Origin of the sequence: Nonomuraea sp. AD125B (assembly GCF_041402765.1) — a bacterium.
Taxonomy (GTDB): Bacteria; Actinomycetota; Actinomycetes; order Streptosporangiales; family Streptosporangiaceae; genus Nonomuraea; species Nonomuraea bangladeshensis.
Genome location: NZ_JBGLOU010000021.1, coordinates 1 through 57,671, shown reverse-complemented (window position 1 = coordinate 57,671; position 57,671 = coordinate 1). Strand labels below are relative to the sequence as shown.

Annotated in this window: 45 protein-coding genes and 1 pseudogene; 21 read left to right on the top strand and 25 right to left on the bottom strand. The window is 71.8% G+C overall.

The features are described 5' to 3' along the window. From ACBR40_RS40555 to ACBR40_RS40540, 4 genes are all read left to right on the top strand, one after another. Positions 1-1,818 (top strand): UvrD-helicase domain-containing protein, encoded by a 1,818-nt coding sequence (locus ACBR40_RS40555; RefSeq protein WP_371252152.1) that lies wholly within the window; start codon positions 1-3, stop codon positions 1,816-1,818. A 47-nt stretch (positions 1,819-1,865) separates the two neighbouring features. Beyond that, positions 1,866-3,710, top strand: a complete 1,845-nt coding sequence (locus tag ACBR40_RS40550; protein WP_344210664.1) for a sigma factor-like helix-turn-helix DNA-binding protein — start codon at positions 1,866-1,868, stop codon at positions 3,708-3,710. A 21-nt stretch (positions 3,711-3,731) separates the two neighbouring features. Next, positions 3,732-4,856: a cysteine--tRNA ligase gene (locus tag ACBR40_RS40545; RefSeq protein WP_371252151.1), complete on the top strand. Its 1,125-nt coding sequence runs from the start codon at positions 3,732-3,734 to the stop codon at positions 4,854-4,856. A gap of 170 nt (positions 4,857-5,026) precedes the next feature. Continuing rightward, a complete protein-coding gene (locus ACBR40_RS40540) occupies positions 5,027-7,486 on the top strand; it encodes a penicillin acylase family protein (protein ID WP_371252150.1) in 2,460 nt (819 codons plus the stop codon). A gap of 10 nt (positions 7,487-7,496) precedes the next feature. Here ACBR40_RS40540 and ACBR40_RS40535 read toward each other — a convergent pair whose 3' ends face one another. Genes ACBR40_RS40535 through mshB form a run of 5 tightly spaced genes read right to left on the bottom strand, consistent with a single transcriptional unit; the run spans position 7,497 to position 10,422 of the window. Next, positions 7,497-7,913 carry a hypothetical protein gene (locus ACBR40_RS40535; protein ID WP_371252149.1) on the bottom strand — a complete coding sequence of 139 codons (417 nt, stop codon included), beginning with the start codon at positions 7,911-7,913 and terminating at the stop codon, positions 7,497-7,499. A gap of 59 nt (positions 7,914-7,972) precedes the next feature. Then, positions 7,973-8,536: a dihydrofolate reductase family protein gene (locus ACBR40_RS40530; RefSeq protein ID WP_371252148.1), complete on the bottom strand. Its 564-nt coding sequence runs from the start codon at positions 8,534-8,536 to the stop codon at positions 7,973-7,975. A 40-nt stretch (positions 8,537-8,576) separates the two neighbouring features. Then, entirely contained in the window at positions 8,577-9,071 is a 495-nt protein-coding gene (locus ACBR40_RS40525) for a flavin reductase family protein (RefSeq protein ID WP_344210674.1), read from the bottom strand. A 17-nt stretch (positions 9,072-9,088) separates the two neighbouring features. Continuing rightward, the gene (locus ACBR40_RS40520; RefSeq protein WP_371252147.1) at positions 9,089-9,505 is read right to left on the bottom strand and encodes a DUF6113 family protein; all 417 of its coding nucleotides are present in this window, start codon (positions 9,503-9,505) and stop codon (positions 9,089-9,091) included. A gap of 11 nt (positions 9,506-9,516) precedes the next feature. Further along, on the bottom strand, positions 9,517-10,422 hold the full coding sequence (gene mshB / locus ACBR40_RS40515) for an N-acetyl-1-D-myo-inositol-2-amino-2-deoxy-alpha-D-glucopyranoside deacetylase (protein WP_371252146.1): 906 nt from the start codon (positions 10,420-10,422) through the stop codon (positions 9,517-9,519). A 44-nt stretch (positions 10,423-10,466) separates the two neighbouring features. Between mshB and ACBR40_RS40510 the strand changes: the two genes are divergently transcribed. Beyond that, positions 10,467-12,542, top strand: a complete 2,076-nt coding sequence (locus tag ACBR40_RS40510; protein ID WP_371252145.1) for a prolyl oligopeptidase family serine peptidase — start codon at positions 10,467-10,469, stop codon at positions 12,540-12,542. Here ACBR40_RS40510 and ACBR40_RS40505 read toward each other — a convergent pair. The 3 genes from ACBR40_RS40505 to ACBR40_RS40495 are packed head-to-tail and all read right to left on the bottom strand — an operon-like array spanning position 12,532 to position 17,241. Next, on the bottom strand, positions 12,532-14,301 hold the full coding sequence (locus tag ACBR40_RS40505; protein WP_371252144.1) for an ABC transporter ATP-binding protein: 1,770 nt from the start codon (positions 14,299-14,301) through the stop codon (positions 12,532-12,534). The genes ACBR40_RS40510 and ACBR40_RS40505 overlap by 11 nt on opposite strands. A 2-nt stretch (positions 14,302-14,303) precedes the next feature. Further along, a complete protein-coding gene (locus ACBR40_RS40500; protein ID WP_344210684.1) occupies positions 14,304-16,007 on the bottom strand; it encodes an ABC transporter ATP-binding protein in 1,704 nt (567 codons plus the stop codon). A gap of 55 nt (positions 16,008-16,062) precedes the next feature. Further along, positions 16,063-17,241 carry a nitrate/nitrite transporter gene (locus ACBR40_RS40495; RefSeq protein WP_371252143.1) on the bottom strand — a complete coding sequence of 393 codons (1,179 nt, stop codon included), beginning with the start codon at positions 17,239-17,241 and terminating at the stop codon, positions 16,063-16,065. 45 nt (positions 17,242-17,286) lie between these two features. On the opposite strand from ACBR40_RS40495, the gene ACBR40_RS40490 reads away from it, so the two are divergent. Genes ACBR40_RS40490 through ACBR40_RS40470 form a run of 5 tightly spaced genes read left to right on the top strand, consistent with a single transcriptional unit; the run spans position 17,287 to position 24,294 of the window. Beyond that, entirely contained in the window at positions 17,287-20,787 is a 3,501-nt protein-coding gene (locus ACBR40_RS40490) for a nitrate reductase subunit alpha (RefSeq protein WP_371252142.1), read from the top strand. Then, positions 20,787-22,403, top strand: coding sequence for a nitrate reductase subunit beta (gene narH, locus ACBR40_RS40485; RefSeq protein WP_344210690.1), 1,617 nt, complete (start codon positions 20,787-20,789; stop codon positions 22,401-22,403). Before ACBR40_RS40490 ends, narH begins: the two co-directional genes overlap by 1 nt. Beyond that, the gene (gene narJ / locus ACBR40_RS40480; RefSeq protein ID WP_371252141.1) at positions 22,400-22,948 is read left to right on the top strand and encodes a nitrate reductase molybdenum cofactor assembly chaperone; all 549 of its coding nucleotides are present in this window, start codon (positions 22,400-22,402) and stop codon (positions 22,946-22,948) included. Before narH ends, narJ begins: the two co-directional genes overlap by 4 nt. Further along, entirely contained in the window at positions 22,945-23,625 is a 681-nt protein-coding gene (narI, locus tag ACBR40_RS40475) for a respiratory nitrate reductase subunit gamma (RefSeq protein WP_344210694.1), read from the top strand. The genes narJ and narI overlap by 4 nt, the downstream gene beginning before the upstream one ends. A gap of 48 nt (positions 23,626-23,673) precedes the next feature. Beyond that, the gene (locus tag ACBR40_RS40470; protein WP_344210696.1) at positions 23,674-24,294 is read left to right on the top strand and encodes a phosphotransferase; all 621 of its coding nucleotides are present in this window, start codon (positions 23,674-23,676) and stop codon (positions 24,292-24,294) included. Between the two features lie 8 nt (positions 24,295-24,302). Here ACBR40_RS40470 and ACBR40_RS40465 read toward each other — a convergent pair whose 3' ends face one another. From ACBR40_RS40465 to ACBR40_RS40450, 4 genes are all read right to left on the bottom strand, one after another. Continuing rightward, the gene (locus tag ACBR40_RS40465; protein WP_371252140.1) at positions 24,303-24,968 is read right to left on the bottom strand and encodes a phosphotransferase family protein; all 666 of its coding nucleotides are present in this window, start codon (positions 24,966-24,968) and stop codon (positions 24,303-24,305) included. A gap of 9 nt (positions 24,969-24,977) precedes the next feature. After that, complete coding sequence (locus ACBR40_RS40460) at positions 24,978-25,532, bottom strand: DUF305 domain-containing protein (RefSeq protein ID WP_371252139.1); 555 nt, start codon at positions 25,530-25,532, stop codon at positions 24,978-24,980. Positions 25,533-25,546: 14 nt separating this feature from the next. Further along, positions 25,547-26,392, bottom strand: a complete 846-nt coding sequence (locus tag ACBR40_RS40455) for a DUF1996 domain-containing protein (RefSeq protein WP_344210700.1) — start codon at positions 26,390-26,392, stop codon at positions 25,547-25,549. Positions 26,393-26,560: 168 nt separating this feature from the next. Beyond that, positions 26,561-27,748, bottom strand: coding sequence for an RtcB family protein (locus ACBR40_RS40450; protein ID WP_344210702.1), 1,188 nt, complete (start codon positions 27,746-27,748; stop codon positions 26,561-26,563). Between the two features lie 161 nt (positions 27,749-27,909). On the opposite strand from ACBR40_RS40450, the gene ACBR40_RS40445 reads away from it, so the two are divergent. After that, positions 27,910-28,407: a peptidase inhibitor family I36 protein gene (locus ACBR40_RS40445; RefSeq protein WP_371252138.1), complete on the top strand. Its 498-nt coding sequence runs from the start codon at positions 27,910-27,912 to the stop codon at positions 28,405-28,407. On the opposite strand, the gene ACBR40_RS40440 is transcribed toward ACBR40_RS40445, so the two are convergent. Then, positions 28,395-29,801 carry a DHA2 family efflux MFS transporter permease subunit gene (locus ACBR40_RS40440; RefSeq protein WP_371252137.1) on the bottom strand — a complete coding sequence of 469 codons (1,407 nt, stop codon included), beginning with the start codon at positions 29,799-29,801 and terminating at the stop codon, positions 28,395-28,397. The two genes, ACBR40_RS40445 and ACBR40_RS40440, sit on opposite strands and share 13 nt — an antisense overlap. 79 nt (positions 29,802-29,880) lie before the next feature. On the opposite strand from ACBR40_RS40440, the gene ACBR40_RS40435 reads away from it, so the two are divergent. Continuing rightward, positions 29,881-30,498 carry a TetR/AcrR family transcriptional regulator gene (locus ACBR40_RS40435; protein WP_364454767.1) on the top strand — a complete coding sequence of 206 codons (618 nt, stop codon included), beginning with the start codon at positions 29,881-29,883 and terminating at the stop codon, positions 30,496-30,498. A gap of 4 nt (positions 30,499-30,502) precedes the next feature. Here the strand turns inward: ACBR40_RS40435 and ACBR40_RS40430 are convergent, their stop codons facing one another. Further along, complete coding sequence (locus ACBR40_RS40430; RefSeq protein WP_371252136.1) at positions 30,503-31,651, bottom strand: CU044_5270 family protein; 1,149 nt, start codon at positions 31,649-31,651, stop codon at positions 30,503-30,505. A 149-nt stretch (positions 31,652-31,800) separates the two neighbouring features. Between ACBR40_RS40430 and ACBR40_RS40425 the strand changes: the two are divergent. Next, positions 31,801-33,000: pseudogene (locus tag ACBR40_RS40425) on the top strand (RNA-guided endonuclease InsQ/TnpB family protein); the annotation flags it as partial. Between the two features lie 35 nt (positions 33,001-33,035). Here the strand turns inward: ACBR40_RS40425 and ACBR40_RS40420 are convergent. The 4 genes from ACBR40_RS40420 to ACBR40_RS40405 form a co-directional block, all read right to left on the bottom strand. Continuing rightward, on the bottom strand, positions 33,036-33,560 hold the full coding sequence (locus ACBR40_RS40420; protein WP_344210712.1) for an RNA polymerase sigma factor: 525 nt from the start codon (positions 33,558-33,560) through the stop codon (positions 33,036-33,038). A 680-nt stretch (positions 33,561-34,240) separates the two neighbouring features. Further along, positions 34,241-34,981: a succinate dehydrogenase/fumarate reductase iron-sulfur subunit gene (locus tag ACBR40_RS40415; RefSeq protein ID WP_344210716.1), complete on the bottom strand. Its 741-nt coding sequence runs from the start codon at positions 34,979-34,981 to the stop codon at positions 34,241-34,243. Continuing rightward, the gene (locus ACBR40_RS40410) at positions 34,978-36,900 is read right to left on the bottom strand and encodes a fumarate reductase/succinate dehydrogenase flavoprotein subunit (RefSeq protein WP_371252135.1); all 1,923 of its coding nucleotides are present in this window, start codon (positions 36,898-36,900) and stop codon (positions 34,978-34,980) included. The genes ACBR40_RS40415 and ACBR40_RS40410 overlap by 4 nt, the downstream gene beginning before the upstream one ends. Then, positions 36,897-37,646 (bottom strand): succinate dehydrogenase cytochrome b subunit, encoded by a 750-nt coding sequence (locus tag ACBR40_RS40405; RefSeq protein ID WP_371252134.1) that lies wholly within the window; start codon positions 37,644-37,646, stop codon positions 36,897-36,899. Before ACBR40_RS40405 ends, ACBR40_RS40410 begins: the two co-directional genes overlap by 4 nt. 133 nt (positions 37,647-37,779) lie before the next feature. Between ACBR40_RS40405 and ACBR40_RS40400 the strand changes: the two genes are divergently transcribed. The 7 genes from ACBR40_RS40400 to ACBR40_RS40370 all read left to right on the top strand — a co-directional run bounded on the left by ACBR40_RS40400 (position 37,780) and on the right by ACBR40_RS40370 (position 45,191). Continuing rightward, entirely contained in the window at positions 37,780-38,709 is a 930-nt protein-coding gene (locus ACBR40_RS40400; protein ID WP_344210722.1) for a LysR substrate-binding domain-containing protein, read from the top strand. 39 nt (positions 38,710-38,748) lie between these two features. Beyond that, positions 38,749-39,882: a fused response regulator/phosphatase gene (locus ACBR40_RS40395; RefSeq protein ID WP_344210724.1), complete on the top strand. Its 1,134-nt coding sequence runs from the start codon at positions 38,749-38,751 to the stop codon at positions 39,880-39,882. After that, complete coding sequence (locus ACBR40_RS40390; RefSeq protein WP_371252133.1) at positions 39,879-41,024, top strand: ATP-binding protein; 1,146 nt, start codon at positions 39,879-39,881, stop codon at positions 41,022-41,024. The genes ACBR40_RS40395 and ACBR40_RS40390 overlap by 4 nt, the downstream gene beginning before the upstream one ends. Before the next feature lie 80 nt (positions 41,025-41,104). After that, positions 41,105-41,545, top strand: coding sequence for a response regulator (locus ACBR40_RS40385; protein ID WP_371252132.1), 441 nt, complete (start codon positions 41,105-41,107; stop codon positions 41,543-41,545). Between the two features lie 203 nt (positions 41,546-41,748). Beyond that, positions 41,749-42,534: a hypothetical protein gene (locus ACBR40_RS40380; RefSeq protein ID WP_344210730.1), complete on the top strand. Its 786-nt coding sequence runs from the start codon at positions 41,749-41,751 to the stop codon at positions 42,532-42,534. Positions 42,535-42,546: 12 nt separating this feature from the next. Continuing rightward, positions 42,547-44,439, top strand: a complete 1,893-nt coding sequence (locus ACBR40_RS40375; protein WP_344210732.1) for a fumarate reductase/succinate dehydrogenase flavoprotein subunit — start codon at positions 42,547-42,549, stop codon at positions 44,437-44,439. Next, on the top strand, positions 44,436-45,191 hold the full coding sequence (locus ACBR40_RS40370) for a succinate dehydrogenase/fumarate reductase iron-sulfur subunit (protein WP_091086596.1): 756 nt from the start codon (positions 44,436-44,438) through the stop codon (positions 45,189-45,191). Before ACBR40_RS40375 ends, ACBR40_RS40370 begins: the two co-directional genes overlap by 4 nt. 53 nt (positions 45,192-45,244) lie before the next feature. Here ACBR40_RS40370 and ACBR40_RS40365 read toward each other — a convergent pair whose 3' ends face one another. Continuing rightward, a complete protein-coding gene (locus ACBR40_RS40365; protein WP_371252131.1) occupies positions 45,245-46,561 on the bottom strand; it encodes a hypothetical protein in 1,317 nt (438 codons plus the stop codon). Between the two features lie 1,347 nt (positions 46,562-47,908). Here ACBR40_RS40365 and ACBR40_RS40360 point away from each other — a divergent pair. Continuing rightward, positions 47,909-48,457: a hypothetical protein gene (locus tag ACBR40_RS40360; protein WP_371252130.1), complete on the top strand. Its 549-nt coding sequence runs from the start codon at positions 47,909-47,911 to the stop codon at positions 48,455-48,457. Between the two features lie 45 nt (positions 48,458-48,502). Here ACBR40_RS40360 and ACBR40_RS40355 read toward each other — a convergent pair whose 3' ends face one another. Genes ACBR40_RS40355 through ACBR40_RS40330 form a run of 6 tightly spaced genes read right to left on the bottom strand, consistent with a single transcriptional unit; the run spans position 48,503 to position 56,499 of the window. Then, a complete protein-coding gene (locus ACBR40_RS40355; RefSeq protein WP_364454799.1) occupies positions 48,503-48,898 on the bottom strand; it encodes a (deoxy)nucleoside triphosphate pyrophosphohydrolase in 396 nt (131 codons plus the stop codon). A gap of 13 nt (positions 48,899-48,911) precedes the next feature. After that, on the bottom strand, positions 48,912-50,006 hold the full coding sequence (locus ACBR40_RS40350) for an NlpC/P60 family protein (protein WP_371252129.1): 1,095 nt from the start codon (positions 50,004-50,006) through the stop codon (positions 48,912-48,914). Next, on the bottom strand, positions 50,003-50,623 hold the full coding sequence (locus ACBR40_RS40345) for a hypothetical protein (protein WP_371252128.1): 621 nt from the start codon (positions 50,621-50,623) through the stop codon (positions 50,003-50,005). The genes ACBR40_RS40350 and ACBR40_RS40345 overlap by 4 nt, the downstream gene beginning before the upstream one ends. Before the next feature lie 13 nt (positions 50,624-50,636). Beyond that, positions 50,637-52,988, bottom strand: coding sequence for a type IV secretion system protein (locus tag ACBR40_RS40340; protein ID WP_371252127.1), 2,352 nt, complete (start codon positions 52,986-52,988; stop codon positions 50,637-50,639). After that, a complete protein-coding gene (locus tag ACBR40_RS40335) occupies positions 52,985-55,462 on the bottom strand; it encodes an ATP-binding protein (RefSeq protein ID WP_344210750.1) in 2,478 nt (825 codons plus the stop codon). The genes ACBR40_RS40340 and ACBR40_RS40335 overlap by 4 nt, the downstream gene beginning before the upstream one ends. A gap of 47 nt (positions 55,463-55,509) precedes the next feature. Next, positions 55,510-56,499, bottom strand: a complete 990-nt coding sequence (locus ACBR40_RS40330; protein ID WP_371252126.1) for a MinD/ParA family protein — start codon at positions 56,497-56,499, stop codon at positions 55,510-55,512. Positions 56,500-57,671 lie beyond the last annotated feature (1,172 nt).

The window sequence follows — 57,671 nt, the reverse complement described above, 5'->3', positions numbered from 1 at the left end:
GTGCCGCGGCTCGCGATCGGCCCTGAGTTTCCCAGGGAGCTCAGCGCACTGGCCCAGCCGGTGCGCAGGGACGCCGTGGTCGCGCTGCGCCGCTTTCTGCTCAACGTGGCCGGCGCTCCGCACCCCGAACGGGTGCGGGGCGCCAGGGACCCGCGGGTCGCCACGCTCCGGCTGGCCGACGGGCACCGGGGGGTGGTGGTGCGCCGCCGGGACGTCTACTGGCTGCGTACGGTGCTGCCGGACGCCGCGGCCTGGTCGTACGCCCGCCGCCACCGCTACAGCGTCAACCCCGTGCTCGGGGTGGTCGAGGAGTGGGACGCCGAGGCCCTGGAACGCGTCGAGCCCGCCTTACGCCGCTCGGCGCGCTCGTCCGGGCTGTTCGCGCCGGTGTGCGACGGCGACCTGCTCTCGCTCGGTCTGGACGTGCACGCCCTGCCGCTGTTCCGCCTGATCACGACCGAGGCCGACGTGGCCGCGCTCGAACCGCTGCTGCCGCCCACCCAGCACCTGCCGCTCGCGGTGCTGGCCAGGGGCGGCTCGCTGGCGGAGGCGTGGCGCGAGCTGGACTCCTGGCGGGCCGCCGACGACCCGGGGCCGGTCGATCCCGACGACCTCTACGCGGCCCTGCTCCGCACCCCCGACCAGGCCGCGTTCGCGGCGGACAAGGTGGCGCTGGACCGGGTGCTGGGCGCGCCGGATTGGTGCACGTTCCTGCATCCGGCGCAGCACCGGCTGGCCAAGGCGCCCCGCTACGACCATCCGGTGCTGGTCGTCGGCGGCGCGGGCACCGGCAAGACCGTGGTGGCCCTGCACCGCGCCGCCTATCTCGCCGCGCACGGCAGCGGTCCCGTCCTGCTGGTCACGTTCTCGCAGGGGCTGGCCGAGGAGCTGTCCGCGCGCCTCGACACGCTCGTCGAGGACGAGCTGGTACGCAAACGGATCGAGGTGGACAACCCGGAGCGGCTGGCGCTGCGCATCGTGGCCGACGCGGAGGGCCGCCGCCCGGCGCTGGTGGGGCCGGGGGCGCGGACCCTCGCCCAGCTCACCGACGAGGCGCTGCGGCTGATGTCGCTGTCCACCGGTGACCTGCTGGACGACGTGGAGCCGGGGCGCAAGCCGTACCGGCACGTGGTGGTGGACGAGGCGCAGGACGTGAGCCCGGCGCAGTGGCGGCTGCTGCGGGCCGTCGCGCCGCACGCGCCCGACGACCTGTTCGTCGTGGGCGATCCGCACCAGCGGGTCACCGACACGCGGGTGTCGCTCGGCGCGGTGGGCATCCCGGCCGAGCAGCACACGCTGAGGACCAGCTTCCGGCTGCCGCTGGAGCTGTTGTCGTTCGTGGTGCGGCTGCGCGGCGGCGGCCTCGCGACGGGGCTGGCGAGGGGCGCGACCGACATGTACGGCTACCGCGCCACGCACAACGGCGAACGGCCGCGCGTGCGGGCGTACGAGTCGGCCGAGGCGGAGCTGGCCGGCCTGCGGGCCACGGTCGAGTCGTGGCTGGCCGAGGGGGTGCCGCCGGGCGAGATCGCGGTCGGGGCGCGTACGACGAGGCTGGTACGGCAGGCCAGGAAGGCGCTGGAGGGCCTGGACGTGCGGGCCGCGACCTTCAGGAACCTGAAGGGGCTGGAGTTCGAGCGGGTGGCGCTCGTCGGCGTGGCGGAGGGCGTGGTGCCCGAGCCGCCGCCCGAGGATCCCGGCGCGCGGGCGCGGTTTCTGCAGCGCGAACGGAGCATACTGTTCGTCGCCTGCACCCGGGCCCGTGCGATGCTCTATATCTCCCATTACGGAAGAGGCAGCCCCTTTTTACCACTCTGATCACATAGTCTGAACTGCGGATACTTCCCATTGCCGGTTGGACCTCAATGAACCTCAGCCTGAGCGACCTCGCGCCACCTGTGCGCTGGACCTCCCCTGGGCAGGTCGCGCCTGTCCTGGAGGAGCCACAGCTGCCCGAGGCCTGGTGGCAGGCGCTCCCCCTCGACCGTGCCTGCGCCGTCGTCGGCACGCAGACCGTGGCCGGCCGCCTGGCCGACCTCGCCGTGGCCTTCTGGGGGCACCTGCCGCTGGGCGACATCCTGCCGCTGCTGCGCTTCTCCGACCCCGCCGAGGCCGAGCGGACGCCGGAGACGCTGGGCAAGGACGTGGCGCAGAAGCTGTTCGCCGGCGTGTTCGAGCGGCTGCTCGAACCCGTCCCCGAGCCGGCCCCGGCCCCCGTCCGCCCGGACCGGCCGCTGCCCGAGGTGATCGACGAGCTGTTCGCCGCGCTGGACGACCGGCAGCGCGCCATCGCCCGCGACCGCCTGTACGCCGCGCAGCGCGCCACGCTGGACGAGCTGGCGCAGCGGTTCTCGGTGACGCGCGAGCGCATCAGGCAGATCGAGCGCGACCTGCGCGACCACGTCGAGAGCTGGCTGGGCGGCCAGGACGCCGCGCCGCTCGTGGCCCACGTGACGTGGCTGCGCGGCCGGCTCGGCTCCGCGGCCCCCGCCGACGACCTCCAGGCCACCGTGCCCTGGCACCGCACCGAGCTGCGCTCCCTGGGCATCCCCGCCTGGCGTTTCGTGCGTACGCTGCTGACCGGCTACGAGCAGTCCGACGGCTGGCTGGTCGCGGGTGGCGCCGACGAGCTGCGCGAGAAGACCCGCCAGCTCTTCGCCGACGGCCCGCGCCCGATCGGCGAGGCCGTGGGCCTGGTCTCCGGGCTCGGCGTGCGCGAGGACGTCGCCGAGCGGTGGATCCTGGACGTGCCGCACCTGCGCGTGCTCGGGCAGCACGTGGTGCCGTGGCCGCGCAGCATCAACGAGAAGGCCGAGGCGGTGCTCGCCGTGTCCGGCGCGCCGCTGTCGCCTGAGGAGATCCAGGAGCGCATCGGCGAGGACTACAGCCTGGTCGGCATCCGCAACCAGCTCACCGCCGACGACCGCTTCCTGCGGGTCGACCGCAACAAGTACGGCCTGACCCGCTGGGGCGGCGACGAGTACCTCGGCATCAGGGAGATGATCGCCCGAGAGATCGAGCGGGCCGGCGGCGAGGCGTCGGTCTCCACGATCGTGACGAACCTGACCTCCCGTTACGACGTCAGCGAGAGCTCGGTGCGCGCCTACTCCGGCGGTCCCGGGTTCGAGCGGACGCAGCGGGGCTGGATCAGGGTGGCGGGCACCTCGCCGAGCGGGGAGGCCGAGCCGTACCAGCCGCGCAAGGACGTCTCGCTGACCCGGCGCAGCTTCCGCTCCCGCGACGGGCGCTGGTGGCACCGGGTGGACGTCAACGCCGAGCACCTGCGCGGGTCGGGCTCGCCGCTGCCGACGGGGTTCGCGGCCTACCTGGGGATGGCGCCCGGCGGGCAGCTCACGGCCTCGGCGACGTCCGGCGACGTGGTGATCAGCTGGCACAACCAGCCCACGATGGGGTCGATCCGCAACGTGCTGTCGGAGTACAAAGCGAGCGAGGGCGACCACGTCTTCCTGACCGTCTCCGACGGCGGCGAGCTGCTGACCCGCTACCTGCCGGCCGCACCGGTCGGGATGCCGCCCGTCAACCGGGCCCTCTACCTGCTCGGCTACACCGCTCCGGTCAGCTCGGAGATGGAGGGCCTGCGGCTCATCGGGGCCAGGATCGGGCTGCCCGACACCGCCACGCGCGAGGAGATCCTCGGGCGGCTGCGCGAGCGCGGCGACCGGGACATCCTCGCTTTCCTGGGCGGATGACGCCCGGCTAGGCTCGGGAGAATGCTGCGGATCCACGACACGCGCGCCGGTCAGGTCGTCCCGGTCCAGTTCGGCAGGCTGGTGCGGATCTACACCTGCGGGCCTGCCGTCCACCGGCGGGCTCATGTCGGTGATCTGCGCACGTACGTGCTGTCCGACCTGATGAGGCGGGTCCTGGAGCGGCGGCGGGCGCGCGTGCTGGCCTGCCAGGACATCACCGACCTCGGCCACCTCACCGACTGCGCGGACGCCTTCCGCGCCGACGCCACCGCGCTCAACATCCGGCCACCCGAGCACGAGCCGCGGGCCAGCGAGAACGTCGAGCCCATCGTCGAGCTGATCGCCAGGCTGGTCGAGCGCGGCCACGCCTACGCGGCGCCGGACGGCTCGGTCTTCTTCGACGTACGCACGTTCCCCGGCTACGGCGAGCTCTCCGGCGACCGGCTGGAGGAGCCGCGGCCCGCCGACTGGGCCCTGTGGGAGCCCGGCGGCGGCGAGGCGGCCTGGGACTCGCCCTGGGGGCGCGGGTTCCCCGGCCCGCACGTCGCGTGCTCGGCCATGTCGCTGCGTTTCCTCGGCCCGGCCGTCGACCTGCACCTCGGCGGCATCGACCGGCGTTTCCCCCACCACGAGGACGAGCGGGCGCAGTCCGACGCAGCGACCGGGCACGAGGTCGTGCGGCACTGGGTGCACGGCGAGCGCCTGCTGTTCGACGGGCGCGAGATGGCCGAGTCCGCCGGGAACGTCGTGCTGCTTCCTGACGTGACGGCGGCCGGGCTCGACCCGCTGGCGGTGCGGATGGCGTTCCTGGAGCACCACTACCGCCGCCCGCTCGACCTCACCTGGGACACCCTGCGGGCGGCCGACGGCACGCTGCGGCGCTGGCGTTCGCGGGTCGCCGAGTGGGCCGAGTCGCCCAGCGCGCCGATGGCGGCCGGGCACGTGGAGCGGGTGGAGTCGGCGCTCGGCGACGACCTCGACACCCCGGCGGCGCTGCGCGTGCTGCGCGAGCTCGAACGCGACGAGTCGGTGGCCCCCGGGGCGAAGCTGGAGGCGTTCCTGCACGTCGACCAGGTGCTCGGGCTCGACCTGCCGATCGACATCGGCAAGGCGCCGACGCTGCCCTCGGGTCAGACCTGGATGTGAACCGGCATACCCTGCCAATCCGCTGCGAAGGTGAACGAAGACGGACGAACACGTCCGGAGTAGTGATCAAGGGCTGCCAGACTTAGTGCCAGTTCCAGGGAAGTTGGAGGTGTCGGTCGGTGAGGCCCTATGCGTGGTTGCCGCGGCCGTTGCGGTGGTTCGCTCGGGTGGTGACCGTTCTTCTCGTGCTGGCGCTGGTGCTGGCCGGTGTGCTCGTCCTCATCGTGCGGCAGTCGTTCCCACAGGTGGACGGATCGGTGCGGCTCTCGGGACTGTCCGGGAGCGTGGAGATTTATCGCGATAAATCAGGAATCCCACACATTTACGCCTCCAGCCCGGGCGACCTCTTCATGGCGCAGGGCTACGTCCACGCCCAGGACCGCTTCTACGAGATGGACTTCCGCCGTCACATGACCGCCGGACGCCTCTCGGAGCTCTACGGCAAGTCCACGCTCGACACCGACAAGGCCCTGCGCACCATGGGCTGGCGCCGCGTCGCCGAGCAGGAGCTGCCCCTGCTGTCCGAGGACACCCGCGAGTATCTGGACGCGTACGCCAAGGGCGTCAACGCCTGGCTCAGCGCGAACCCCAACGCCTCCGACCGCAGCCTCGAATACTCGATCCTGAAGATCCAGAACGGCGACTACCACCCCGAGCCGTGGGGCCCCGCCGACTCCCTCGCCTGGCTCAAGGCCATGGCCTGGGACCTGCGCTCCAACATGGAGGACGAGATCGACCGGGCGCTGATCGCCGCGAAGCTGCCCCGCGACCGCGTCGAGCAGCTCTACCCCGGCTACCCGTTCGAGCGCCACTCCCCCATCGTCACCACGGGCGGCATCGACCGCGAGCGCTTCGACCAGGAGGCCGAGCCGCGCCTGCGCCTCGGCACCGGCGCCGTCTTCCAGTCGGCGGCCCGGACCCTCGACGCCGTGCCGAGCACCATGGGCACCGCCGACCGCGAGGGCATCGGCTCCAACTCGTGGGTGGTCTCCGGCGCGCACACCAAGAGCGGCAAGCCGCTGCTCGCCAACGACCCGCACCTGTCGCCGCAGCTCCCGTCCGTGTGGTACCAGGCGGGGCTGCACTGCCGGCAGGTGGGCCCGGAGTGCCCGTACGACGTGACCGGCTTCACCTTCTCCGGCGTGCCCGGCGTGATCATCGGGCACAACGCCAAGATCGCGTGGGGCTTCACCAACCTGGGGCCCGACGTCGCCGACCTGTTCCTGGAGAAGGTGGACGGCGACACGTACCTGTACCGGGGCGAGCGGCGCAAGCTGGAGAGCCGTAAGGAGCAGATCAAGGTCGCCGGCGGCTCCACCGTCACGATCACCGTGCGCAGCACCGTGCACGGCCCGCTGATCAACGAGGTCATGCCCGACGCCCAGCCCTCCGGCGAGGCGAACGCGGTCGCGCTCCAGTGGACGGCGCTGACGCCCGGCCACACCGCCAGCGCCATCTTCGCGCTGAACAAGGCGGGCGACTGGGCGCAGTTCCGCTCGGCGGCCGCGCTGTTCGAGGTGCCCGCCCAGAACCTCGTTTACGCCGACACCTCCGGCAAGATCGGCTACCAGGCGCCCGGCCGCATCCCCGTACGGGCGAAGGGCGACGGCCGGTGGCCGGTGCCCGGCTGGACCGGCGAGTACGACTGGCAGCCGGGCCCGATCCCCTTCGAACGGCTCCCGTCCGTCGAGGACCCCGCCGAGGGCTTCGTGGTGACCGCCAACAACGCGGTCATCGACCCCTCGCGCTACAAGCCGCTGCTGACCCAGGACTGGGCCTACGGCTACCGCTCCGAACGCATCCGCACCCTCGTCGAGGAGGCCGTCGGCAAGGGCAAGGTGGACGCGGCCACCATGTCCGCCATCCAGGCCGACACCCGCAACGCCTTCGCCGCGACCCTGGTGCCCGCGCTGGAGAAGGTGGACCTGGCCGGCCCCGCGAAGCAGGCCAGGGAGCTGCTGACGTCGTGGGACGGCTCACAGGGGCTCGACTCGGCGCCGGCCGCGTACTTCAACGCCGTGTGGCGGCAGGTGCTCGCCCTGACCTTCCACGACGAGCTGCCCGAGCAGGCCCGGCCCGCGGGCGGCGACCGCTGGTACGAGGTCGTCAGGCGGCTGCTCGACACCCCCGACGACCCCTTCTGGGACGACGTCACCACGAAGAACGTCACCGAGCGGCGCGACGACGTGCTGCGGCAGGCGATGGCGTCGGCGTACCAGGAGCTGGCCGACCGGTTCGGCGAGAAGGTCTCCGACTGGCGGTGGGGCGACCTGCACCAGCTCGACCTGGTCAACGGCTCCCTCGGCACGTCCGGCATCGCGCCCGTGGAGGCGTTGTTCAACCGGGGGCCGATCGCGGTGCCGGGCGGCAAGGACGCGGTGAACGCGACCGGATGGAACGCCCAGAAGGGCTACGCGGTGACCGCGGTGCCGTCGATGCGGATGGTGGTGGACCTGTCCGACCTGGACAAGTCCCAGTGGATCAACCTGACGGGCGCGTCGGGGCACGCCTTCCACGAGAACTACTGGGACCAGGCCGAGACCTGGGCCAGGGGTGGGCTGCTGCCGATGCGCTCCAGCCCCGACGCCGTGCGCAAGGCGGCCGCGCACACGCTGAAGCTGAGCCCCTGACCCGAGGGGGTCACCCCGGGTGCCGCCGCCAGCGTGGCGGCACCCGCGGATATCCGCCGTCCTCCAGGTCCGCCAGCCGCTCGAACACGTTGTACGCCGCCTGGTGCCCGCACACCACCACCGAGGCCAGCATGGCGAGCAGGTAGAGCGGCAGCATGGGCAGCCCGACGCACCAGGCCCACTGCGTGGCGTGCCGCCCCTCGTGCAGGATGAGCCGCTCGTCGAGCGAGTCGCGCCTGGTCAGGACCACGTTCCCGACCGTGAACGCGCCCGCGATCGGGAAGCGGTAGCGGTAGCCGAAGGCGAGGATGAGCCCGTCGGGGCCGGGCCGGCGGGTGGCCCCGCCGACGACCGAGATCAGCAGTCCGAACGGCGTGGCGAGGTTGACGTAGTTGGCCGCCCGCCGGACCCGATAGCGCCTTTCCATGAGACCCCTCCCACCGCCGATGATGCCGCGTTCACGGCGGTGGTCAAGGACAGGCTGGCTCAGCGGTGCCGCCGGTATCTCAGCTCCAGGATCCCGTTGTCGGAGGTGGCGCTGGAGACCAGGTCGAGGCGGTAGGAGCTGGGGACGCCGTCGAACAGCCGGGTGCCCTCCCCCGCGATATAGGGGAACATGCTCACCCGGAGCTCGTCGAGCAGGTCGAGCCGCATGAGCGAGCGCCAGAGGCCGACGCCGCCCCAGACCAGGACGTGGCCGTCGCCGCCCAGCCTGAGCCTGTCGACCTCTTCCCTCGTGTCGCCGGAGGCGATGGTGGTGCCGGCCCAGTCGGCCGTCTTCAGCGTCCGGGAGAAGACGACCTTGCGCGCGGGGTTCAGGATGCCGGCGAACGGGTGGTCGGTGGCGGTCGTCATGGCCCGGGAGATGGACTCGTAGGCGGCGCGGCCCATGACGTGCGCGTGGGCGCCCCGGAGGAAGTCGAGGTAGGCCGGGTCGTCGGGCCGGTCGTTCTCCGGCAGGCCGAAGCAGAACTTCCAGAAGTCGGTGCCCTCGTCGGCGAGCAGGCCGTCGAGGGAGTAGTTGAACACGGTCGCGATGAGTTTCCGCATGCGCTTGAGACCCCGGCGCCGCCGGGAAGTCATCGGTGCGCTAGAGATTCTTGTAGCGGCCCTCGTGGTACAGCAGCGGCGGCCCGTCCGACGGCGTCCCCAGGGACGTCACCTCGCCCACCACGATCGAGTGGTCGCCGGCGTCGTGCACCGCGTTCGTGGCGACCTCCAGCGTGGCGATGGCCCCGTCGAACAACGCCACCCCGGAGTCCCCCCGGCGATGCGGCCACCGCGCTAGCTGCCCGTCCAGCGGCCGGCCGCGATGGGCGAAGAAGCGCGAGGTGTCCTCCATGACAGAGGGGAGCACCGACACCCCCCACACCCCCGCCTCCAGCACCGCGTCGTGGAACCTGGCCACCTTCTCGGCGCAGAACAGCACGAGGAGCGGATCGAGCGAGACGGACGTGAACGAGTTGACGGTCATGGCGTGATCGAGGTCGCCCACCCTGGTCGTCACGATCGCGACCCCGGTGGCGAAGCGGCCGACGACCTTACGGTAGGTATCCGGGTCCACGTGCCGCTCTGTCGAATGCACCCAGATACTTTATGCCCTCAACTCGGGCTCTTCGGTGGGTACCCTCTCAAAAGCCACGATCCCCTGCTAGACGATGGCGAAAGCAGATAAGCCGCCACAAGAGCCACCAGACCCCCGTACAGGTAGACATATCCCGGCAATCCGCTGGCGATGACCAGATCGCCCGACGCCAGCTGCACCGTGAACGGCATCGTCACCAGCAGCCACCCGGCCCCGGCCACCGCCGCGCCCAGCCGCGCCCGCAGCAGCCTGCCCGCCCCCAGGCACACCAGGAACAACATCAGCACCCACACCACGGCCGCCCCCGGCAGCGGACCGACCGGCCACAGGGGATGCGTGAAGCCGCCCACGACCCCCATGACGACCCCCAGCACGAACAGCATGCCGTACGCCGCTCCACCCAGGGCCGACTCGGCCTGGCTGCGATGTTCCATGCCGACTGAGGTTAGTGGATGCCCGCGAAGAGATCGTTCTCGCGGTTGTGCGGCTCGCCGAGCCCGCCCGCCTCGACCGGCGGCCCCGGCACCGGCCGGCCGGGCACGCCGGACGCCAGCACGAAGTGCTCGACGCCCAGCACCTCCTGGCCGATGTTGTTCGACAGCGCGAACCACGGCTCGCGGACGGTGATCTGGGTGACGTGCGCCCGCATCGCCGCGACCTTGTGGCCGAGCCACGGCCGGGCGTCGATCTCGGTCGTGACGTCGTCGTCGCGGTTGCCGAAGGGCATGTCGTCCACGTCCTCCAGCAGGAAACCGGTGCCGGCCTCGCGCAGCGCCTCCGCCGTGCGCCGCATCACGGACCTGGGCAGGGCGGTGTGGTAGAACTTCGCGATCTGCCAGGGCTCGCCGTCGCCGAAGTCCGGCTTCGCGGCCAGCTCGAACGCCCTGCGCGCCACCCGGTGGGCCTGGATGTGGTCGGGGTGGCCGTAGAAGCCGTTGGCGTCGTAGGTGACCAGGACCTGGGGGCGTACCTCGCGGATGACCTCGACCAGCTCGCCCGCCGCCTCGTCGAGGTCGGCGCGCCAGAACGCCCTCGGGTGGTCGTTGGTGGCCGCGCCCATCATGCCCGAGTCGCGCCAGCGCCCCGGCCCGCCCAGGAAGCGGTGGTCCTCGACGCCGAGCGCCGCGCAGGCCGCGGCGAGCTCGCCGACCCGGTAAGGCCCCAGCCGGTCCTCCCCGTCGGCGGCCAGGTGCGCGAGCTCGGCGGGGATGACCTCGCCCTCCTCGCCCAGCGTGCAGGTGACCAGCGTGACGTGGGCCCCTTCTGCCGCGTATTTGGCCATGGTGGCGCCGGTGCCGATCGACTCGTCGTCCGGGTGGGCGTGCACGAGCAGCAGGCGTCGATCCGTCATGGCCACGAGCGTAACAAGGGCGCATTCCTGGCAGGATTGGCCCCATGAGTGAGAGCTTCCCGCGTCTGTCTGCCAGGACCCGCCGGTTCACCCTCGGGGTGCCCAGGGGCTTCACCATCTCCCCCGACGGCGGCCGGGTGGTCTTCCTGCGCACCCGCACCGGCACCGACGCCGTGACCTGCCTGTGGGAGCTCAACACCGCCACCCACGTCGAGCGGCTGGTCGTCGATCCGCGGCTGCTCCACGGCGACGAGGAGGAGAACCTCCCGCCGGAGGAGCGGGCGAGGCGTGAGCGCAGCCGGGAGGCGGCGGGCGGCATCGTGGCCTACGCCACCGACTCGATGGTGGCACGGGCCTCCTTCGCGCTGTCCGGCGGCCTCTACGTCGTCGAGCTGGCCTCCGGCGAGACCCGCCGGCTGGAGACGCCCGGCGCGGTCATCGACCCCCGGCTGTCGCCCGACGGGCGGCACGTCGCCTACGTCACCGGCGGCGCCCTCCGCGTCCAGGACCTGGTCACGGGCGAGGACCGCGCGCTCGCCACGCCGGAGACGGAGACGGTGACGTACGGGCTGGCCGAGTTCATCGCCGCCGAGGAGATGGACCGGATGCGCGGCTACTGGTGGGCGCCGTCGAGTGACGCGCTGCTGGTCGAGCGGGCCGACGAGGCGCCGGTGCGGATCTGGCACATCGCCGACCCGGCCAACCCCGAGCGCACCCCGGTGGCCCACCGCTATCCGGCCGCCGGCACGCCCAACGCCCGCACCGAGCTCTTCGTGCTCGGGCTCGACGGGTCGCGGGTCGCGGTGCCGTACGACGAGGAATACCTCACCACGGCCGCCTGGGACGCCCACGCGCTGTCCATCGTGACCCTGACCCGCGACCAGAGGACCATGCGGCTGTTCACGGTCGACCCGGCCACCGGGGCCACCACGCTCGTGCGTGAGGACACCGACCCGGCCTGGGTCGACATCGTCACCGGCGTGCCCGCGCACCTCGACGACGGCTCCCTCGTCTGGGTCGCGGGCGGTGAGGGCGGCCACCGCCTGCACGTCGGCGACCGCGTGGTGACGCCGCCGACGCTCCAGGTCAGGGCGGTGCTCGACGTCGACCACGACAGCGTGCTGTTCAGCGCGAGCGGCGACCCGACCGAGATCCAGCTCTGGACCTGGGACGGTCACTCGCTGCTGCCGGTCTCGACCAGGTCCGGGGTGTTCTCGGGGCGGATGGCCGGCGGGGTCGGCGTGCTCGCCGAGCAGAGCCTCGACACCGAGGGCGTGTCGGTGACGGTCGTGCGGCGCGACGGCATGGCGGTGCCGATCCCGTCGTTCGCCGAGCGGCCCGGCCTCGACCTGCGGGTGTCCATCGGGCGTTCCGGGCGGCGCGAGCTGGCCACCGCCGTGGTGCTGCCCTCGTGGTACGAGCAGGGCTCGGGCAAGCTGCCCGTGCTCATGGACCCGTACGGCGGGCCGCACGCGCAGCGGGTGCTCAACCGGCGGGGCGCGTTCCTGGAGAGCCAGTGGTTCGCCGAGCAGGGCTTCGCCGTGGTCGTGGCCGACGGCCGCGGCACGCCGGGGCGGGGCACGGCGTTCGAGCGGGCGGTGCGGGGCGATCTGGCCACCCCGGTGCTGGAGGACCAGGTCGACGCCCTGCAGGGCGTGGCCGAGCAGTACGGCGACGACCTCGACCTGTCACGGGTGGCCATCCGCGGCTGGTCGTTCGGCGGCTACCTGGCCGCGCTGGCGGTGCTGCGGCGGCCGGACGTCTTCCACGCGGCCGTGGCCGGGGCGCCGGTGATCGACTGGCGGCTGTACGACACGTGCTACACCGAGCGCTACCTGGGCCACCCCGACGAGCAGCCCGAGGTGTACGAGAACTCCTCACTCCTCGCGGACGCCGCCAAGCTGGAGCGCCCGCTCATGATCATTCATGGGCTCGCGGACGACAACGTGGTGGCGGCCCACACGCTGCGCCTGTCGTCGGCGCTGCTGGCCGCCGGTCGCCCGCACACGGTGCTGCCGCTGTCGGGGGTCACGCACATGACGCCGCAGGAGGTGGTGGCGGAGAACCTGCTGCTGCTCCAGGTCGACTTCCTGAAGAAGTCGCTGGGCATCACCTCCTGACCTCCTCGGGCCGGGGGACGGGAGTGCCGTGCCAGCTCGCCCAGAGCGCGGCGTAGGACCCTCCCTCGGCCACCAGCTCGTCGTGCGACCCCAGCTCGGTGATCCGCCCGTCCTCCACCACGGCCACCCGGTCCGCGTCGTGCGCGGTGTGCAGCCGGTGCGCGATCGCGATGACCGTGCGCCCGTCCAGCACGGCCGCCAGAGAGCGCTCCAGGTGCCTGGCGGCCCGCGGGTCGATGAGGGAGGTGGCCTCGTCCAGCACCAGGGTGTGCGGGTCGGCCAGCACCAGCCGGGCCAGGGCGAGCTGCTGGGCCCGGGCCGCCGAGACGGCATGCCCGCCGGACCCCACCTGGGTCTCCAGCCCGTCCGGCAGGTCGAGCACCCAGTCCAGCGCGTCCACGGCCGCCAGCGCCTCGCGCACGGCCTCGTCGCCCGCGTCGGGCCGGGCGATGAGCAGGTTGTCGCGCACGGTGCCCTTGAACACGTGGTGCTCCTGGGTGACCAGGGCGACGTGCCCGCGCAGCTCGTCCAGCGGCAGGTCCACGAGCGGCACCCCGCCCACCGCCACCGACCCGGCGCGCGGCCCGTGGATGCCCGCGAGCAGCCGTCCCAGCGTGGACTTGCCCGCCCCTGACGGCCCCACCATCGCCAGCCGCTCACCGGGCCGCACGGTCAGGGACACGCCGTGCAGCACGTCGTGGCCCTCGCGGTAGGCGTAACGGACGTCGCGGGCCTCCAGCAGCTCGCCCGCCGGGCGCTCGGCGGCGGGCTCCCGGTCGTCGGGGACGTTCGCCACGCCGAGCAGCCGGGCCATGGCGGCGCCGCCCACCTGCAGCTCGTCGATCCACATCAGGAACCGGTCGAGCGGGTCGATGAGCTGCTGCGCGTAGAGCGCGGCGGCGGTGACCTGGGCGAGCGTCACCCAGCCCTCGGTGTAGAAGAGCCCGCCGACCAGCAGCGCGCTCACCACGGGGATGACGTAGCCGAGCTCGACCGCGGGATACCAGACGACCCGCAGCCCGAGGGTGTAGCGCTCGGCGGCGTAGGAGCGGGCGATGTCGTCGTCGGTGCGGGCCCGGCGGCGCTCCTGCAGCCCCAGCGCCTCGACGGCCCTGGCCCCCTCGACGGTCTCGGCGAGCCCTTCCGTCATGTCCGCGTAGGCGGCGTTCTCGCGCAGGTAGCCGTCCCTGGCCCGCTGGAGATACCAGCGGGTGGCCACGTAGATGACCGGCCCCGCCAGCAGCATCGGCAGCATGAGCAGCGGGCTGACCAGCACCAGCGCGCCCATGGTGATGAGGAACGTGACCCCCGCGATCAGCGTCTCCGGCACCGCGTGCCGCACCGTGCGCGACAACGAGTCGACGTCCCTCGACGTGCGGGTGATCAGGTCGCCGGACCCGGCCCGCTCGACGGTCGACAGCGGCAGCGCGAGCACCCGGTCCACGAACTCCTCGCGCAGCTCGGCCAGCACCTTCTCGCCCAGCCTGGCCGAGGCCAGCACGGCGTAGCGCATGAGCAGCCCCTGCACCAGCAGGAAGGCGCCGATGGCGACCGCCACGACGGCGACGTTCACCGCGACGCCCCGCTCGATGTCGTCCACCAGCCCGCCGAGCTGCCAGGGCACCACGAGCCCCGACACGGCGGCCAGCGCGTGCAGCGCCAGCGCCGTGAGGAGCTGCCGCGGATATTTGAGCGTCAGCCGCCGGGCGTAGGCCCGCACCTGCTTCCTGTCGGCGATCGGCAGGATCTCCTTGGCCATGGTCAGCCCTCCCCGCGGGTGACGGTCGTCGCGTAAGCAGGCGAGGTGTCGAGCAGCTGCCGATGCGTCCCCTCCGCCAGCACCCGCCCGTCCTCGACGTAGACCACGTGATCGGTGCGGTCGAGCACGAGGGGGCTGGTCGTGCAGACCAGCGTCGTCCGCCCGACCCGGCTCTCCGCCAGCCGCTGGGCGATGCGCGCCTCGCTGTGGGCGTCGACCGCGCTGGTCGGCTCCACCAGGATCAGCACCTCGGGGTCGGCCAGCAGCGCGCGGGCGAGCCGCAGCCGCTGCTGCTGCCCGCCGGAGAACTCCCGGCCGGCCTCGGCCACCCAGGTGTCGAGCCCGTCGGGCAATGCCTCGACGATGTCCTCGGCGCAGGCGACGTGCAGCGCCTCCTTCAGCCGCCCCTCGTCGCCGGCGGCGTCCGTGTCGCGGGGGCGTACGTCCAGCTCGTCCCGCAGCCGGCCGGTGAAGAGGCGGGCGCTGTTGTCGGCGACCAGGATCCGGCGGCGGACCTCGTCCAGAGGCAGCACGCGGAGATCGGCCGAGCCGAACGTGACGTCGCCGTCGGCGTAGCGGCCGAGGCGGTCGGCGATGGCGACGGCGTCCTCGGGGGAGCTCGCGGCCACGGCCGTCAGGACGCCGGGCTGGACGGTCACCCCGCTGTAGGAGTCGCGCAGCACCCCGCCCCCGCTGCCGCCCTTGCCGCCTTTGATCTCGGGCTCGATGGACAGGATCCGGATCACCCGGCCGGCCGCCACGTGCCCTTTGGTGAGCTTGTCGGCGGCCTCGGTCAGCGTGCGCATGGGGCCGATGAGGAAAACCGCGTACAGGTAGAACGCGACGAGCTGGCCGGTCGGGATCTGGCCGGCGACCGCGAAGGAGGCGCCGACGCCGGTGACGATCGCGATGAGCAGGCCGGGCAGCAGGATCTGCGCGCCTTCCAGCACCGACTCGACGCGCGCGACCCCCACGCCGGCGTGCCGCACCCGCTGCGACTCCTCGCGGTAGCGCCTGGCGAACACCTGCTCGCCGCCGATCCCGCGCAGCACCCGCAGCCCCGCGACGATGTCGGCGGCCCTGGTGGACAGGTCGCCGGTCAGCTCGCGCTGCCTGGCCTGCCGCCGGTGCAGGGGTTTGAGCAGCGGCCCGACGGCGACGGTCATGAGCGGGACGCCGAACAGCACGAGCAGCCCGAGCGGCAGCGAGGTCGAGATGAGGATCACGGTCACGGTGACGATCGCCACGACGGAGCCGGTGCCGCGCAGCAGGATGTCCATGGAGCTGCCGATGTGCGCGATGTCGGAGTTGCCGACGCTGACGACCTCGCCGGTGGAGAGCCGCTTCGGCAGCGTCGCACCCAGCTTGGCGGCGTGGCGCGCGGTCAGCTGCACGGTGCGGTAGGCGGCGGCCAGCCAGTTGTAGACGGCCATCCGGTGGCGCATGATGCCGCTGAACGCCTGCACCAGCCCCAGCCCGAACAGGATGGCCGACCAGGTGAGCAGCGCGCCGGTGTCCTTGGCGGTGACCGCTTCGATGCCCTTCCCGAGCACGGCCGGCATGAGCGCCTGCACCAGCCACCAGAGGGTGGCGTAGCCGATGCCGGCGAGCAGGGCCGTGGCCTGCCGCCGGGCGTTCCACCACAGGTAACGGAGCGGACTGCGGAGGTCGGGCACGCCGGGATCGGCGTCAGGAAGGGAGCGCATAGCCTGACCACCTTGACAAGGGTCAGGCCGCACGGCAAACCATTTTCATCGGCGTTCACGCCTGGCGGAACGCCCGCCACGTGTACAGCAGCGCGGCCGCCGCGGTGACGGCCAGCAGGACATATCCGATCGTGTACGTGCCGGTCGCCGAGTAGACCGCGCCCATGACGAGAGGCGGGAAGTAGCCGCCGAGACCGCCGGCCGCGCCCACCAGGCCGGTGACCGTCCCCACCTTCGACGCCTCGACCAGCTTGGCGACCAGCGCGAACACGCCGCCCGTCCCCAGCCCGAGGAAGAAGGCCATGAGGACGAAGCTCACCCCGGCGGGCACCTCCGCGGGCGGACGGAACATGAGGACGACCGCCATGACCACCACCCCGCCGAACGCGACGATCAGCACCCGGACGGCCCCCAGCCGGTCGGACAGCGTGCCGCCCAGCGGCCGGGACAGCACGGCCGCGATCGAGAAGCCGGCAGTGCGCATCCCCGCCTCGGTCTGGGCGAAGCGGTAGGCGTTCTCCAGCAGGGCCGGCAGGTACGTCGAGAAGGCCACGAACCCGCCGAACGCCACCGCGTACAGGAAGGAGCACTGCCAGGTGGCCTTCACCTTCAGCGCCTCGCGGATGCGCGGCAGCGCGGGCGCGGTCGCCGGGGACCAGAGCGGCGAGTCACGGCTCGCGCCCAGCATGAGCACCCCGGTCAGCGCCAGCACGGCCGCCATCAGCACGTGCGTGCCAGGCCGCCCGAACGCCTCCGCCAGGCGCGGCGTGAAGAAGGCCGACAGCGCGGTCCCGCCCATGCCGGCCCCGAAGACGCCGGTGGCGAAGCCGCGGCGGGCGGGCTCGTACCAGGCGTTGACGAAGGGGATGCCGATGGCGAACGACGTCCCGGGGATGCCGAGGAGGAAGCCCCAGAAGAGCAACCAGCCGTACGAGCCGGACCAGCCGACGAACAGGACGGGGACGATCGAGACGAAGCAGACGGCGGCGAACATGCGCCGCCCGCCGAACCGGTCGGCCAGCACCCCGACCGGGATCCGGCCGAGGGCGCCGACCACGACGGGGATCGCGACGAGCAGCGAGGTCTGCGTGGGGGTGAGCCCGAGCCGCCGGTTGTAGGTGGCGGCGAGCGGGCCGATGAGGTTCCAGGCCCAGAAGGTGACGGCGAAGGCGAAGGTGGCGAGGACCAGGTTGCGGGCCTGACCCGCACGCAAACCTTTACGAAGCTCAGACATACACCCTGTGTAACAGAGAATTACTTTCTGTGATGAAGTGGGGGTATGAGCGCCCAGGACATCCTCCTCAGGACCGGCCGTTTCCTGCGCAGATCGGCGGCCACGAGCGGTGACCTGCACACCCTGCGCCTGGCCGGCGGCACGGAGGGCGACGCCTTCTACCGGGACCGGTGGAGCCACGACAAGGTCGTCCGCTCCACGCACGGGGTCAATTGCACGGGTTCGTGCTCGTGGAAGGTGTACGTCAAGGACGGCATCATCACCTGGGAGACCCAGGAGACCGACTACCCGAGCGTGGGCCCCGACCGCCCCGAGTACGAGCCCCGCGGCTGCCCGCGCGGCGCCGCCTTCTCCTGGTACACCTACTCCCCCACCAGGATCCGCTACCCGTACGCGCGGGGCGTGCTGGTCGAGATGTACGCCGAGGCCCGCGAGCGGCTCGGCGACCCGGTCGCGGCCTGGGCGGAGGTCACCGGCGACCCTGCGAAGCGGCGCGCCTACCAGCAGGCGCGTGGCAGGGGCGGGCTGGTCAGGGTCAGCTGGGACCTGGCGGCCGAGATGGTGGCCGCCGCGCACGTCCACACGATCAGCGCCTACGGCCCCGACCGGATCGCCGGCTTCTCGCCGATCCCGGCCATGTCGATGGTCTCCCACGCGATCGGCTCGCGCTTCGTGTCGCTGCTCGGCGGCACCATGCTCTCCTTCTACGACTGGTACGCCGACCTGCCGGTCGCCTCGCCGCAGGTGTTCGGCGACCAGACGGACGTGCCGGAGTCCGCCGACTGGTGGGACGCCGCGTACCTGATGATGTGGGGCTCCAACGTGCCGGTGACGCGCACGCCGGACGCCCACTGGATGGCCGAGGCCCGCTACCGGGGCCAGAAGGTCGTGGTGGTCAGCCCCGACTTCAGCGACGCCGCCAAGTTCGCCGACGAGTTCCTGAGCGTGCGCCCCGGCACGGACGGCGCGCTCGCGATGGCGATGGGCCACGTGCTGCTGAAGGAGTTCTTCGTGGAGCGCGACACGCCGTCCTTCACCGGCTACGTCAAGCGTTTCACCGACCTGCCCTTCCTCGTCCGCCTGGAGCGGCGGGACGGCCGGCACGTGCCGGGCAGGTTCCTCACGGCCCGCGACCTCGGCCTCCAGGAGGAGGCGGCGGAGTGGAAGACGGTCCTGCTGTCGCGCAACGGCCGCCCGGTGGTGCCGAACGGCTCGGCCGGCTTCCGGTGGAGCGAGTCGGGCAAGGGCCGCTGGAACCTCGACCTCGGCACCGACCCCAAGCTCACCGTGATGGACGACTGGAGCCAGGCCGCCGAGGTGCTGCTGCCCCGGTTCGACGGCGGCGAGCCGGTGGTCAGGGGCGTTCCGGTGACCAGGATCAACGGGCATCTCGTCACCACGGTATACGACCTGCTCCTCGCCCAGTACGGCGTCCGCCGCCCCGGCCTGCCGGGCGACTGGCCGGAGGGCTACGAGGACGCGGCGCGGCCGTACACGCCGGCGTGGCAGGAGCCGATCACCGGCGTGCCGGCCGAGCGGGCGGCCCGCCTGGCCCGCGAGTTCGCGCGGACCGCCGAGGCCACCGGCGGCCGCTGCATGATCGTGATGGGGGCGGGCGCGGCGCAGTGGTTCCACGGCGACACGATCTACCGGGCGTTCCTGTCGCTGCTGCTGCTGACCGGCTGCCAGGGCCGCAACGGCGGCGGCTGGGCGCACTACGTGGGCCAGGAGAAGTGCCGTCCGCTGGCGGGCTGGGGGGTGCTGGCGAGCGCCGCCGACTGGGTGCGGCCGGCCAGGATGGTCCCCGGCACGCCGTTCTGGTACCTGCACACCGGCCAGTGGCGCTACGACCGTTTCGACGCGGGCGAGCTGGCCTCGCCGGTGGGGCCCGGTGTGTTCCGCGGGAGGCGCACCGCCGACCTGGTGGCCGAGGCGGTGCGCAACGGCTGGATGCCGATGGCTCCGGCGTTCGACCGCAATCCCCTGGAGCTCGGGGAGGCCGCCGATCCGGTCGCGTACACGCGGGAGGAGCTGCGCGCGGGCCGGCTCCGCTACGCCGCCGAGAACCCGGAGGACCCGCGCAACTGGCCGCGTGTGCTCACGCTCTGGCGCTCCAACCTGTTCGGCTCCAGCGCCAAGGGCAACGAGTATTTCCTGCACCACCTCCTCGGCGCGACCTCCAACCTGGAGCACCCCGATCCCGAGGCGGCGAGCGGCAAGCTGGACCTGCTGGTCACGCTCGACTTCCGCATGACGTCCTCGACGGTCTTCTCCGACGTGGTGCTGCCGGCCGCCACCTGGTACGAGAAACACGACCTCTCCTCGACCGACATGCACCCGTTCGTCCACGCCTTCAACCCGGCGATCAGCCCGCCCTGGGAGACCCGGACGGACTTCGCCGCCTTCCACACGATCGCCCGCGCCTTCAGCGACCTGGCCCGCGAGCGCCTCGGCGTGCGCAGGGACGTGGTGGCGACCGCCCACCAGCACGACACGCCGAGCGAGCTCAGCCACGACCGCGAGCCCGCCCTGCACGTCGTCGAGCGCGACTACGGCGCGGTCGCCGATCAGCTCGCCGCGCTCGGCCCGCTGACCGAGCGGCTGGGCGTGCCGGTCAAGGGGGTGACGTTCCGTCCCGACGAGGAGGTCGCCTGGCTCGGCGCGCGGTGCGGCCTGGTGCCGCGCGGCGTGGCGAAGGGGCGTCCCGAGCTGGACACCGAAGCCAAGGCGTGCGAGGCGATCCTCGCGCTGTCGGGCGCGAGCAACGGCCGGCTCGCCGTCCAGGGCTTCCGTGAGCTGGCCGAACGCACCGGGACCGACCTGTCAGGGCTGGCCGACGAGGGCCACAGGATCGTCTTCTCCGACACCCAGGCGCGGCCGGTGCACGTGTCCACGAGCCCGGAGTGGTCGGGCAAGGAGTCGTCGGGCCGCCGCTACGCGCCGTTCACGATCAACGTCGAGCACGGCAAGCCGTGGCACACGCTGACCGGCCGGATGCACTTCTTCCTCGACCACGACTGGATGCACGAGTACGGCGAGGCGCTGCCGGTCTACCGCCCGCCGCTGGACCTCGCCGCGCTGTTCGGCGAGAGCGGCCGGCTGCGTTATCTGACGCCGCACAGCAAATGGTCGATCCACTCCGAGTACCAGGACAACCTGCTCATGCTGTCGCTGTCCAGGGGCGGCCCGTCGATCTGGATGTCGGACGAGGACGCGGCCCGGCTCGGCGTGGCCGACAACGACTGGGTGGAGGCCGTCAACCGCAACGGCGTGGTCGTGGCCCGCGCCATCGTCTCCCACCGCATGCCGCCGGGAACGGTCTACATGTACCACGCCCAGGACCGCCTGATCGACGTGCCGCTGTCGGAGGCGACCGGCCGCCGCGGCGGCATCCACAACGCGCTGACCAGGGTGCTGATCAAGCCGACGCACCTGATCGGCGGGCACGCGCAGCTCTCGTACGGGTTCAACTACTTCGGCCCGACGGGCAACCAGCGCGACGAGCTCACGACCATCCGCCGCCGCTCCCAGGAGGTGCGCTACTGATGCGGATCATGGCCCAGATCGCCATGGTGATGAACCTGGACAAGTGCATCGGCTGCCACACCTGCTCCGTCACCTGCAAGCAGACGTGGACGAACCGCCCCGGAGTCGAGTACGTCTGGTTCAACAACGTCGAGACCCGGCCCGGCCAGGGCTACCCGCGCCGCTACGAGGACCAGGACCGCTGGCGGGGCGGCTGGACGCTGGACCGCAAGGGCCGGCTCCAGCTCCGGGCGGGCGGCCGGCTGCGCAAGCTCCTCACCATCTTCGCCAACCCGCTGCTGCCCTCCATCCAGGACTACTACGAGCCCTGGACCTACGACTACGAGAACCTCACGCGGGCCCCGCTGTCGGCCGACGTGCCCGTGGCGCCGCCGAGGTCGCTGCTGAGCAACCAGCCGACCAAGATCGAGTGGAGCGCCAACTGGGACGACGACCTCGGCGGCGACCCGTCGCCCGACCCGGTGCTCGCGCAGGTGTCGGAGCAGGTCAGGCTGTCGTTCGAAGAGGCGTACATGTTCTATCTGCCGCGCATCTGCGAGCACTGCCTCAACCCGTCGTGCGTGGCCTCCTGCCCCTCCGGCGCGCTGTACAAGCGCGAGGAGGACGGCATCGTGCTCGTGGACCAGGACCGGTGCCGGGGGTGGCGCATGTGCGTGACCGGCTGCCCGTACAAGAAGGTCTACTTCAACCACCGCACCGGCAAGGCGGAGAAGTGCACGTTCTGCTTCCCCCGGGTCGAGGTCGGGCTGCCGACCGTCTGCTCGGAGACGTGCGTCGGCCGCCTGCGCTACATCGGCGTCCTGCTGTACGACGCCGACCGGGTCGCCGAGGCCGCCGCGACGCCGGACGAGCGCGACCTGTACGAGGCCCAGCTCGACCTGTTCGCCGACCCGCACGACCCGGTCGTCGCGGCGGCCGCCCAGGCCGCGGGGCTGCCCGCCGAGTGGCTGGAGGCCGCCCGGCGCTCGCCGGTGTACGACCTGGTCAAGCGCTACCGGATCGCGCTCCCCCTGCATCCCGAATACCGGACGCTGCCCATGGTCTGGTACGTCCCCCCGCTCTCGCCGGTCGTGGACGCGCTCGCCGGCACCGGCCACGACGGCGAGGACGCGGTCAACCTGTTCGCCGCCATCGACGCGCTGCGCATCCCGGTCGGCTACCTGGCGGGGCTGTTCACGGCGGGCGATCCCGCGCCGGTGACGGCGGCGCTGCGCAAGCTGGCCGCGATGCGGTCGTACATGCGGGCCGTCAACCTGGGCCGCCCGCCGGTCCTGCCGCCCGAGGCGGGCATGAGCGAGGAGGACCTGGCGGCGATGTACCGGCTGCTCGCCCTCGCCAAGTACGACGAGCGCTACGTCATCCCCACCGCGTACGGCAACCAGCCAGGCGTGGTGGAGGAGGCCGGCTGCAGCCTCGACTACGACGGCGGGCCCGGCATGCAGGGGCCGTTCGGCGAGGCGTCGGGCCGTCCGCAGCCGGTGTCGGTCGAGAGCTTCCACGGGCTGAAGGAGCGCCAGACCGGCGACGAGGTGACCCACAAGCGGGTCAACCTGCTCAACTGGGACGGCCGGGGCATGCCCGCGGGGCTGTTCCCGCCGCGACGGGAGCGCTCGTGAAGGTGCTCTGGCAGGCCGCGGCCCATCTGCTGGCCTACCCGGACGAGCGGTTCTGGCGGCGGCTGCCGCTGATCAGGGAGGCGGCCGAGCCGTACTTCGCCGGGTTCCTCGACCGGGCCGCCGAGATGGGGGCGGGCGAGCTGGCCGCGCACTACGTGGAGACGTTCGACCTGGACCGGCGCTGCTGCCTCTACCTGACCTACTACGCCGACGGCGACACCCGCCGCCGGGGCGCGTCGCTGGCCGCGCTGAAGCGCCGCTACCGGGCCGCCGGGTGGGAGCTGATGGAGGACGAGCTGCCCGACTTCCTGCCGGTGGTGCTGGAGTTCGCCGCGCTCGACGCGGCGGGGGCCGAGGTGCTGCGGGAGCACCGGGTGGGGCTGGAGCTGCTGCGGGCGGCGCTGGAGGGGCGCGGGTCGCCGTACGCGCTGGTGGTCGGCGCCGTGTGCGGCACGCTGCCGCCCGCGACCGCCGAGCAGCGGGCGGAGGTGCGGCGGCTGGCGGCCGGCGGCCCGCCGGCCGAGAGCGTCGGGAGGCAGGCGTGAACGCGAGCGAGAGCCTGCTCTGGACCGTGGCGCCCTACGTCACCGCGGTGATCTTCGTCGGCGGCCTGGTCTGGCGCTACCGCTACGACCAGTTCGGCTGGACCACCCGCTCCTCCCAGCTCTACGAGCGGCGGCTGCTCCGGGTGGCGAGCCCGCTGTTCCACTACGCGCTGATCTTCGTGATCGTCGGCCACGTCACCGGCCTGCTCGTCCCCCTGTCCTGGACCGACGCGATCGGCGTGAGCAACGCCACCTACCACGCGAACGCCCTGGTCTGGGGCGGGATCGCCGGGGTGGCCGCGCTCGCGGGGCTGGTCCTGCTGATCTACCGGCGGCGCACCCGGGGGCCGGTGTTCCTCGCGACGACGGCCAACGACAAGACCATGTACGTGGTGCTGGCGGCGGCGATCGTCACCGGCGTGGTGACGACGGTGGCCGGATTCACGCCGAGCGAGGAGAGCTACCGGACGACGGTCGCGCCGTGGTTCCGGGGGGTGCTCACCTTCAGTCCCGACACGATGGCGATGAGTAACGCGAGCGGTCTTTACAAACTGCACACGGTCGTGGGGATGGGGCTGGTCGTACTCTTCCCGTTCAGCCGCTTGGTCCACGCGCTTTCCGCCCCCGTGGGGTATTTGTTCCGTCCTTACATCGTGTATCGGAGCCGGGCGAGGTAGCGTGGCGCGGGTCCCGGGAGGGGTCCGGGTAGGCCAGAATCGTCCCTTGTGAAGCACGGGTACACCAACAGCACATTCGGCGACGGCGCCCTGGTCGTGAAGTGCTACCAGGGCCCCGAGGCGGCGTTCAGGCTGAGCACGGAGAGCAGATACCTGCGCCGCCTGCGCGGCCGCATCCCGGTCCCCCGCGTTCACAAGATCACCGCCGACAGCCTGACCACCCGCTTCGTCTCCGGCGAGCACGGCCAGGACCTCCTGGACGACGGCCACGCCGTCGAGGTGCTCACCGAGTGCGGCCGGATCCTCGGCGGCATCCACCGCCTGGGGATCGTCCACGGCGACTACGGCCCCCAGAACATGCTCTTCGACCCCGCCACCTTCCGCACCACCGCCATCCTCGACTGGGAGTGGGCGCACCCGGGCCGGCCGGTCGAGGACCTCGCCTGGTGCGAGTGGATCATCCGCAGCCACCACCCGGAGCACGTGCCGCTGCTGGAGCACTTCTTCGCCGCCTACGACGGGTTCGTCCCCGACTGGACGGAGCGGCAGGCGGCCATGCTCGCGCGCTGCCGCGCGCTGCTCGACTTCTGCGCGCGATGGGAGCCGGGCGGCGACGGCGAGAAACTCTGGCTCCACCGCCTCGACACCACCACCGCCTGGTCGGAGTGACCTTCCCCTCAACCGCCTCTGATCAGCCTTACCCCCGCCTCGACGAATCCGGCCTCCTCCGCCGTGAGGCCGGAGTCGGCGGCCCGCAGGCGGGCGGCCTCCTCAAGCGCTCCCCCGCCACCATCCATGACATCGCCGAGTTCGCGGAGCAGGCCTGACAGCACCGCCCGCGCGAGCCCGGCCAGCGGATCGCCCACGTTGACCGCGATCTGGGCCAGGATGACGGCCGACAGCGCGGCGTCCAGCTCGGGACGGCCCTCGCGGCTGTTGCGCCAGTCGATCACGACGGCCCCGGCGGGCGTCAGCATGACGTTGTCCGGGTGCAGGTCGAGATGGAGCACCCGGTCGCGCGGGTCGGGCGACAGGCGGGCGGGGATCGTGTGCAGGCGCCGCAGCAGCCGCGCTGTCAGCCGGCCCGCCTCCACCGGCTCGTACGCACCGCCGACCACGGCCTGGAGCAGCGTCGGACCGGGCAACCGGCGCATCACCAGGTCGGCCGGGCTTCCGCCGCCGGGCCCCGGGCGCACCTCGGGGACCGGGTAACCGTGGGCGGCCACGTACGCCATGACGGCCGCCTCCTCCCGGGCGTCGTGGCCGTCGCGGTAGCGGCGTAGCACGAGGTCGTCGTCGAGCGCGTACACGTCGGCGCTGCGCCCCGCCCCGATCAGCTCCATGTGCCCAAGCTAACGGGCGCTCGCCTCTGGGGCCGCCTCGGCCAGCCGGGCCAGCTCGGCCTCGTGCGCACGGGCCATCGTGGTGGCCAGCCGCCGCACCTCCTCGGACGCCCCCGAACGCCGCTCCCCCTCGGCGACCAGCACGAGCTGATCGAGGTACGCCCGCACCAACGGGACGAACCGCCGATCGAACTTCTTCCCGCGCAGCCCCCGCAGCGTCTCCAGATCGGCGGCGGTCGGCATGCCCGGCATGTCGTGCCCGGCATGGGGATTCTCCCCCGCACCATTCCGGGGGAGCAGCGCACGCAACCGCTCCCGCCCCTCCCCGTGCTCCTTCGCCAGCCGTCCCGCCACCTCCACGAGTTCAGGGGAGGCGGAACGGCCGGGTGCGAGCGCGAGCATCGGCAACGCCCGCGCGTGCAGCGCCTCGGCGAGCTGCAACCAGGCGACGTCGGTGGCGTTGAAGGGTGAGCCGGAGCTCGCCACCGTACCGCCGGCCGTGGAGCCGCAGCCAGCGACCAGCGACAACAGCACGAACGCCGCCGACACCCACGCCCTCACCATGAGGAACACGGCACCTAGACCGGCCGCCCGTCCGCGCCGCACTTCACGACCGGACGGATGCAGTCACGCACCCGGCGCTCCATCTCCGCCTGCGGCCAGGCGTTGAAGAAGTCGCCGTGCATCGTGTACCCGCCGCCGGAAGCCAGCCGGAAGTGCGACGGGTCCCCGCTGACCGGATACCGGATGACCTGCCGCAACTTCGGCACCGGCACCGGATGCGTGCTCGGGCACGCCCCCGCCACCGGGTACGCCATGTGGCTCTTGTGGTCGGCGGAGTCGAGGTCGCGCCCGTTCCAGCACTGCGGGAAGTCCAGGTACGACTCCAGCATCGTCCCGCTCGGGCACGTCACGAAGTCCTTGGACGGCGGCACCTGCCCGGCGTGCAGACACGACCACCGCGCGATGGACGACCCGTCCCCCGGCCCGGTCGCCTTGGCGTTCCCCGCGACGATCCGCAGCCCCAGCGGAAGCGGCTGCGTCCGCGCGACGATGTCGTCCCGGACGCCCTCCCCCAGGTAGTAGAACGTGATGATGGCCGGCTCGACCGGCGCCCCGTCGCGGTAGAAGGTCGGCACCCAGTACGACGACTTGTCCACGGCCGGGTTGCAGTTGGTGGCACCGTTCTGCAGATCGGCGAGCGTGGTGGAGGCGTTGGTGACCCGGCTGCCGAAGAAGCTGTGCATGTGCGAGGCCCCGGGCAGCCCGGGGAAGACGATCGGATCGTCCGGCAGCCGATGGCTGAACGGACAGTCGGCGAGGAACTCCGCGACCCGCACGACCTGCGCGTCCACCGGCCGCGGGGCGACGGCGAACGTGGCGAGCAGCACGGACAGGAGGGCGAGCAGTCGCGTGACACGCATGGCGGCTCCCTTGGGGGGTGGGCGATCGTTTCGAGAGAGCGCTCCCTTGACCAGAAGACTGCTCGCCCACTTGACGACTGTCAAGAACCCCGTTAACCCGGCCGGAACCGAGCACCACACGCAGCGCGACCCTAGGGGGGAGCGCTCTCTCAGCAGAAGACGGCCGGGTCAGCCCTTGATGCAGATGAGCTGGCGCAGGTGGGCGACGACCTCGACCAGGTCGGTCTGGGCCGCCATCACCGACTCCAGGTCCTTGTACGCCCCCGGAATCTCGTCCAGCACCCCCGCGTCCTTCCTGCACTCCACCCCGAACGTCTGCTCCTGCAGATCCTTCAGGGTGAACGTCTTCTTCGCCTTGTTCCTGCTCATCTTCCGGCCGGCCCCGTGCGAGGCCGAGTTGTACGCCAGCCCGTTCCCCAGCCCCTTGACGATGTACGTCCCGGTGGCCATCGAGCCCGGGATGATGCCGAGGTCGCCCGAGCCGGCCCGGATCGCGCCCTTGCGGGTGACGAGCACGTCCACGCCCTCGTAGCGCTCCTCCGCCACGTAGTTGTGGTGGCAGGAGATGGGCTGGTCGAAGGTGACACCCGGCAGGTGGCGGCGGAGGACGTCGCAGACCAGGCCCATCATGAGCGCCCGGTTGCGGCGGGCGTAGTCCTGGGCCCAGTAGAGGTCGCGGCGGTAGGCGTGCATCTCCGGCGTGCCGCCGAGGAAGACGGCGAGGTCGCGGTCCACCAGGTCCTGGTTGTGCGACAGGCCGCGGGCGACGCCGATGTGGTGCTCGGCCAGCTCCTTGCCGATGTTGCGGGAGCCGGAGTGGAGGACGACCCAGACGGCGCCCTCGTCGTCGGAGCAGACCTCCAGGAAGTGGTTGCCGCCGCCGAGGGTGCCCATCTGCGCCTCGGCCCGCTCGCGGCGGGCTCGTACCGCCGGGGCGAGGTCGTCGAAGCTCTTCCAGAACTCGGCCCAGCCGGCCGTACGCATCCCGAAGATCTTGCCGGGGTCGACCGGGCGCTTGTGGTGCGAGAAGCCGACCGGCACCGCCTGCTCCAGCTTCCCACGCAGGTAGGCGAGGTTGTCCGGGAGCTGCGACGCCTTGTACGAGGTCTTGACCGCGCTCATCCCGCAGCCGATGTCCACGCCGACGGCGGCCGGCGAGACGGCCTCGCGCATGGCGATGACCGACCCGACCGTCGCGCCCTTGCCGTGGTGGACGTCGGGCATGACGGCGACGCCGTGGACCCAGGGGAGGTTCGCGACGTTGCGCAGTTGCTGCATCGCCTGCGGATCGACGGCCTCTGGCTCCGCCCACATCCTGAGCGGATGCCTGGTCCCGGTCACCTCGTGGTACGTCATCGCGTGTCGCCTCCTCTCGCTGGTCCAACTGGAACGCGATCTATCAGGCCAGACATCCCATACCCGCCGCAACCGAATTAGGCGCGGTCAACACGGACTCAACGCAGGCTCAACACCGGGCCGCCTACGTTCCTCTCGTCACCGAGCCGAGAGGACCCGACATGAACCTGCCTCGCCGCCACCTCACGACGGCCGGCGTCGTCGCCGGCGCCGCGATCGTCGTCTTCGGCACGCTTCCCGCCCAGGCGGCCACCGCCGACAGCGCCCTGGTCGAGGCGTACCTGGCCGCCATGCCCGGCGGGACGAGGGTGAGCAGCAACGAGATCGTCTGGGACGGCGGTGACGTGCGCGTGGTGCTCGCCGCCACCGCCAAGGCGTGCAAGAAGGGCTACTACTGCGTGTACGAGCACCAGTACTGGCGCGGCGCCATGGGGTCGTGGCGCGCCTCGGCCAAGAACTGCAAGAAGTTCGAGTTCACGGGGCCCTGGCGGGACCGGGTCTCGTCGTTCTGGGCGCGCGGCACCTGCCCGTCCGACAACTACTTCCTGAAGAACAAGAAGAAGCTCCAGCCCGACCCGTTCGAGCCGTTCGTCGGCAAGAAGGCGTACGTCCGCTTCAACGACGCCTACGACTACGCCGCGCGCGGCTACACGAGCTGACCGCCGGCGGGGACGGCGGAAGGGCGGCCGGGCAGGAGCGGGATGGCGGCCAGGACGAGCGCGATCATGACGACGGACAGCCAGGCGACGTGGTGGAAGCCGGTCATCGCGTCGCCGGCGGTCTGCAGGACGAGCGTGACGAGGGCGACGCCGAGGGCCGCGCCGAGCTGGTTGAGCATGTAGAGCACGGAGCTGCCCTGCGCCACCAGCGGTGCCGGCAGCGTCCGGTAGAGGGAGCCCATCGTCGGCGCGCTGAAGCAGCCGCTCCCCAGGCCGAACGCGAAGGCCGCGAGCACCGGCCACACCTCGGGCGTGTCGGCCCCGACCTGGGTGAGGGCGAACGCGCTCAGCAGGGACCCGATCGCGCCGGCCGTGGCCAGCCCGCGGGCGCCGATCCGGTCGGACAGCCGCCCGGCCAGCGGCATGGCGAGCGAGCCGCCGAGCCCGATCGGGGTCATGAGCAGCCCGGCGGCGAGCACGCCGTGGCCGTGGGCCTGCTGGTAGTACAGCGGCAGGGCGAACAGCGCGGCGTACAGGCCGAGGCCGCCGATCCCCATGATCGCGACGCTCGCGCCGAACCCCCGCCCGGCGAACAGCCGCAGCTCGATCAGCGGCGCGGCGGTCCGCCGGGCGTGCAGCCCGTAGCCGAGCAGCAGCGCGGCCCCGAGCGCGAGCGGCAGCAGCGCCTGCCAGGCCGCGAAGCCGCGCTGCTCCGCCGTCTGCGACAGCGCCAGCACGACCGCCGCGAAGCCCGGCCCGAGCAGCGCCAGCCCGAGCACGTCGAGCCGCCCCGCCACCGCATCCGCAGCGGCGGCGTCGGCGGGGAGCACGCGCCGCGCCAGCACGTACGCGACCGCCGCCAGCAGCACGCTCAGCAGGAACATCCACCGCCACGACAGCCCGTTCAGCACCACGCCGCCCGCGATCGGCCCCAGGACGGGCCCGAGCGACAGGACCACGCCCATCAGCCCCATCACCCGCCCGGCGCGGTGCGGCCCGGCGGCGCGGGCCAGCAGGATCAGCACGAGCGGGTCCAGCAGCCCGGCCCCGAACCCCTGGAGCACCCGGAAGCCGATCAGCGCGCCGACGTTCCAGGCCAGCCCCGCCCCGAGCGAGCCGGCCGCGAACAGCACCAGCCCGGCCAGCCACAGCCGCCGGCCGCCGAACCGGTCGACGGCCCAGGTGGTGAACGGGATCGTGGCGGTCACCGCCAGCAGGAACCCGGTGGACGTCCAGCCGACCGTGCTGAGCGAGGTGTCGAAGATCCGCGCGAGGGTGCCGGTGGCGACGGCGGCCATCGTGCTGTTGAGGATGCCCAGCAGGCCGCCGAGCAGCACGACGCCGATCACTGCCGTCAGCCGACCGTCCAGGCGGTCAGCGATATTTGAACTCATGGGTTCAACATAATGATCGCATGCGTATGCATGCAACAGACCGGTCCATTGACTTGAACCGACGAGTACAATCAGCGCTATGGACAGCACCACGCGGGGCCGGATCGACAAGCGGCAGGCGATCCTGGAGGGGGCGTTCACGGTGTTCGCCCGGCAGGGCTACGCGCAGGCGTGCGTCCAGGAGATCGCCGCCGAGGCGGGCGTGGCCAAGCCGACGGTCTACAACCACCTGTCCGACAAGGCCACGCTGTTCAGGCACGCGATGGAGGCGAGCGCCCGCACGGCGCTGGAGGAGCGGCTGGCCGCGCTGGAGCCGCTGGCGCGTCCGGGAGACGACCTCGCCGCCACGCTGACGGACGTCGGCCACGCGCTGCTGCGCCTGCATGCCGGCGGCCGCTCGTGCGCGCTGCGCCGCCTCCTCTACGCCGAGATCACCCACTTCCCCGACCTGCTGGAGATCACCAACCAGTACGGTCCCGACCGGCTCAACCAGGCGCTCGCCGACCGGCTGGCCAGGCTCACGCTCGCCGGCCGGCTGCGCGCCGCCGAGCCCGACCTGGCCGCCGAGCAGTTCACGTCCCTGCTGCTCGGGCCCCTGGAGGCCAGGACCAGGCTCGGCACCCGCACCCTGGAGGACGCCGAGCTGCGCGAGCTGGCCGAGGCGGCGGTGCGGACGTTCCTCACCGCCTGGGGGTGAGGGGTCAGCGGCGCGGCGCGGCGGACGTCCAGCCCGCCTCCAGCACCGCGACCGAGTTGAACACCGCGCCCGGCTCCAGGCCCGCCTGGAGCCCGCCGGGCTTGACCACGACGTTCTCGTTGGCGAGCCCGCGGCCGGTCGCCTCGTCGAAGACCAGCCGGTTGCGCAGCACCGCGCCGCCCTTGATCCGCTCCTCGATCGAGACGGCGGTGCCGGTGCGGCCCTCGGCGTCCGTGACGTCCTCGGTGACCTCCACCGTGTCGAGCCCTGCCAGCATCCGGAACGCCGCGCCGCGCACCTTCGGCGTCACCGGCATGTCGGTGATCAGCCCGGCGCTGACCTTGAACAGCCACACATCCGAGGCCATCGGCACGCCGTCCGACTCCGTGTCGTGCCCCTCGTACGAGCGCAGCAGCCAGGCGCGCAGCGCCTCGGGCTCGTCAGGCAGCCCGCGCAGGTCCTTCATGGTGACGTTGCGGCCCAGCCAGAACACCTTGTCCCCGTCCACGAGCGGGCTGCGGTCGGTCCTGACCTTCCCCGGGGCGGCCGGCATCGTGAGCGACCCCCGCTTGCCCGGCACCTTGATCTCGAACTCGGCCGGCGACCCGGCCGCCTCCCACGCCTGACGATCCGCCTCCGTGGCGGGGGCCGCGCCGAGGGACTGGCCGCGGCTCCACTGCTCGCCGCCCGTGGCCCGGGGCGTCCACATCTCGTCGCGGCCGCGCGACTCGACCCGGTAACCCCCGGTCGCGGTGAACAGGGTGCGGGTCACGGTCGCCGTGTGCCACCAGTCGCCCTCGGCCTCGGCCTGCCGGCCGGCGTTCGCGGCGGCGGCGAGCAGCACCTCCCGCGCCGACAGGCGCGTCTTCTCCGCGACGGCCGGCGCGTTCTCCGTCGCCGCGACGGCGGGCGCCCGTGGCGGCGGGGTCGCGCCGCCGCCCGGCAGGACGACCGCCGCCGCCGCGACGGCCGCCGCCGCCGCCCCGGCCGCCGCCAGCCCCCACGCGGGACGCAAGGCCGGACGTCGCCGCCGCTCCCCCTGTCGCGGCCGGGACATCGCGTACGCCAGCTCGGCCGCCCGCGTGCGCCCGTCCACCGGACGCTCGCCGAGATGGGCGGGCCGGGCGGCCCTGAGCTCGTCGATCGGGTTCATGAGGCACCTCCGAGGAAGCCCCCACCTTGAGGCGGGGAAGGAATCGGACTCCTGCGTAGCAGGGCAAAGGCAGGCGATACGCCGCCAGGCGGACGGCCTACTTTCTGAATCGGCCGGTGCGCGAGTGATCTCGCACTTAGGATCGAGAGGTGGCGCAGCTCGTGAAGCGGGCCTACAAGTACCGCTTCTATCCGACCCCCGAACAGGCCGAAGAGCTGGTCCGGACGTTCGGCTGCGTGCGCCTGGTCTACAACAAGGCTCTGGAGGAGCGGACCGGCGCCTACGCGCTGGAAGGCCGCGGCGTCTCCTACGCGGAGTCGTCGGCCGCGTTGACCGTGTGGAAGAAGACACCCGAGCTGGCGTTCTTGTGTGAGGTGTCGTCGGTGCCGTTGCAGCAGACGCTGCGGCATCTGCAGGCGGCGTTCGCGAACTTCTTCGCCAAACGGGCTAAGTACCCCATCTTCAAGAGCAAGAAGAAATCCCGAGCGTCGGCCGAATACACCCGCTCTGGGTTCCGCTGGCGCGACGGCCGGCTCACCCTCGCCAAGATGGACGCGCCGCTGGACATCGTGTGGTCGCGCCCGCTGCCCGAAGGGGCCGAGCCGTCCACGGTCACCGTGAGCAGGGACCCGGCCGGGCGCTGGTTCGTGTCCCTCCTGGTCGAGGAGAAAATCGCGCCGTTGCCGCCGGTCGAGCAGTCGACGGGCCTGGACGCGGGCCTGACCGCCCTGCTCACGCTGGCGTGCGGCAAGAAAATCGCCAACCCCCGCCACGAGCGTCGTGAACGTCGCAGGCTGGCCAAGGCACAGCGGGCGCTGGCCCGCAAGGAGAAAGGGTCGAACAACCGGGCCAAGGCCCGGCTGCGCGTGGCGAAGATCTACGCCCGAATCGCCGACCGGCGCCGGGACTACCTGCACAAGGTCACCACACGGCTGGTTCGTGACAATCAAGCGATCGCCGTGGAAGACCTGGCCGTCCGCAACCTGCTCAAGAACCATGCCCTGGCCGGTGCCATCTCCGATGCCGGCTGGCGGGAACTGCGCAACATGCTGGAGTACAAGACGGACTGGTACGGCCGCACGCTGGTGGTCGTGGACCGCTTCTTTCCTTCCTCCAAGTTGTGCTCGGTCTGCGGGACGCTGCGGGAGACGTTGCCGTTGAGCGTCCGTGAATGGGTTTGTGCGTGTGGCGCGGTCCATGACCGGGAGGTGAACGCGGCCCAGAACATGCTGCTCGCCGCCGGGCTGGCGGAGAGCTGAAACGCCTGTGGAGCTGGTGTAAGACCTCAAGCGGGAGTGTTCCTCCCGGGCGGGCGACCGGCGATGAAGCAGGAAGACCGACCGGCGACGGTCGGAATCCCCCTCCTGCATCGAGGGGGAGGATGTCAAGACCACTCCTCGGTGAGGTTCCGTACGGGGGACAGGGGCGCCGGCGCGGGATGCTGAACGGCCCGCTCCAGCCGCTTGCGGGCCCGGTGCAGGCGTACCCGGAAGGCCGCCGACGAGCAGCCCACCACCCTGGCCGCCTCCTTCGGCGACAATCCCTGCCAGGCCACCAGCAGCAGGATCTCCCTGTCGTCGTCGGACAGCTCGGCCAGCGCCCGCAGCACGCCCAGGCGCTCGGTCACCTGCTCGGCCACGTCCCCTTCGGTCCAGGAGCGCAGCTCGGCCGCCAGCGCCTCCCTGCGGGCCTCGGCGCGCACGTTGTCGCGCAGGACGTTCCTCGCCACGCCGAGCAGCCACGGTAGCGCCGGCTCCGGCACGTCCCCGAACCGCCGCCAGGCGATCGCGAACGTCTCGCTCACCACCTCGTCGGCCACCTGCCGGCCCGCGCGGCTGACCACGTAGGCCCAGACGCGTTGCCGGCATTCGTCGTACATGCCGGTGAACCGGTCCGCATCATCCGCCACCGCCCAGCCCTTTCGTTCGGATGCGTTCCACTGACACCACGAAGTGGTCCGAACGGCCCCTTTGTTACACCCCGCCTGTTACACCCCGCCGCCGCTGTCACCTCATCTGTATGTTGCGCAACATACAGATGAGGTAACGGCGGAAGGCCTGTCCGCCCCACGTCCGGCCGTCCGCGGGCCAGGTCCGTGGGTTCGGCGGTGAAGCCCGAGCGGGCGAACAGCAGCAGCTTGGGTTGCCGGTCGATCCTGGCGTCGGGAAGCAGCGCCCGCAGGTGCTCCAGACGGTGGAGCCGCCCGGCGTCGCTCGGGCTCACGACGCTGAATGATGAGCTGGTGGAGGCGGACGATCGGCTCGGCGACCTTGAAGACGCTCCGCTTGTCCCGGAGCGCGTCATCGACCTGCTCGACCAGGCCGATGTCGCGAAGCCCCTGCAACAGATGCGCCAGCCCGCCGGAGGGGCGGCCGAGGGCGGCAGTGAAGGCAGCTCGGGATCGTCCGTCAGATCCCAAAGGACGCGGCGTCGGGGAAACCGAAGTCGGCCAGGTCTGGGCCTCGCTCTGCTGGGTGGCCGCGAACACCACGCCACCGGTCGCCTCGGCGAGCAGCTACGCGCCCTCCAGGGCGGACAAGAATGATAGCTGCAACTGTGTCACAGTTGCAGCTGTCAAAGGTTGCCCTGCTACTTGGAGTTGGCCTTCAGGTAGTCCGCGTTCATGCGGGCGATCGTGTCCAGCGGGATGCCCTTCGGGCAGACCGCGGTGCACTCGCCGGTGTTCGTGCAGCCGCCGAAGCCCTCGCTGTCCATCTGGTCCACCATGGCCTTGGCCCGGGACAGCCGCTCGGGCTGGCCCTGCGGCAGCAGGCTCAGGTGGGTGATCTTGGCGGCGGTGAAGAGCGAGGCCGAGCCGTTCGGGCAGGCGGCCACGCAGGCGCCGCAGCCGATGCAGGTGGCTGCGTCGAAGGCTGCGTCGGCGTCGTCCTTACGCACCGGCACGCTGTGCGCGTCAGGGGCCGAGCCAGCCGGCACCGAGACAAAGCCGCCCGCCTGGATGATGCGGTCGAACGCGCTGCGGTCCACGACCAGGTCCTTGACGACCGGGAACGGGGCCGCCCGCCACGGCTCGATGGTGATCTCGGCGCCGTCCTCGAAGTGGCGCATGTGGAGCTGGCACGTGGTGGTCGCGCGCTGCTCGCCGTGGGCGACGCCGTTGATCACCATGCCGCACATGCCGCAGATGCCCTCGCGGCAGTCGTGGTCGAAGGCGATCGGGTCGTCGCCCTCCAGGATCAGGCGCTCGTTGAGGACGTCGAGCATCTCCAGGAAGGACATGTCCGGGGAGATGTCCTCCACCCGGTACGTCACCATCCGTCCCTTGTCCTGGGGACCGCTCTGACGCCAGACCTTGAGGGTCAGGTTCACTTGTAGCTCCGCTGGGTCATCTTGACGTACTCGTACTCGAGCGGTTCCTTGTGCAGCACCGGGCCGTCCGGGGTGCGCTCCCACGCCGAGACGTGCGCGAAGTTCTCGTCGTCGCGCAGGGCCTCGCCGTCGGCGTCCTGCGACTCGGCGCGGAAGTGGCCGCCGCAGGACTCGGTGCGCACCAGGGCGTCCAGGCACATGAGCTCGGCCAGGTCGAAGAAGTCGGCCACCCGGCCGGCCCGCTCCAGCACCTGGTTGAGCTCCTCGGCGGTGCCGCTGACCTTGACGTTCTCCCAGAACTCCTGGCGCAGCTCGGGGATGCGCTCCAGGGCCTTGCGCAGCGACTCCTCGGTGCGCTCCATGCCGCAGTAGTCCCACATGAGCTTGCCGAGCTCGCGGTGGAAGGAGTCGGGCGTGCGGGTGCCGTTCACGGAGAGCAGCCGGTCGATCTTCGAGCGGACCTTGATCTCCGCCTCGGCGACCGCCTCCTCGTCCACCTCGCCGAACGGGCCGTCGGCCAGGTAGTCGCCGATGGTGGTCGGCAGCACGAAGTAGCCGTCGGCCAGGCCCTGCATGAGGGCCGAGGCGCCGAGGCGGTTCGCGCCGTGGTCGGAGAAGTTGGCCTCGCCGATGACGAACAGGCCGGGGATCGTGGACTGCAGGTCGTAGTCCACCCACAGGCCGCCCATCGTGTAGTGCACGGCGGGGTAGATGCGCATCGGCACGTCGTACGGGTTCTCGCCGGTGATGCGCTCGTACATCTCGAAGAGGTTGCCGTACTTCTTCTCGACGGCGTCGCGGCCGAGGCGGTTGATGGCGTCGCGGAAGTCCAGGTAGACGCCGAGGCCGCCGGGGCCGACGCCGCGGCCCTCGTCGCAGACGTTCTTGGCGGCCCGCGAGGCGATGTCGCGGGGCACCAGGTTGCCGAACGCCGGGTAGATGCGCTCCAGGTAGTAGTCGCGCTCGTCCTCGGGGATGTCGCCGGGGGCGCGCTCGTCGTTCTTGCGCAGCGGCACCCAGACGCGGCCGTCGTTGCGCAGCGACTCCGACATCAGGGTCAGCTTCGACTGGTAGTCGCCGGAGACCGGGATGCAGGTCGGGTGGATCTGCGTGTAGCAGGGGTTGGCGAAGTACGCGCCCCGCTCGTGCGCCCGCCAGATGGCGGTGGTGTTGCAACCCTTGGCGTTCGTGGACAGGAAGAACACGTTGCCGTAGCCGCCGGTGGCGAGCACGACGGCGTCGGCCAGGTGCCGCTCGATCTCGCCGGTCACCATGTCGCGCACGATGACGCCGCGCGCGCGACCGTCGGAGACGATCACGTCGAGCATCTCGTGCCGGGTGTGCATGGTCACCGTGCCGGCCGCGATCTGCCGCTCCAGCGCCTGGTAGGCGCCCAGCAGGAGCTGCTGGCCCGTCTGGCCGCGGGCGTAGAACGTACGGGAGACCTGCGCGCCGCCGAAGGAGCGGGTGTCGAGCAGGCCGCCGTACTCGCGGGCGAACGGCACGCCCTGCGCCACCGCCTGGTCGATGATGTTCACCGAGACCTGGGCGAGACGGTAGACGTTGGACTCGCGGGCGCGGAAGTCGCCGCCCTTCACCGTGTCGTAGAAGAGCCGGTAGATCGAGTCGCCGTCGCCGCGGTAGTTCTTGGCCGCGTTGATGCCGCCCTGCGCGGCGATGGAGTGGGCGCGGCGCGGGGAGTCCTGGTAGCAGAAGGACGTGACGTTGTAGCCGAGCTCGCCCAGCGTCGCGGCGGCCGAGCCGCCGGCCAGGCCGGTGCCGACCACGATCACGTTGAGCTTGCGCTTGTTGGCCGGGTTGACCAGGCGGGCGGAGAACTTGCGCTTCTCCCACCGCTCCTCGATGGGCCCGGCGGGCGCCTTCGTGTCCTGGATCGGCGCGCCTTCGGTGTACTTCACTTCACAACTCCGAACGTGATCGCGAGGGGCGGGGCCAGGAAGCCGATCACCAGGACGACGGAGACCAGCGCGGCCGTCCCCTTGAGCGCCTTGTAACGGGTGCGGTTGGCCCAGCCGAGCGTCTGTACGGCGCTCCAGATGCCGTGCCGCAGGTGCAGGCCGACCATGACGACGGCCACGACGTAGATGAGCGTCACCCACCAGCGCGACGGGTCGAACCCGGCGACCATGCGGTCGGCGGGCTCGGAGTTGAAGCCCTTGGGGTTGACGACGCCGAAGGTGAGGTCGAGCAGGTGCCAGACGACGAAGAGCGCGATGGTCAGGCCGCCGAAGCGCATGATGTGCGTGGCGTAGCCGTTCGCCTGCGACTTCTTGGCGACGTACTTGACGGGCCTCGCCTGGCCGGCGCGGCGGGCCAGCGAGATCGCCGCCCACATGTGCGCGACGACCGAGACGACCAGCCCGATCTCGAGGATGGTCAGCGCGGTCCGGTACGGCAGCAGCGGCTCGAACAGCGTGCGCAGCGCGTGCGCGTACTCGTTGAAGGAGTCCTTGCCGAGGAAGATCTTCAGGTTCCCCACCATGTGGGCGATGAGGAACAGCACCATCACGGCGCCCGTGACGGCCATGACGACCTTCTTGCCGTTCGACGAGCGGAGGAACCCGCCGGACCGCTTACGCGTTGGAGTGCTCTTGGGAGCGGGAACTGGCGCGGTGGCGGCGCCGCGCTCAATCGTGGCAGTCACGTTTTCGAACCGTACGTACGCAGGTACGATCCGTCCAAGTCATGGACGATCTGGTTTCGATAGCCGTCAGCTATGATGCTGGTAAGGCCGGTCTTTTCATCACCATACGGTCGGCCGGTGCGAGGAAAATCACATGCAGCTGCAACAACTCGCCTATTTCGTGGCCGTCGCGGAGACCAGGCACTTCACCCAGGCCGCCGAGCGCATGCGGGTCGCCCAGCCCTCCCTGAGCAAGCAGATCAAGGCCCTGGAGGGCGACCTCGGCGCGCCGCTGTTCTCCCGCGCCCGGGGCAACGTCACGCTCACCCCGGCGGGCGAGGCGCTGCTGCCGCTCGCCCGCCGCATGCTCGCCGACGCCGACACCGCCAGGCAGGAGGTCGCCCAGCTCGCCGGGCTGCGCCGGGGCCGGGTGCGGCTCGGCGCCACGCCGTCGCTCTGCGCCGGGCTGCTGGCCGACGCGCTGGCCCGCTTCCACCGGGCCTATCCGGGGATCGAGCTGCTGGTCGAGGAGGGCGGCTCGCGCGACCTGGTGCGGGCGCTGGCCCGCGGGCAGCTCGACCTGTCGCTGATCATCATGCCGTTGCAGAGCGACGACCCGGCCCTCGTGACCGAGGAGATCCTGCGGGAGAACCTCGTGGTCGTCTCGCCCTCGCACGAGCCGTCGCGGCGGCCGTACATGGAGATCGACGAGCTGCGCGGGCAGCCGATGGTGATGTTCCGGCGCGGCTACGACCTGCGCGAGGCGACGCTGGCCGCCTGCCGGCACGCGGGCTTCGAGCCGCGCTTCGCGGTGCAGGGCGGCGAGATGGACGCCGTGCTGCGGTTCGTGGAGGCGGGGCTCGGGGTGGCCGTGGTGCCGTCCATGGTGCTCGACGGCCGGCCGGGGCTGGCCGGCACCCCGCTCGCGCCTCCGGGGCTCAGCCGGACGATCGCGCTCGCGCACCGCAAGGACGTCGAGCCCACGACGGCGGCGCAGGCGTTCCGCGGCGTCCTGCTGTCCTTCGTGGTCGAGGCCGGGGTCGAGGGCACGCTTCCACAAGGGGTGGAGCTCATCGCAGAATGAGCAGCAACGACGATCCCGAACGCGCGGTGAGGCGGAAGGTTGACGGCACATCTCAGCGAGACGCTGACGCTGCTCCTCGTGGAGGACGACGACGGCGACGCCTTCCTCGTCGAGGAGCTGCTCCAGGAGGCCGCGGCGCCGCCGCGCATCTTCCGTGCGCGCAGCCTCCAGGAGGCGCGGGCGAAGCTGACGCCCGGGATCCAGTGCGTGCTGGTCGACCTGTCGCTCCCCGACGCCACCCGGCTGGAGGCGCTTGAGGCGGTCCTGGCCATGGCGCCGCACGCCGCCGTGCTGGTCCTCACCGGGCTGCGCGACGCGCACGTCGGCGTCGCGGCCGTCTCGGCGGGCGCCCAGGACTACCTGGTCAAGCAGGACATCGACGCGCCCCTGCTGACCCGCGCCATCCGCTACGCGATGGAACGCAAACGCGCCGACCAGACCCAGCTCAGGCTGGTGCAGACGGAGCTCATCGCCAAGGAGAACGCCCGCACCCAGCGCGGCCTGCTGCCGAGCCCCCTGATCGAGTCCGACGCGATCGAGCACCTGACCCGCTACCTGCCGGGCAGCGGCGGCACGCTCGCGGGCGACTTCCTCGACGCGGTGCAGACGCCGGACGGCGCGTTCCACGTGGTGGTGGGCGACGTGTGCGGGCACGGCCCCGACGAGGCGGCGCTGGGCGTGGCCCTGCGCATCGCCTGGCGCACGCTGGTGCTGGCCGGGCAGACCGACGACACGCTGCTGCGCACGCTCGACACGCTGCTGCGCGCCGAACGCAAGGCGCCGGAGATCTTCACCACGCTGTGCACCGCGACGATCGCGCCCGACCTGCGCAGCGCGCGGATGCGGGTGGTCGGGCACCCGCCGCCGGTGCTGGTGCGCGACGGCACGGTCGAGGTGCTGGAGGGCGGGCCGTCCGGGCCGCCGCTCGGCATCTTCCCCGACGCCGAGTGGTCGGTGATCGACGTGCCGCTGGGCGACAAGTGGTCGATCATGTTCTACACCGACGGGCTGATCGAGGCGGCCGTGGGCGCCCGTGACGAGCTGCTGGGCGTGGACGGCCTGGTCGGCCTCGTACGCGAGCACGGCGCGGTCGACCTCGACCGGCTGATCAGGAACGCGGGCACGCTGAGCGACGACCTCGCGGTCGTCGTGGTGAGCAGGAGAGCTTCATGATCATCAATCCCTTGCCGCCGCCCAGGGAGCCGACCGGGCTCGGCCGGCTGCCGCTCTCGCGCTGGTTCCTGTTCACCGGCGCGGTGGCGGGCACGGCCTTCGCCGCCGGCGTCGCGGCCACGATGGTGATGATCGCCGACATCCGCGCCCTGGGGCCCCGCCCCGAGGTGGACGCGCAGGTCGCGCGGCTCAACGTGGCGCTGATCGTGCTGTTCGCGGTGCTGCTGGCCTGCGGCGTGGGGCTCGCGTTCATGGTGCGCTACGCCGTGCTGAAACCCATCCGCCAGCTCACCGAGCAGGTGCGCACGGTGGCGGCGGGCGACTTCGACCACGCGCTGCACGTCGACCGCCCGGCCGAGCTGGCGGAGCTGTCCAGCCACGTCGACGCCATGCGCGGGCGCATCCTGTCGGCCTGGCGGACGGCCAGCGACCAGGCCGAGGAGCTGCGCCGCTCCAACGGCGAGCTGGAGCAGTTCGCGTACGTCGCCAGCCACGACCTCCAGGAGCCGCTGCGCAAGGTCGCCAGCTTCACGCAGATGCTGGAGCAGCGCTACGGCCCGCAGCTCGACGACCGCGCCCGCCAGTACATCCACTACGCCGTGGACGGCGCCAAGCGCATGCAGCTGCTCATCAACGACCTGCTGGACTTCTCCCGGGTCGGCCGGGTCACCGGCTCGCGCACCACCGTCGACTCGGGTGCGGCCCTCGACCGGGCGCTGGACAACCTGTCGGCGATGATCGAGGACACCGGGGCCACGGTGACGAGGGGCGAGCTGCCCGAGATCCACGGCAACCGGGTGCAGCTCACCCAGCTCTTCCAGAACCTCGTCGAGAACGCGGTGAAGTTCCGCTCGGAGGAGCCGCCGCGGGTGCACGTCGAGGCCCGGCGGGACGACGGGATGTGGGAGTTCAGCTGCGCCGACAACGGCATCGGCGTCGAGCCCAAGTACGCCGACCGCATCTTCCTGATCTTCCAGCGCCTGCACGCCCGCGATGTGTACCCGGGCACCGGCATCGGGCTGGCGCTCTGCCGCAAGATCGTCGAGTTCCACGGCGGGCAGCTCTGGCTGGACGCGGCCGGGGAGAGCGGGGGTGCGACGTTCCGATGGACGCTGCCGCCGGCGGGAGGCCCCGATGAGTGAGGCCCCGATGAGTGAGGCCCCGATGAGTGAGGCCCCGATGAGTGAGGCCCCGATGAGTGAGGCCCGATGAGTGAGGCCCGATGAGTGAGGGACGCGCGATCGAGGTGCTGCTGGTCGAGGACGACCAGGGCGACATCCTGCTCACCCGCGAGGCGTTCGACCTCAACAAGGTGCGCAACCGGCTGCACGTGGTCAACGACGGCGAGCAGGCGGTCGCGTTCCTGCGGCGGGAGGGGCGCTACGCGGACGCGCCGTGCCCCGACCTCATCCTGCTCGACCTCAACCTGCCGCGGATGAGCGGGCTGGAGGTGCTGAGCGAGATCAAGGCGGACCCGGTGCTGGCCACGATCCCGGTGGTGGTCCTGACGACGTCGGAGGCGGAGGAGGACATCCTGCTCAGCTACCGGTTGCACGCCAACGCGTACGTCGCCAAGCCTGTCGATTTTGAGCAATTTATCCGAGTTGTCCGCCAGATAGACGATTTTTTCGTGACTGTGGTTAAGTTGCCGACTCACGGGTAGCGGCCCTGACGGGCTACGTGACAGGAATCACAGCCGGTCATCGAAAAAGTGAGTGACCCCGCTCACAAATCGAGATGCGACCGTCGTAACGTATCCCCCACCAATGCGCGCCTGGAGCGGCGAGCACCGCCGGCACGCGCGCCCAGTGAAACGAACCACGGACCCCCAGCGCGACGGGTCCGCGGGAGGTGGAGAGGTCCGCGATGACCCAGACGACGCCCGAAGCACCGGTCAGAAGGCAGCGTGCGCAAGTCAAGGTGCGCACCCTGCGCACCGACAGATGGTGGCTGGCCCCACTGGTCACATTCCTCGGGCTCAGCTCGTTCCTTGTCTACGGTGTATGGGCGATCATCGACAACACGTACTTCGTCGATCCGTACATCGCACCGTTCGCCTCACCCTGCCTGGCGTCCTCCTGCCCGGAGGGCGCGCGGCTGTTCGGGTGGGCGCCGTTCGGTGACTGGTACACCCTGCCGCCCGGCCTGCTCATCCTCGGGCTGCCCGGCGGGTTCCGGCTCACCTGCTACTACTACCGCAAGTCGTACTACCGCTCGTTCTGGTTGTCGCCTCCCGCGTGCGCGGTGCAGGAGCCGCACGGCAAGTACACCGGTGAGCGCCGCTTCCCGCTGATCCTGCAGAACATCCACCGCTACTTCTTCTACGCGGCCATCCTGATCGGCCTCGTCCTGGCCTACGACGCCGTCCTGGCGCTCATCCACAAGCCGCAGGGCCTCGGCACCTGGATCCTGGTCATCAACGCCGTCCTCATCAACATGTACACGCTGTCGTGCCACTCGTGCCGGCACATCACCGCGGGCAGGCTCAACCACTTCTCCCGTCACCCGCTGCGCTACCGGGCCTGGACGTTCGTCTCCAAGCTCAACGCCAAGCACCAGCAGCTCGCCTGGGCCTCGATGTTCTCGGTCATGATCGCCGACTTCTACGTCCGCATGGTCGCCAAGGGCATCATCGCCTTCCCGTTCGCCTAAAAGGATCAACCAGTGGAAATCGAACGTCACGAATACGACGTCGTCGTCATCGGCGCCGGCGGAGCGGGCCTGCGCGCCGCGATCGAGGCCCGGCAGCAGGGCAAGAGGACGGCGATCGTCTGCAAGTCGCTGTTCGGCAAGGCGCACACCGTCATGGCCGAGGGCGGCGCCGCGGCCGCGATGGGCAACGTCAACCCCGACGACAACTGGATGGTGCACTTCCGCGACACCATGCGGGGCGGCAAGTTCCTCAACAACTGGCGCATGGCCGAACTGCACGCCAAGGAGGCTCCGGACCGGGTCTGGGAGCTGGAGGCCTGGGGCGCGCTGTTCGACCGCACCAAGGACGGCAAGATCAGTCAGCGGAACTTCGGCGGTCACGAGTACCCGCGGCTCGCACACGTGGGCGACCGTACCGGCCTGGAGCTGATCCGCACCCTCCAGCAGCGCGTGGTGGCGCTGCAGCAGGAGGACTACGAGAACCACGGCGACTACGAGGCCTACATCAAGGTCTTCGCCGAGTGCACGGTCACCCGGCTGCTCAAGGACGGCGAGCGCATCTCCGGCGCGTTCGGCTACTGGCGCGAGACCGGCAACCTGGTCCTCTTCGACACCCCGGCCGTGGTCCTCGCGACCGGCGGCATCGGCAAGTCGTACGTCGTCACCTCCAACTCCTGGGAGTACACCGGCGACGGGCACGCCCTGGCCCTGCTGGCCGGCGCGAAGCTCATCAACATGGAGTTCATCCAGTTCCACCCCACGGGGATGGTCTGGCCGCCGTCCGTGCGCGGCATCCTCGTCACCGAGTCCGTCCGGGGCGACGGCGGCGTGCTGCGCAACTCCGAGGGCAAGCGCTTCATGTTCGACTACATCCCGGACGTCTTCAAGGACAAGTACGCCACCACCGAGGAGGAGGGCGACCGCTGGTACACCGACCAGGCCAACAACCGGCGCCCGCCCGAGCTGCTGCCCCGTGACGAGGTGGCCCGCGCGATCAACGCCGAGGTCAAGGCCGGCCGCGGATCACCGCAGGGCGGCGTGTTCCTCGACGTGTCCACCCGGCTGCCGGCCGAGGAGATCAAGAAGCGGCTGCCGTCGATGCACCACCAGTTCAAGGAGCTGGCCGACGTCGACATCACCGCCGAGCCCATGCAGGTGGGCCCGACCTGCCACTACATCATGGGCGGCGTCGAGGTGGACGCCGACACCGGCGCGGCCGACGTCCCCGGGCTGTTCGCGGCCGGCGAGGTGTCCGGCGGCATGCACGGCTCCAACCGGCTGGGCGGCAACTCACTGTCCGACCTGCTGGTGTTCGGGCGGCGCGCGGGCGCGGGCGCGGCCGCGTACGTGGACGGGCTCCCCGCCCGGCCCAAGGTCAGCCCCGAGTCCGTCGAGTCGGCCCGCGAAGAGGCGCTCGCGCCCCTGGGCCGCAGCGGCGAGAACCCGTACGAGGTGCACCACGAGCTCCAGCGGACGATGAACGAGCTGGTCGGCATCATCCGTAAGGCCGACGAGGTCGCCGAGGCGCTGCAGACCGTGGAGAAGCTCAAGGAGCGCGTACGCATGGTCGGGGCGGGCGGGTCCCGCATCTACAACCCCGGCTGGCACCTCGCGCTCGACCTGCGCAACATGGTGCTCGTGTCGGAGTGCGTGGCGCGGGCCGCGCTGCTGCGCGAGGAGAGCCGTGGCGGGCACACCCGCGACGACTTCCCCGGCATGGACCCGCAGTGGCGGCGCAAGCTGCTCGTCTGCTCCAGCGAGGACGGCTCCTCGGTGCAGGTGGTCGAGAAGGAACAGCCCCCCATGCGGGACGACCTGATCACCCTGTTCGACCGGGACGAGCTGAAGAAGTACCTCACCGACGAAGAGATGGCCGAGTTCGACGGGATAGCGAAGAAGTCATGAGCTACAAGGCAAAGTTCAAGGTCTGGCGCGGTGAGGGCGGCGAAGGCAAACTCGAGGACTTCACCGTCGAGGTCAACGAGGGCGAGGTCGTCCTCGACATCATCCACCGCCTCCAGGCGACGCAGGCGCCCGACCTGGCCGTACGGTGGAACTGCAAGGCCGGCAAGTGCGGCTCGTGCAGCATGGAGATCAACGGCAAGCCGCGGCTGGGCTGCATGACCCGGATGTCCACCTTCTCGGAGGACGAGACCATCACGGTCACGCCGATGCGGACGTTCCCGGTCATCAAGGACCTCGTCACCGACGTGTCCTACAACTACCAGAAGGCCAGGGAGGTTCCCTCCTTCACGCCGCCCGCCGACGTGCGGCCGGGCGAATACCGGATGAAGCAGGTCGACGTCGAGCGGTCCCAGGAGTTCCGCAAGTGCATCGAGTGCTTCATGTGCAACAACGTCTGCCACGTGATCCGCGACCACGAGGAGAACAAGGCCAACTTCTCCGGGCCGCGCTTCCTCATGCGGATCGCCGAGCTGGACATGCACCCGTACGACGTGGCCGACCGGCAGGAGGCGGCGCAGTCCGAGCACGGGCTGGGCTACTGCAACATCACCAAGTGCTGCACCGAGGTCTGCCCCGAGCACATCAAGATCACCGACAACGCGCTCATCCCGATGAAGGAGCGCGTGGTGGACCGGAAGTACGACCCGCTGGTGTGGCTGGGCGACAAGATCTTCCGTCGCGCCAAGTCGTGACCCGCGCATGAGGAAGGGGGCCGGTTTCCGCACCGGCCCCCTTCTTCGTGCGTTCAGTCCTTGGCGTGGCGGCCGAAGCGCCTGCGCTTCTCCTCCGGCAGCTCCCTGGTCGGCTCCGGCTGGATCACCGTCGTCTCGCCGTCGGCGGGCACGTACGGCTGCGCCGGCCGGAACAGCGACCCCGCGGGCGCCTGCTGCCAGGGCTCGGAGTCGCCGGACTCGGCCGCCGCGGCCGGGCCGAGCGGATGCTCATGGCCGTCGTCCACCGGGGCGCCACCGCCCGGCGGGATGTCCGCCGGCGGAGCGGGCGGGACCAGCGGCTCGAACGGGTCGCGGAAGTCCTTCGCCTCGGCCTCCGGGACCTCCTGGACGGGCTCGTGGCTGTAGTCGTCAGGGTGCAGCACCACGGGCGGCGGCTCGGACGGAGCCATGGGCGGCTCCTGCTCGTAGCCCTGCGGCGGGTACGGGTGGCCGGGGTCCTGGTAGACCGGGGCGTACTGCGTAGGGCCGCTCGCATACGTCTGCACCGGCACGAAACTGATGATCGGCGCGTACGCCGTGCCGCCCGGATAGCCGGGAGCGGTGAAGCCCGCGGTCGCGTACCCGGGGCCGGCCGGATAGCCGGGGCCGGCCGGATAGCCGGGGCCGGCCGGCGGAGGCGGATAACCCGGGCCGCCCGGCGGGGGCGCATAGCCGGCGGCGCCCGCCGCCGGGCCCGCCTTGCGCACGGCGGCCGCGTGGGCCATCCGCCGCAGCCGACCCTCGAAGATCAGCACCGCGAACAGCGCGAGCAGCACCAGCACCAGCGCCGGGATGCTGAGCTTCTGCGTCAGCGTCTTCTCGTCGAACTCCGGCGCCGCGGCCCGCAGCTCCAGCGGCACCTCTTCCGAGGAGGCGACCTGCGTCTCGCTCGGCGCGGCCGACGGCGTGTCCTGGGCGACGGACGGGATCTGGACCGGAGACTCCTCCGTCGTGGCGGTCGCGGTGGGCAGCACCGGAGGCGGCTCTTGGGCCTGGGTGGTCGGCGGCGCGACGTTCTGGGGGGGAGGCTCCGGCGCCTGCGTGGTCGCGGGGGCCGTGGTGGGCTTCTTGGTGGGGGCGGTGGTCTTCTTCGTCGGGGTCGCCGTCACCGTCTTGGTGATCGTCGTCTCCGGCACGTCGGTCGGCGTCGGCGTGCTTAACGTGGTGGTCACCGTGACCGTGGTCTGGGGGTCGCTCTGGCACGAGGTGTCGCCGGCGTCGCAGGGCTCGACCGGGTCGAACGCCACCGAGGCGCTGGCGCTCTGCACGATGAACGGCGTCGCGCCGACCCCGGCGAGGCCGAGCGCCAGGACGATGGCGGAGACGGCTGTCGCTCGCGTGCGTGCCACCAGTGCCCTCCGCGTAGTCCCGGAACCATGGTCAAGGGAATACTAGTCGGGTCAAAGTAACAGTAAAGCCCGTTTTACCGCAGTATCTTGCGCTTGGTGCGCCTTTGTACCGTGACAATTCCCCAAAGCCCTGCTAGGAGCGTAGCAACAGCGGCCGCTGCGAGCACGTGTCCGAGGCTTCCCTTCAACGGGTTGACCACCGCGGCCACCGGTCGCGGTCGTTCGTGCGCCATTCGTACCTCTATGGGCAGAGGCGCCGCGAGCCCACCGCCGCCCGCGGGCGGCACCAGCGGGACGCTCCCGGGAGGGTCACCGACCACGCCCGGCGGAACATCCAACATCCCGTCGCCGCCGGCCACCTCCGGCAACCGCAACCCAGAAAGCGCCTGCCCCGACCCGTCCGCCACCTGAGGAACCCCACCCCCAGGCATGCCGCCTGCCACCGCCTGCCCACCCTGAACCTGCTGCGGCACTCCCAGCCCCGTGACCCCCTGAACCCCGGGCATCTGCCCGGGCGGCACCGCCTGCGCGGCAGTCCCGGCCTGCCCCCTCGGAGCCTTCCGCCCGGCAGCCACGGCCCGCCCTCTCGGGACAGCCTGCGAGGAGGGCACGGCCTGCGCTCTCGGGACCGCTTGCGCGGGCGTCGCGGCCTGCGTTCCTGGAACCGCTTGCGCGGACGGCACAGCCTGCGCTCTCGGAGCCGCTTGCGCGGGCGTGGTGACCTGCGCCGGTGGGACAGCCTGCGCCGGTGGGAGGGCGCGGGATTCCACGCTGACCTGCTGCCCTTGCCCCGCCTGCTCGGGCCCCACCTGCCCAGCCTGCCGGGCACGCCTGCTCCACCACGTCTCTGTGGTGCGCATGCCCTGCCCCGCCTGCTGCCCTGCGACGGGCCCGACCTGCTGTCCTACCTCCGCCCCGACCTGCTGCCCCACCTCCGGCCGAACCGGCTGCCCTGCGCCCGACCGGACCGACTGCTCCCCGCCCGACAGAACCGACTGCTCATCGCCCAGCCGACCCAGCTCGGCATTTCCCGTGACCACCTCGGCAGTCGGCTGCTGGGGCCGGCCGAGGTGCGGCGACGGGCAGCGGTGTGCTGGGAAGCAGCGGGGGTTGTTCGGAGCGGCCGCTGTCTGGTCCGAGCCGCCCAGGACCGGCAGACTCCAGCGCCCCCCGTCGGCCGCCCCCGACGCAGCGCCCTCGACCGCCGGCCCGGAGACCACAGGCCCGCCGACCGCCGGCCCGGAGACCACAGGCCCTCCAACCGCCGGCCCGCCAAGCCCCGTCCCTCTGGCCACCGGTCCGGCGAGCGCCTGCCCTCCCACCACCGACTCGGCGCTCTGGACAGGCGTGGCGACCGCCTTCTCCAGCGTCTCCGCAACGCCGCCCTCCCCCGGACGGACCTTGGCGACGGCGGCCAGCACCACCTGGCCGACCCCCGCCGGAGCCATCACCGTCACGTCCACCGAACGCGCGTCCGCCGCACTCCCCAACCGGCACACCCGCGCCCCCGGCGACACCACCGCGTCATCCCGTTCGGCGACCCCCGCCAGGGTGAGCGCGCGATCGGCGAGCCGCGCCGCCCCCGATCCCACGGCGAACCCCTCGCGCCCCGCCGTCGCAAGACCCCCGCAGGTGACCGACAGCGCCGCGACGGGACTGACCGCCACGGCCACACGCCCGCCGTCCACCGACATCCCGTTGACCCGGACCCGGAACCGCTGTGTGTCCCCCGTACGGAGCCACGTGCCCACGCCGTCCTGGACCGCGCCCACCCGCTCCAGCACCAGCGAAACCCCGCTCGCCGCCACCGGCACGGCGGGCACGGCGGCCAGGATCACCACTCCGGCCAGCATCCAGCCACGACGCATCGTCCAACTCCCCCGCTGTGACACATGACCCGTAATCACGCCTAGTAACCATTGTGTCACAGAGAGAGAGGACTCAATCAGCCGGGAGGATGCTCTCCACCGTCTTCATGACGGGCAGGTCCGCCCCGAGCCATTCGACGTCGTAGTACTCGTCCGGTGCCAGCCACCGCAACGCCAGATGCTCCCGCGGCTCGGGCGTGCCGGAGGCGAGGGCGGCCAGCCAGACGCGCATGACATACCCCGGTGAGAGCGGCCAGTCACCGCCGACGCGCTCACCGACCGTGATCTCCACGCCCAGCTCCTCGCGGCACTCCCGGACCAGCGCCTCCTCCTCGCTCTCGCCGGGGTCCACCTTCCCGCCGGGGAACTCCCACCCGCCGGCGAGCGCCGGCGGCTCGGCCCGCTGCGCGGCCAGCACCCGGCCGTCCGGGTCGACGATCACGGCGGCCACGACCACGATCACGCTCATGCGTTGATGTTCCTCACAGGGCAGGATTCTGCAGCTTCTGGAGCTGGTCGAGGACGGCGGGGTTCTGCAGCGGACGGGTGAAGCCGATGCGGTTGCCGCGGGCGGAGTAGCTGGTCACCTTGATGGGGCCGCACAGCGTGCACCGGGCCTCCAGCATCTTGCCCTTGGAGACGACGAGCCCGACGTGCCCCGGGTTGTTCGCCGAGGTGCCCGGCCCGGCGTTGAAGAACACCAGGTCACCGGGCTGTTCCTCGCCCTCTGACACCCGGACGCCGAACGGCCACTGCCCGAACGTCGTCCGCGGGATCTGCAGCCCCGCCGACCGGTACGCCGCGTAGATCACCCCCGAGCAGTCGAACGCGTCCGGCCCCGTGCCGCCCCACAGGTACGGCTTGCCGCGCTGCGCCAGCGCGTACGCCAGGATCTTGGCGACCACGGTGGTCGGCGCGGCCTCGATCAGCGGCTCGTCGCACTCCTCCTCCGCCTGCGGCGGCACCTTCACGTCGCCGGACTTGGCGTATTTCCTGGCGATCTCCTCGACCTGGTCCACGTACCACCAGGCACGGTTGTAGACGAACAGCGCCTGCCGTACGTTCTCCGGCGCGCCGTTGCGCTTGAGCATGCGCGCCGCGCCGAGGATCGCGTCGGCCGGGTTGTAGACGTCGCCGATGCCGTCGCCGTCGCCGTCGGAGGCGTACCCGGTGAACGGCGACCCCACCGGCACCCTGGCCTTGCCGCCCCAGGTGGAGATGAGGAACTGCATGGGCCCGGCCGCGCCCGCCGAGTTGGTGCCGCTGCGGACGCCGGGCAGCGTGGAGCGGCCGTGGTCGGTCTCGCGCTTGCCCACGGCGGCCAGGATGTTCCACTGGACGCCGATCTTCTTGCCGTACTCCTTGTAGAGCTTCAGGTAGTCGTCCGGGATGTCCGAGGTCGCGGTGTCGGAGACCTCCTCGACCTGGGCGTCGTCGGTGCAGTCGAACGAGGTGCGGCCGTCGCTGATGAACGAGGGCAGCGACATCAGCAGCATCGGCGAGACGATCACGGCCACCAGCAGGAGCGCCCCAGCCAGCCCGAGGAGGAGGGCGAGGCGTGTGCGCGAGACGTTCACCCGGTGTCACCGTCCTGGCCCTCGTCGGCGGGCATGATGTCGAAGACGCGCCAGTCGCTGCCGGACTCGCTCACGGTCACCGCGTACTCCTCGGTGAGCAGCTTGTCACCGCTCTTCGCCGTGACCTGGCGGTTGCCGGTCACGACGAAGATGATCGAGCCCTTGCCGACCTGCCTGATCTCCTTGAGCTTCGCCGTCGCCTGGGAGACGAGCTCGTCGGCGCGGTTCTGCTCGACGGCGCCCGCCGACGTCACCGTGCGGGTCAGCAGGGCGGCGAGCTCGGGCGTCGTGTACGCCTTCAGCCGGGCGGCGTAGGCCGCCGCGTCCTCGTCGTAGCGGAAGGTGCCGTACACGGCGGTGAAGCGCTCGGCGAGGTCCGCCGCCGCGGCCAGCTGCTCCTTCTTCATCGGCAGGTAGTCGTAGACGTCGAACGGCGCGTTGCTCGCGGTCGCGAGCGGCGTCGGGGTGACGATCGCCACCCGCGTGGGCGGCGCGGCCTCCGGCTGCCGCTCGGGCGGATCTCCCCAGTCCGCCCACATCAGGTAGATGCCGACCGCGGCGATGATCACGACGATGACGGCGAAGGCGGCACCCCGCCTGTCACCTGGCTGCGCCATGTTGAGTCCTTGTTCAATCCTTGTCGGAGCTGTTCGGCTTGAGCCAGAACGGCACGGACGTCTCCTCGGAGCCGCCGCTCCGGCCGCTGCCGCGCAGCCACAGAGGCGGGGCCTCGGAGGCGCGCGAGGCCGGCTCGTCGGAGCCGCCGAAGATGCGCGAGCCGCCGGAGGGGCGGGCGGGGCCGCCGGAGCCGCGCGAGCCGCCGCTCGGCCGGGCTCCGTTGCGCGAGCCGCCGCCGAACAGGCTGCCACCACCGGACCCGCCGCTCGACCTGCCGCTCGACCCGCCTGAAGAGCCGCCCGAGCCGCCGCCGAAGAGGCCGCCGCCGGAGCCGCGCGACCGGGTGCCGCCGCCGGAACCGCCGAACCTGGAGCTGCGCGCGGAGCCGTTGCGCCCGCCCGACGAGCCGCCGCGTGAGGCCCAGCCTCCGCCCGACCCGCCGCCGAACCAACCGCCACCGCCCGAGCCGCCCGAGCCGCCAGACCCGCCCGAAGAACCGCCTGAGCCGCCCGCGGACGCGCCGGACGCCGTACGGGGAGCGCCGCCCACCCGGGGCCCGCCCGCGCCGCCCACACGCGGCCCGGCGGCGCCGCCGCCGGAGCGGGCCGCGCCGCCCAGGTTGAGCGGCGGCGCGGTGCCACGACGTGGCTCAAGCGGCGCCCGCGCGCCCGCCTTGCCGCCCTGGGCGTCGGTGTCGAGCGGCGCGGCCGTCGCCGGGATGCGGGTGCCCGCCGCCGCGGCGTCGCCCTCCTCGGCCCGTACGCGCGCCTGCCCCGCCGTCGAGGCCACGGCGGCAGCGCCCGCGCCCGCGCCGCTCGCCGCGGCGGCCGCGCGGATGACGGGCTCGGCCTTGCGCAGCCCCCAGCGGCCGATGCGGGCCGAGGCGACCGGCGGCAGCACGGCCGCCGACCGCTCCAGCACCGACGAACTGGCGGCCTCGCCGAGCATCCGGGTGGCGACCGTGTGGCCGTTGAGCGAGGCGAACAGGTGCTGGAACGGACGCCGGTAGAAGAACACCGCGATCGTCAGCAGGGCCATGAACAGCACCTGCATGCCCCACGGCATGGTCGTGGAGATGATCAGCGCGTAGCCGTACACGAGGACGCCGAGCACCAGCGTCAGCACCGCCTGCCGGAGCAGCGTGCCGACCAGCATCTCCACCCAGCGCATGGCGATGATCCGGCCGCTGCCCGGATGCACGCCGATGAGCAGGAACACCGGCCCCATGATCAGCAGCAGCAGGAAGCCCACCTTGAGCACCAGCAGCGAGACCGCCACCAGGAAGATGAGCAGGCCCGCCACGATGGCGGCGATGAACGCGCCGACCGCCACGCCGAGCCGGTTGGACCAGTCGCGGCCGGAGAAGACCGTGTAGCGGGGGTCGTTCCTGAGCTTGTCGGCCAGCGAGGCGTACTCCTGCTGGCGCGCCCCCACGTCGGGGGCCGCCTGGCCGGCCACGGCGGGCGGGATCGACTGCATCTCCAGGACCTTGCGGCCCCAGTCGCGCACGATCGGCTGCTGCGGGTCGGCGGTGCCGAACAGGCCCACCAGCCACGGCTTGCAGACCAGCGTGGACCACAGCGCGTCGGCGTTCTGCTCGACGCCGGGGGTGCCGACCTGGCCGTAGCCACCGGGCTTGAGCTCGGCGGCGGTCTGGCCGGGCGGCGGCAGGCAGGACGCGCCGCCCGCGCCGGGCAGGCCGGAGAAGGCGGAGTTGACGACCTCGCCGGTCTTGTCGGTGACGACCTTGCCGAGGCCGGTGAAGTCGCCGGGACGGCTGAAGAACCAGGTCGCGACGGTGACCGCGAGCACCATCCAGATGACGCCCTCGGCGGTCGTGGTGGCGCGCTTGCGGATCAGGCCGTACCAGGCGAGCCAGATCGCGCCGAGGATCACGATCGGGCGGAGGAACGGCCAGTACATGGCGTTGGCCAGGTTCGTGACGATGTCGTCGACGACGTCCTTGATGGACTGGAGCGGTCCCTCGGTGGCCGCCGCCTGGTACGTCGTGATCGTCAGCCGGTCGATGGCCTTGGCCGCGGTGAAGATGCCGTTGGCCCACATGTTGCCGAGCACCGCGACGTAGTCGCCGCAGCCCAGCTCGTGCGTGTGCCAGAACTGGCCGCTCATGCCGAACTGGCCGTAGTTGGTGACCGGGGCGCTCGGCTGGGCGCCGGCCGGGGCCGGGGCCTGGATGAGCCCGTCGGTGCCGCCGCCCACCACCTCGGGCGTGAGCGGCCCGGAAAGGTCGCACGGTGCCGCGGCGGCCGGCGCGGACAGCCCGCCCACGACCAGCGGCACCACCAGGATGCCGGTGACCAGCGCGAGTGCCAGCGCGAGTCGTCGGGATAGCCGGATCTTCATGACCGTACCTCCTGCGGCCTGCCCACGCCCCCTTGAAGATCATCATGCCCGTCGCGATCGGGTTTGTCGTGTGTCGGGTTCGTGTCGAGCCAGCGAAGAAGCTCGTCGGAGACCAGGTCTACTCCGATGCGGCCGGCCCTGCCATCCAGATCGCGGAAAATGCATTCGCCGTTGCCGAGCGAGCGCAGCACGGCCTTGTGCTCCTCCGACGCCTCCACCCCCAGGAGGGACATCACGTGGTTCACCTCCACCCGTTCGGTGGACCTGAACGCGAACACGGACGACAGGCAGTTGGTCACCTGCTCGTTCAGCAGGTCCCCCGCGTTCTGCGAGACCAGCACGAGCGCGGTGTTGCGGGAGCGGCCCATCCGGCTGACCTCGGGCACCAGCTTGGCGCCCTCGGGCGTGGAGGTGATCGCCCACGCCTCGTCCAGGAAGATCGCCTTGGGGGCGCGCCGGTCGAGGCCGTTCATCAACCTGCGCGCGAACTGCGACACCAGGTAGAGCAGGGCGACCGACAGCCGCTGCTCGTAGGAGTAGTCCTCCCTGGTCGTGGCCACGTCGGGGAGGGTCAGGCCGCCCAGCGTGAAGACGGTCGTCCACCCCTCGGTGTCGATCTGGTCGCCGCCGGAGGGGTCGAAGCAGAGCCGGGCGAGGTGCATCTCCGACATCGAGCGCAGCACCGCGCCCAGGTTCTTCGACGCCGCGTCGTCGGCCTGCTCCAGGTGGTCGACGACCTTGCCGAGCGACGGGTCGGGCTGGTTGGAGATCGCCGCGACCGCCTGGATCATCGCCGACTCGCGCTCCTCCGACATGCGCGGCAGCAGCAGCCGCAGCGTCTCGGTGGCCATGGTCTTCTTCGCCGCGATGTCGTCGCCGAACGAGAACGGGTCCAGCAGGCCCGGCGCCGCCGAGCCCAGCGGGATGACCCGGGCCTTGCGCCCGCGCTTGTCCAGCAGCCGCACCAGCGACTCGGCGTCGCCCTTGGGGTCGATCACCGCGACCGTGACGCCGCGCAACGCCATCTGGTAGATCATCAGCAGCGCGAGCGTGGTCTTGCCGCCGCCCGGCTCGCCGGTGATCGCGATGGCCGTCGGCCGGTTGCGGGTGGCCGCCACCAGCGGGTCGAAGTGCACGATGCTGCGCGCCCTGCCGACGGTCTCCCCGATGTACGGGCCCAGCCAGCCCTCGCTGCCCTCGCCCAGCCGGTCGCCGAGATCGACGGTGGCCGTCGCCATGCCGCCCGCGATCGTCCGCAGCGGCTGGCGCTGGGCGTAGGCGTTGACGCGCACCTTCTCGCCCGGCAGCGACTCGCAGAACAGCGAGAACTGGTCGCCGGTCGAGTTGACCACGTCGATGCCCATGTCCCGGTAGTGCTCGACCACCGCCTCCACCCGCTGCACGCAGATGTCCTCGGTCGGGGCCGAGACGATCAGCCGGTGCCAGCCGTAGACGAAGGGCAGGCGCTCCTTGGTGATGCCGTGCTCCAGCATGCGGGCCGCGTCGATCTGCTCGGCCAGCGCCAGCGGGGCCTCCGCGCCCGCCTCACGGATGTGGTGGTCCATGTCGCGGGCGTGCGCCAGCTTGCGCGCCACGTCCTTCGACGCCTTGACCGGCGGGATCAGCCGCATCCTGGAGGAGATCTCCACCGGGAACGGGAGCTGGTCGGCGAAGTGCATCCACGGCTCGCCGTCGGGGAACGGCATCAGGTCGGGGAAGCGGGCGAACGACAGGTGGGCGACGTACGAGTCGCCCTGCGGCTGGACGATCCGCAGCAGGCTCCTGCCGTTGTGGATCTCGCCCTCGACCAGCGTCTCGATCTCGCCCCTGCCCCACCGCCTGCGCGGGCTCGCCGACGGCGGCGCGTCGCCCGACGCGCCCGCCGCCGCGTGCTGGAACAGCCACGCCACCTCGACGGAGGTGGCGTGACGGGCGTAGAGGGCGCTCGACGCGAGTGCCCGGCCGAGGCGCTCCGCCTGCTCGGTCCAGCGGCCGATCTCGCTGTCGGGTACGTGGTCGTCCGTCATGCCGAGCGACTTCTCGGTCTTCTGGTAGAAGCCGAGGAGCTGGGCGAGCACGCCGCTGCCGAGCTGCTTGCCGCGCGGCCCCAGGCGTACGCCGAGATAGACCTCCTTCGTCCAGAAGTCCTTCGCCCAGACGTGGCGGTACATCTCCTCCAGGTAGTCGCGCCAGCCGGGCCCCTCGTCGGAGGTGGCGTTGAGCGCCATCGCCCACTCGGCGGCCGGGTAGGTGCGGTGCGCCACCCGCAGATGGACCTCGGCGTCGGGCATCCTGATCGCGGCCAGCGCGATCGTGATGTTGGTGGCCAGCGCCTCCCGCTCCTCGGGGGTGACGAACTCGTAGCTGACCGTCGGAAGGCGGAAATACGCCCATGCGCAGGTGTCTGTGAGCAGGATGCGGTCGTCGAAGTAGCGGACCGCGAGGCGCTGGTGCGCTCGGGACGCCCTGCTCATGCCGCCCCCTCGGCGCATGAACGGGCCAGACCTGCTCGCTTGTTCACTTAACGCTCACCGATTCTCGTGCCCGGGGGGTCACTCGCCAACTCCTCATCGCTCGGTCGTACGCTCTGCGCCGACTGCGCTGTCCGCGCCGTCTGGGCCGACTGGGCGGCGAAGCCCGCGACCACCACGCCCGCGAGGGCGAGGTAGGCCCGTCGCCCGGCCGCGCGCAACTGCCCGGGATCGACGACCTCCGCCCCGCCCGGGGCGAGGTCGTCGTCCCAGGGGACCCTGACGATGGCCCGGCACCTGCCCCTGGCCACCGACTCAGCCTGCTCGACGTCGGCCATGGAACGCCTGCTCACGCCGTTCACGACCATCACCGCACGCCTGCGCAGCTCCGCGCAGCCGTGCCCGTCGAGCCACTCGTACGTCATCGCCACCGCCTCCGACGCCTCCTCGCTCGCCGGGACCACCAGGACGAGCTGGTCGGCGTACGGCAGGAGGCGGGCCGCCAGCGCGGCCGCCGGGTCGATGACGGCCAGCTTGTAGTGGCGGTCGAGCAGCCTCATGGACTCGCCCAGGCGGTGGTCGGAGAAGAGCGACCGGTCCGCCAGGCGCTGCTCGGCGCCCGCGTCGGTGTCGGCGCTGATCACCTCGAGGCCGGAGGCCGTCCTCGTGGTGTAGCCGCGCATCGTCAGATAGCCGCTGACCCGGTCGAGGCCGGCCAGCAGCGAGGTGAGCGTCTCGGGGGTCTCGGGTTCGATCCTGCTGGTGAGGGTGTCGCCGCCGGTGTTGGCGTCCACGGCGACGATCCTGTCGTCACGGTATTGGGCGAAGGTGTGGCCCAGCATGAGGGCCGTGGTGCTCTGGCCGGCGCCGCCCGTGCAGCCGAGGACCAGGATCCTGCGGCTGCCGCTGAACACCGCCCTGGCGCGGGCCTCGTCGATCTCGGAGCCGTCGGTGCGCACCGAGGAGCCGCCGACCACGACCTGCGCGATCCGCCGCCACCCGCCGGAGTCCCGTCCGACCACGGACTCGACCCGCCGCACCCTGCCCTCCCCGGGCCGCGGCCCCGGCACAGGCGCCACGATCTCACCCGGCCGCCCGTCCGCGGGCACGCCGGGCCGTCCCCGGAGCGGGGCGACGGGCCGCTCGGGGGCACGGTACGCCGCCGGGGCGGGCGCATCCGACCGCTCAGGAGCGCGGCGCGCCGCGGGGGCAGGCGCATCCGGCCGCTCGGGGGCGCGGCGCGCCGCAGGGGCGGGCGCATCTGGCCGCTCCGGGACCCGGTACGTCGCGGGGGTAGGCGCATCCGGCCGCTCCGGGACCCGGTATGTCGCTGGGGCGGGCCCGTCCGGCCGCTCCGACACGCGGTGCGTCGCCGGCGCGGGCGCATCCGGGGCCACAGGCGCCAACCGCGGCCACCCCCCACCCCGCCGCCCCCGCTCTCCGCTTTCCTCAGCGTCACCGGTGTCTTCGGCACCGCCAGTGGTCGCGGCGGGCTCAGCCCCGGCGGCCTCAGGCTTGGCTCCCTCGGTGCCCTCGATGCCGTTGGGCTCAGACTCGTTGGCCTCGGGGCTCCGGCCAGCGTCGGCGCTGCCGACGAGCTCGGCGCCCTGGGTGGTCTTGGTGCTGTCGGCAAGCTCGCTGTCCTGGGTCGGCGCAGTGCTTCCGGCGGCCTCAGCGCTGTCGGCAAGCTCGCCGCTCCGAGCGGGCGCAGTATTGCCGGCGTCCTCGGTGGCTTCGGCACTGCCAGTGGTCTCGGTGGCCGCAGTGCTGCCGGTGTTCCCAAAAGCCACCCGCCGCTCGGATCCGCCGCTCTCAGCCCCGCCGCTCTCAGCAGCGCCGCTCTCAGCCCCGCCGCTCTCAGCCCCGCCACTCGCAGCATCGCCGCTCACAGCCCCGCCACTCGCAGCATCGCCACGCCGGGCGTCGCCGCTCATAGCGTCGCCGCTTGCAGTGAAGCTGCTGTCCTTGGGGGTGCTGGCGGCGGGGGCGCTCGCTGACGTGGCGTCCGCCAGAGTGCCGCTCGCCGCCGCCCCGCCAGTCGCCGCGTCGTGACTGTCCTCGGTGCCGGTGGCCGTGACCTCGTCGGGGACGGCCGTGCCACCCGCGCCGGGAGCGCTGGACCGGGTCGCCGGCGTGTCCTCGCCGCTGCCCGCCTGCGCGCCAGTGGCCGCGTCTCCGGTCGGCTGCTCGGGGCGCGGGGCCGCGGGGCGGG

Coding starts and splice junctions, on each gene's coding strand:
- ACBR40_RS40550 (WP_344210664.1), top strand. CDS start 1,866: ATGAACCTCAGCCTGAGCGACCTCGCGCCACCTGTGCGCTGGACCTCC.
- ACBR40_RS40545 (WP_371252151.1), top strand. CDS start 3,732: ATGCTGCGGATCCACGACACGCGCGCCGGTCAGGTCGTCCCGGTCCAG.
- ACBR40_RS40535 (WP_371252149.1), bottom strand. CDS start 7,913: ATGGAAAGGCGCTATCGGGTCCGGCGGGCGGCCAACTACGTCAACCTC.
- ACBR40_RS40530 (WP_371252148.1), bottom strand. CDS start 8,536: ATGCGGAAACTCATCGCGACCGTGTTCAACTACTCCCTCGACGGCCTG.
- ACBR40_RS40520 (WP_371252147.1), bottom strand. CDS start 9,505: ATGGAACATCGCAGCCAGGCCGAGTCGGCCCTGGGTGGAGCGGCGTAC.
- mshB (WP_371252146.1), bottom strand. CDS start 10,422: ATGACGGATCGACGCCTGCTGCTCGTGCACGCCCACCCGGACGACGAG.
- ACBR40_RS40510 (WP_371252145.1), top strand. CDS start 10,467: ATGAGTGAGAGCTTCCCGCGTCTGTCTGCCAGGACCCGCCGGTTCACC.
- ACBR40_RS40505 (WP_371252144.1), bottom strand. CDS start 14,301: ATGGCCAAGGAGATCCTGCCGATCGCCGACAGGAAGCAGGTGCGGGCC.
- ACBR40_RS40500 (WP_344210684.1), bottom strand. CDS start 16,007: ATGCGCTCCCTTCCTGACGCCGATCCCGGCGTGCCCGACCTCCGCAGT.
- ACBR40_RS40495 (WP_371252143.1), bottom strand. CDS start 17,241: ATGTCTGAGCTTCGTAAAGGTTTGCGTGCGGGTCAGGCCCGCAACCTG.
- ACBR40_RS40490 (WP_371252142.1), top strand. CDS start 17,287: ATGAGCGCCCAGGACATCCTCCTCAGGACCGGCCGTTTCCTGCGCAGA.
- narH (WP_344210690.1), top strand. CDS start 20,787: ATGCGGATCATGGCCCAGATCGCCATGGTGATGAACCTGGACAAGTGC.
- ACBR40_RS40465 (WP_371252140.1), bottom strand. CDS start 24,968: ATGGAGCTGATCGGGGCGGGGCGCAGCGCCGACGTGTACGCGCTCGAC.
- ACBR40_RS40460 (WP_371252139.1), bottom strand. CDS start 25,532: ATGGTGAGGGCGTGGGTGTCGGCGGCGTTCGTGCTGTTGTCGCTGGTC.
- ACBR40_RS40455 (WP_344210700.1), bottom strand. CDS start 26,392: ATGCGTGTCACGCGACTGCTCGCCCTCCTGTCCGTGCTGCTCGCCACG.
- ACBR40_RS40450 (WP_344210702.1), bottom strand. CDS start 27,748: ATGACGTACCACGAGGTGACCGGGACCAGGCATCCGCTCAGGATGTGG.
- ACBR40_RS40445 (WP_371252138.1), top strand. CDS start 27,910: ATGAACCTGCCTCGCCGCCACCTCACGACGGCCGGCGTCGTCGCCGGC.
- ACBR40_RS40440 (WP_371252137.1), bottom strand. CDS start 29,801: ATGAGTTCAAATATCGCTGACCGCCTGGACGGTCGGCTGACGGCAGTG.
- ACBR40_RS40435 (WP_364454767.1), top strand. CDS start 29,881: ATGGACAGCACCACGCGGGGCCGGATCGACAAGCGGCAGGCGATCCTG.
- ACBR40_RS40430 (WP_371252136.1), bottom strand. CDS start 31,651: ATGAACCCGATCGACGAGCTCAGGGCCGCCCGGCCCGCCCATCTCGGC.
- ACBR40_RS40400 (WP_344210722.1), top strand. CDS start 37,780: ATGCAGCTGCAACAACTCGCCTATTTCGTGGCCGTCGCGGAGACCAGG.
- ACBR40_RS40390 (WP_371252133.1), top strand. CDS start 39,879: ATGATCATCAATCCCTTGCCGCCGCCCAGGGAGCCGACCGGGCTCGGC.
- ACBR40_RS40385 (WP_371252132.1), top strand. CDS start 41,105: ATGAGTGAGGGACGCGCGATCGAGGTGCTGCTGGTCGAGGACGACCAG.
- ACBR40_RS40380 (WP_344210730.1), top strand. CDS start 41,749: ATGACCCAGACGACGCCCGAAGCACCGGTCAGAAGGCAGCGTGCGCAA.
- ACBR40_RS40370 (WP_091086596.1), top strand. CDS start 44,436: ATGAGCTACAAGGCAAAGTTCAAGGTCTGGCGCGGTGAGGGCGGCGAA.
- ACBR40_RS40355 (WP_364454799.1), bottom strand. CDS start 48,898: ATGAGCGTGATCGTGGTCGTGGCCGCCGTGATCGTCGACCCGGACGGC.
- ACBR40_RS40345 (WP_371252128.1), bottom strand. CDS start 50,623: ATGGCGCAGCCAGGTGACAGGCGGGGTGCCGCCTTCGCCGTCATCGTC.
- ACBR40_RS40340 (WP_371252127.1), bottom strand. CDS start 52,988: ATGAAGATCCGGCTATCCCGACGACTCGCGCTGGCACTCGCGCTGGTC.
- ACBR40_RS40335 (WP_344210750.1), bottom strand. CDS start 55,462: ATGAGCAGGGCGTCCCGAGCGCACCAGCGCCTCGCGGTCCGCTACTTC.